Source organism: Flavobacterium sp. B330r (assembly GCF_056824325.1).
Genome location: NZ_CP124860.1, coordinates 5,363,442 through 5,421,112, shown reverse-complemented (window position 1 = coordinate 5,421,112; position 57,671 = coordinate 5,363,442). Strand labels below are relative to the sequence as shown.

Annotated in this window: 45 protein-coding genes (1 of these 45 only partly in view); 30 read left to right on the top strand and 15 right to left on the bottom strand. The window is 34.5% G+C overall.

Features of this window, described 5'->3' with window-relative positions; genetic code table 11:
* From QLQ95_RS23725 to QLQ95_RS23715, 3 genes are all read left to right on the top strand, one after another.
* Positions 1 to 158: the final stretch of a type 1 glutamine amidotransferase domain-containing protein gene (locus QLQ95_RS23725; protein ID WP_482501964.1), read on the top strand. Its footprint begins 391 nt before the window's first position; only the last 158 of its 549 coding nucleotides appear in the window; the start codon falls outside the window, past its left edge; it ends in the stop codon at positions 156 to 158.
* Between the two features lie 577 nt (positions 159 to 735).
* Positions 736 to 1,086, top strand: a complete 351-nt coding sequence (locus tag QLQ95_RS23720) for a hypothetical protein (protein ID WP_482501963.1) — start codon at positions 736 to 738, stop codon at positions 1,084 to 1,086.
* A 217-nt stretch (positions 1,087 to 1,303) separates the two neighbouring features.
* A complete protein-coding gene (locus tag QLQ95_RS23715; protein ID WP_066034210.1) occupies positions 1,304 to 1,537 on the top strand; it encodes a hypothetical protein in 234 nt (77 codons plus the stop codon).
* A 188-nt stretch (positions 1,538 to 1,725) separates the two neighbouring features.
* On the opposite strand, the gene QLQ95_RS23710 is transcribed toward QLQ95_RS23715, so the two are convergent.
* The 3 genes from QLQ95_RS23710 to QLQ95_RS23700 form a co-directional block, all read right to left on the bottom strand.
* Positions 1,726 to 2,430, bottom strand: coding sequence for a toll/interleukin-1 receptor domain-containing protein (locus QLQ95_RS23710; RefSeq protein WP_428239242.1), 705 nt, complete (start codon positions 2,428 to 2,430; stop codon positions 1,726 to 1,728).
* Between the two features lie 125 nt (positions 2,431 to 2,555).
* Positions 2,556 to 2,729 (bottom strand): hypothetical protein, encoded by a 174-nt coding sequence (locus QLQ95_RS23705; protein ID WP_167519871.1) that lies wholly within the window; start codon positions 2,727 to 2,729, stop codon positions 2,556 to 2,558.
* Between the two features lie 74 nt (positions 2,730 to 2,803).
* A complete protein-coding gene (locus QLQ95_RS23700; protein WP_428239243.1) occupies positions 2,804 to 3,073 on the bottom strand; it encodes a hypothetical protein in 270 nt (89 codons plus the stop codon).
* A 209-nt stretch (positions 3,074 to 3,282) separates the two neighbouring features.
* Here QLQ95_RS23700 and QLQ95_RS23695 point away from each other — a divergent pair, with 209 nt between their 5' ends.
* Positions 3,283 to 4,572, top strand: a complete 1,290-nt coding sequence (locus QLQ95_RS23695; protein ID WP_482501962.1) for an AAA family ATPase — start codon at positions 3,283 to 3,285, stop codon at positions 4,570 to 4,572.
* 136 nt (positions 4,573 to 4,708) lie between these two features.
* Here the strand turns inward: QLQ95_RS23695 and QLQ95_RS23690 are convergent, their stop codons facing one another.
* Genes QLQ95_RS23690 through QLQ95_RS23680 form a run of 3 tightly spaced genes read right to left on the bottom strand, consistent with a single transcriptional unit; the run spans position 4,709 to position 10,469 of the window.
* The gene (locus tag QLQ95_RS23690) at positions 4,709 to 5,797 is read right to left on the bottom strand and encodes an efflux RND transporter periplasmic adaptor subunit (protein WP_482501961.1); all 1,089 of its coding nucleotides are present in this window, start codon (positions 5,795 to 5,797) and stop codon (positions 4,709 to 4,711) included.
* A complete protein-coding gene (locus QLQ95_RS23685; RefSeq protein WP_482501960.1) occupies positions 5,787 to 9,071 on the bottom strand; it encodes an efflux RND transporter permease subunit in 3,285 nt (1,094 codons plus the stop codon). Before QLQ95_RS23685 ends, QLQ95_RS23690 begins: the two co-directional genes overlap by 11 nt.
* A 12-nt stretch (positions 9,072 to 9,083) precedes the next feature.
* The gene (locus tag QLQ95_RS23680) at positions 9,084 to 10,469 is read right to left on the bottom strand and encodes a TolC family protein (protein ID WP_095930813.1); all 1,386 of its coding nucleotides are present in this window, start codon (positions 10,467 to 10,469) and stop codon (positions 9,084 to 9,086) included.
* Between the two features lie 173 nt (positions 10,470 to 10,642).
* Here QLQ95_RS23680 and QLQ95_RS23675 point away from each other — a divergent pair, with 173 nt between their 5' ends.
* From QLQ95_RS23675 to QLQ95_RS23665, 3 genes are all read left to right on the top strand, one after another.
* Positions 10,643 to 11,680 (top strand): sensor histidine kinase, encoded by a 1,038-nt coding sequence (locus QLQ95_RS23675; protein WP_482501959.1) that lies wholly within the window; start codon positions 10,643 to 10,645, stop codon positions 11,678 to 11,680.
* The gene (locus QLQ95_RS23670) at positions 11,677 to 12,381 is read left to right on the top strand and encodes a LytR/AlgR family response regulator transcription factor (RefSeq protein ID WP_320495824.1); all 705 of its coding nucleotides are present in this window, start codon (positions 11,677 to 11,679) and stop codon (positions 12,379 to 12,381) included. The genes QLQ95_RS23675 and QLQ95_RS23670 overlap by 4 nt, the downstream gene beginning before the upstream one ends.
* 123 nt (positions 12,382 to 12,504) lie before the next feature.
* The gene (locus QLQ95_RS23665) at positions 12,505 to 12,978 is read left to right on the top strand and encodes a hypothetical protein (RefSeq protein ID WP_095930831.1); all 474 of its coding nucleotides are present in this window, start codon (positions 12,505 to 12,507) and stop codon (positions 12,976 to 12,978) included.
* A 202-nt stretch (positions 12,979 to 13,180) separates the two neighbouring features.
* On the opposite strand, the gene QLQ95_RS23660 is transcribed toward QLQ95_RS23665, so the two are convergent.
* The 7 genes from QLQ95_RS23660 to QLQ95_RS23630 all read right to left on the bottom strand — a co-directional run bounded on the left by QLQ95_RS23660 (position 13,181) and on the right by QLQ95_RS23630 (position 21,142).
* On the bottom strand, positions 13,181 to 13,945 hold the full coding sequence (locus tag QLQ95_RS23660) for an SDR family oxidoreductase (protein ID WP_482501958.1): 765 nt from the start codon (positions 13,943 to 13,945) through the stop codon (positions 13,181 to 13,183).
* Between the two features lie 313 nt (positions 13,946 to 14,258).
* Complete coding sequence (locus tag QLQ95_RS23655; RefSeq protein ID WP_482501957.1) at positions 14,259 to 14,981, bottom strand: SDR family oxidoreductase; 723 nt, start codon at positions 14,979 to 14,981, stop codon at positions 14,259 to 14,261.
* 226 nt (positions 14,982 to 15,207) lie between these two features.
* Positions 15,208 to 16,131 carry a helix-turn-helix domain-containing protein gene (locus QLQ95_RS23650; protein WP_320495820.1) on the bottom strand — a complete coding sequence of 308 codons (924 nt, stop codon included), beginning with the start codon at positions 16,129 to 16,131 and terminating at the stop codon, positions 15,208 to 15,210.
* 196 nt (positions 16,132 to 16,327) lie between these two features.
* Positions 16,328 to 16,888, bottom strand: coding sequence for a 2'-5' RNA ligase family protein (locus tag QLQ95_RS23645; RefSeq protein ID WP_482501956.1), 561 nt, complete (start codon positions 16,886 to 16,888; stop codon positions 16,328 to 16,330).
* 15 nt (positions 16,889 to 16,903) lie between these two features.
* Complete coding sequence (locus tag QLQ95_RS23640) at positions 16,904 to 19,165, bottom strand: CocE/NonD family hydrolase (RefSeq protein ID WP_482501955.1); 2,262 nt, start codon at positions 19,163 to 19,165, stop codon at positions 16,904 to 16,906.
* A gap of 114 nt (positions 19,166 to 19,279) precedes the next feature.
* On the bottom strand, positions 19,280 to 19,594 hold the full coding sequence (locus QLQ95_RS23635; RefSeq protein WP_095930805.1) for a hypothetical protein: 315 nt from the start codon (positions 19,592 to 19,594) through the stop codon (positions 19,280 to 19,282).
* 516 nt (positions 19,595 to 20,110) lie between these two features.
* A complete protein-coding gene (locus QLQ95_RS23630; protein ID WP_482501954.1) occupies positions 20,111 to 21,142 on the bottom strand; it encodes a helix-turn-helix domain-containing protein in 1,032 nt (343 codons plus the stop codon).
* A gap of 190 nt (positions 21,143 to 21,332) precedes the next feature.
* On the opposite strand from QLQ95_RS23630, the gene QLQ95_RS23625 reads away from it, so the two are divergent.
* From QLQ95_RS23625 to QLQ95_RS23615, 3 genes are all read left to right on the top strand, one after another.
* Positions 21,333 to 23,639 (top strand): TonB-dependent receptor, encoded by a 2,307-nt coding sequence (locus tag QLQ95_RS23625; protein WP_482501953.1) that lies wholly within the window; start codon positions 21,333 to 21,335, stop codon positions 23,637 to 23,639.
* Between the two features lie 24 nt (positions 23,640 to 23,663).
* On the top strand, positions 23,664 to 24,896 hold the full coding sequence (locus QLQ95_RS23620) for a DUF4374 domain-containing protein (RefSeq protein ID WP_427874295.1): 1,233 nt from the start codon (positions 23,664 to 23,666) through the stop codon (positions 24,894 to 24,896).
* A 73-nt stretch (positions 24,897 to 24,969) separates the two neighbouring features.
* Complete coding sequence (locus QLQ95_RS23615) at positions 24,970 to 26,409, top strand: PepSY-associated TM helix domain-containing protein (RefSeq protein ID WP_482501952.1); 1,440 nt, start codon at positions 24,970 to 24,972, stop codon at positions 26,407 to 26,409.
* 86 nt (positions 26,410 to 26,495) lie between these two features.
* Here the strand turns inward: QLQ95_RS23615 and QLQ95_RS23610 are convergent, their stop codons facing one another.
* The gene (locus tag QLQ95_RS23610; protein WP_482501951.1) at positions 26,496 to 27,434 is read right to left on the bottom strand and encodes an alpha/beta hydrolase; all 939 of its coding nucleotides are present in this window, start codon (positions 27,432 to 27,434) and stop codon (positions 26,496 to 26,498) included.
* Between the two features lie 407 nt (positions 27,435 to 27,841).
* Between QLQ95_RS23610 and QLQ95_RS23605 the strand changes: the two genes are divergently transcribed.
* The 8 genes from QLQ95_RS23605 to QLQ95_RS23570 all read left to right on the top strand — a co-directional run bounded on the left by QLQ95_RS23605 (position 27,842) and on the right by QLQ95_RS23570 (position 37,810).
* On the top strand, positions 27,842 to 29,311 hold the full coding sequence (locus QLQ95_RS23605; RefSeq protein ID WP_095930799.1) for an MFS transporter: 1,470 nt from the start codon (positions 27,842 to 27,844) through the stop codon (positions 29,309 to 29,311).
* Between the two features lie 98 nt (positions 29,312 to 29,409).
* Positions 29,410 to 30,249: a 5-dehydro-4-deoxy-D-glucuronate isomerase gene (gene kduI, locus QLQ95_RS23600; protein ID WP_095930798.1), complete on the top strand. Its 840-nt coding sequence runs from the start codon at positions 29,410 to 29,412 to the stop codon at positions 30,247 to 30,249.
* Between the two features lie 4 nt (positions 30,250 to 30,253).
* Entirely contained in the window at positions 30,254 to 31,045 is a 792-nt protein-coding gene (locus QLQ95_RS23595; RefSeq protein WP_095930797.1) for a gluconate 5-dehydrogenase, read from the top strand.
* Positions 31,046 to 31,069: 24 nt separating this feature from the next.
* Entirely contained in the window at positions 31,070 to 32,470 is a 1,401-nt protein-coding gene (uxaC, locus tag QLQ95_RS23590) for a glucuronate isomerase (RefSeq protein ID WP_428238525.1), read from the top strand.
* 98 nt (positions 32,471 to 32,568) lie between these two features.
* Entirely contained in the window at positions 32,569 to 33,591 is a 1,023-nt protein-coding gene (locus QLQ95_RS23585) for a PfkB family carbohydrate kinase (protein ID WP_427874289.1), read from the top strand.
* Between the two features lie 13 nt (positions 33,592 to 33,604).
* Positions 33,605 to 34,273, top strand: a complete 669-nt coding sequence (locus tag QLQ95_RS23580) for a bifunctional 4-hydroxy-2-oxoglutarate aldolase/2-dehydro-3-deoxy-phosphogluconate aldolase (RefSeq protein WP_428238022.1) — start codon at positions 33,605 to 33,607, stop codon at positions 34,271 to 34,273.
* A 220-nt stretch (positions 34,274 to 34,493) separates the two neighbouring features.
* Positions 34,494 to 35,939: a tagaturonate reductase gene (locus tag QLQ95_RS23575; protein ID WP_428238021.1), complete on the top strand. Its 1,446-nt coding sequence runs from the start codon at positions 34,494 to 34,496 to the stop codon at positions 35,937 to 35,939.
* 248 nt (positions 35,940 to 36,187) lie between these two features.
* Positions 36,188 to 37,810 (top strand): UxaA family hydrolase, encoded by a 1,623-nt coding sequence (locus QLQ95_RS23570; RefSeq protein ID WP_095930793.1) that lies wholly within the window; start codon positions 36,188 to 36,190, stop codon positions 37,808 to 37,810.
* A 325-nt stretch (positions 37,811 to 38,135) separates the two neighbouring features.
* On the opposite strand, the gene QLQ95_RS23565 is transcribed toward QLQ95_RS23570, so the two are convergent.
* On the bottom strand, positions 38,136 to 39,164 hold the full coding sequence (locus QLQ95_RS23565) for a LacI family DNA-binding transcriptional regulator (protein ID WP_320493733.1): 1,029 nt from the start codon (positions 39,162 to 39,164) through the stop codon (positions 38,136 to 38,138).
* Positions 39,165 to 39,453: 289 nt separating this feature from the next.
* On the opposite strand from QLQ95_RS23565, the gene QLQ95_RS23560 reads away from it, so the two are divergent.
* The 12 genes from QLQ95_RS23560 to QLQ95_RS23505 all read left to right on the top strand — a co-directional run bounded on the left by QLQ95_RS23560 (position 39,454) and on the right by QLQ95_RS23505 (position 57,636).
* Positions 39,454 to 40,893, top strand: a complete 1,440-nt coding sequence (locus QLQ95_RS23560; protein WP_095930791.1) for a glycoside hydrolase family 28 protein — start codon at positions 39,454 to 39,456, stop codon at positions 40,891 to 40,893.
* Between the two features lie 30 nt (positions 40,894 to 40,923).
* Positions 40,924 to 44,052 carry a SusC/RagA family TonB-linked outer membrane protein gene (locus QLQ95_RS23555; RefSeq protein ID WP_482501950.1) on the top strand — a complete coding sequence of 1,043 codons (3,129 nt, stop codon included), beginning with the start codon at positions 40,924 to 40,926 and terminating at the stop codon, positions 44,050 to 44,052.
* Positions 44,053 to 44,065: 13 nt separating this feature from the next.
* Positions 44,066 to 45,739, top strand: a complete 1,674-nt coding sequence (locus QLQ95_RS23550) for a RagB/SusD family nutrient uptake outer membrane protein (protein WP_482501949.1) — start codon at positions 44,066 to 44,068, stop codon at positions 45,737 to 45,739.
* Positions 45,740 to 45,839: 100 nt separating this feature from the next.
* On the top strand, positions 45,840 to 46,778 hold the full coding sequence (locus QLQ95_RS23545) for an alpha/beta hydrolase fold domain-containing protein (RefSeq protein WP_482501948.1): 939 nt from the start codon (positions 45,840 to 45,842) through the stop codon (positions 46,776 to 46,778).
* A gap of 14 nt (positions 46,779 to 46,792) precedes the next feature.
* Positions 46,793 to 47,758, top strand: a complete 966-nt coding sequence (locus tag QLQ95_RS23540) for a DUF4861 family protein (protein WP_482501947.1) — start codon at positions 46,793 to 46,795, stop codon at positions 47,756 to 47,758.
* A 4-nt stretch (positions 47,759 to 47,762) separates the two neighbouring features.
* Positions 47,763 to 48,983, top strand: a complete 1,221-nt coding sequence (locus QLQ95_RS23535; protein WP_482501946.1) for a glycoside hydrolase family 88/105 protein — start codon at positions 47,763 to 47,765, stop codon at positions 48,981 to 48,983.
* A gap of 9 nt (positions 48,984 to 48,992) precedes the next feature.
* Positions 48,993 to 50,198: a glycoside hydrolase family 88/105 protein gene (locus QLQ95_RS23530; RefSeq protein WP_482501945.1), complete on the top strand. Its 1,206-nt coding sequence runs from the start codon at positions 48,993 to 48,995 to the stop codon at positions 50,196 to 50,198.
* A gap of 22 nt (positions 50,199 to 50,220) precedes the next feature.
* On the top strand, positions 50,221 to 51,441 hold the full coding sequence (locus QLQ95_RS23525; RefSeq protein ID WP_320493738.1) for a glycoside hydrolase family 88/105 protein: 1,221 nt from the start codon (positions 50,221 to 50,223) through the stop codon (positions 51,439 to 51,441).
* A 155-nt stretch (positions 51,442 to 51,596) separates the two neighbouring features.
* The gene (locus QLQ95_RS23520) at positions 51,597 to 53,186 is read left to right on the top strand and encodes a glycoside hydrolase family 43 protein (RefSeq protein ID WP_095930784.1); all 1,590 of its coding nucleotides are present in this window, start codon (positions 51,597 to 51,599) and stop codon (positions 53,184 to 53,186) included.
* A 7-nt stretch (positions 53,187 to 53,193) separates the two neighbouring features.
* On the top strand, positions 53,194 to 55,191 hold the full coding sequence (gene pelA, locus QLQ95_RS23515) for a pectate lyase (RefSeq protein ID WP_482501944.1): 1,998 nt from the start codon (positions 53,194 to 53,196) through the stop codon (positions 55,189 to 55,191).
* A gap of 120 nt (positions 55,192 to 55,311) precedes the next feature.
* Positions 55,312 to 56,667: a glycoside hydrolase family 28 protein gene (locus QLQ95_RS23510; protein WP_482501943.1), complete on the top strand. Its 1,356-nt coding sequence runs from the start codon at positions 55,312 to 55,314 to the stop codon at positions 56,665 to 56,667.
* 225 nt (positions 56,668 to 56,892) lie between these two features.
* Entirely contained in the window at positions 56,893 to 57,636 is a 744-nt protein-coding gene (locus QLQ95_RS23505) for a rhamnogalacturonan acetylesterase (protein WP_482501942.1), read from the top strand.
* Positions 57,637 to 57,671 lie beyond the last annotated feature (35 nt).

Below are 57,671 nucleotides of genomic sequence, written 5' to 3'. Positions count from 1 at the left end.
AAAACGATTTGAAAAATGCCGGAGCACAATGGGAAGACTCAGAAGTAGTCGTAGACAACGGATTAGTAACCAGCCGAAACCCAAATGATTTGCCCGCTTTTAATAAAAAAATGGTGGAAGAAATTAAAGAAGGAATACATGAGCGCCAGAGAGTCTAAAAAAGAAATTTCTATTTAGATTTATCAAATTATAAAAATGCAGAATCATATTTTGGTCCTGCATTTTTTTTTGTTGAATAGCCCCTAGTTTTAACTAGGGGATTAAAAGGTTCAATAGTAATAAGGCTTTAGTCAAAATGCGCATTTTGGCTAAAGCCTTACTATGATTCTTATTTATACCTCCAGCTAAAGCTGGAGGCAATTGATTCTTTTAATTAATTGAGGATCGATCTTTGCGTTCCTCTGGTTGAAACCAGAGGCTATGTTTTAAAATGATTTTGGAGTTTCTCGTGATTTTTTTTCCCTTTGCTAGTGTGAATCCCCCGTGTTTCCATCTAGTTTGTCATTTCGACCGAAGGGAGAAATCTTCGCAAGTAGCTCGACAAAGATTGGCGATTTAGATTGAGGAATTTAAATACCTCCTGAAATATAGATTTCCCCTTGCTAGCGCTCAAGTGTAGCAACTAACGAACGCAATAGACATTACTACAATATTTCATTTTTCGACTTTCTCTCTTTTGTAAAAAATAAGATTTTATATTTAATTTATATTTGTAGTATATTTTAATCTAAAACTATGGACATACTCGGCGACTATGAAGTACAATTCTATATCATGTGGGGTAAAATGATTAATACTAAATACACATGGTTAACAGCTTACATAAATGACTATAAGGAATTAGAGGAAGTTCAGAAATTTTTAGACGAACATATTTATACCGTTATAAATGGAGAAATAGAAAGAGGTGGGGAAATTACAGAAAGTCAATATTTTGCTGATATTAATATTTTGGAAACAAAAATATACAAAGATGCAAGAGCTTGGCAAAATGATAATGCTATCGAACCTGATCTTATTATACCAACTCTTCATTTTACAACGATTTTTGAAGCATGGCGTGATTATTCTCTTATATATGGTTAGAGATTTTAATTATTTTTTTAAAACTATTTTAAAATAATATTTTTCTTACTTTTTTAAAAAGTTTTCTTACATTTGAAGTTCCTATAATTACGACTTTAGATTTGAACAAGACTTGCCCTTGTATTATGTGTACGGTATCGGAAACGACCGTAAATGCTGTCGTAGGCATTAGGAACACTAAGATGCAAGGGTTTTATATTCCTAATACTACGACATTATGAATTCAAACACCCTTTCCAAAGAAGCCGAAACAAGGCTGATTGATTTTTTTAACCATATTATAGATCCAGAAGATATGGCTAAAATCTTAAGACAAGTAAATTGCATTTTAGCTCTCGGCGTAATGCGACAACACGAAACCCTCCAAATTGGACTAACCAATTTTGAAGACAATTATTATTGGCTCAATGAATTGGCGGAGATTTTGAATCCTTATTTGAGTGAGGAATAAAGTTTATAAAACAAAAAAACCTCGACTTTTTTTATGGTCGAGGTTTTTTATTTTTCTCTTGTTGCTTTTGCTAGCGGGCAAGAAACTCGCTCTAAAAAGAAATTTGAGATAATTACAGATTTAAATTTTTTTGACACAAGAATAAAAATTTATTCTACAGAAGAGGATTGGTATGAATTCAATCTTTCTTAATTTAATATAACTTCAGGGGTTACTAATTCCGCTAACTTAGCAGCAATATCTATCATTGAATCATCGATAGTATTTAAACCACTTCTTGAGCCAAGTAAAGGACTTACTTCACGTAAATCATCAAAAGTTGTATTGTGAACTATAGGAACAAGTAAATCACGAGCTAAGAGAGCAGAAAGTTCCTTGTCAGCAATTCCTTCACCTTTAATGCGTTTAAGAAACGAAGGAGTAACTAAGACAATTCCAACTCGAGATTTTGCCAATCCTTTGTCGATTTCACGGAGCAAAGATGAACCTAACAAAACATCTTTTTCACTAAACCAAACAGAAACACCTTTTAATTCTAATAAATCGTGTAATTCTTTAGCTGCGTCTTTTCGATCATCCCAAGCGTGACAAAGAAAAACATCTCGCAAGTCTGGTAAATCAGAACGTTTCTCAATGTTTTCACGTACAGGTGTAAGTGTTCGTATCTCTGCTGGTGTGTATAGGATTGTAGATCCAGCTGAAGACCAACGGGCTTTAGTTTTATACTGTCCACTGCTACTGCTACTGCTACGACCAGACGAGCTGTTTGATGATGAAGAATAAGACGAATAAGAATTATAACTACGATAGCTACCTCTGCCTCCGCATGCTGGGCAGTTTTCTCTTGCACTTGCTGTGCGATGACCATGAACTGGTGCTGTACATCTTGACATATTAAATATAATTTTGATTAGTTTTAAATTTTTAAAAATTGTAGATTTTTTTTCTTTTTGGTTAATTGTTTAATTCTGGGTTAATGAAGAAGGCTTTTTAACCTTCTTCATTGATTTTGTTGGTGTTATTTTTCTTTGGTAACGCCTTTAAAAGGAGTAGGGCTGGAGGTTTTTACATCCATAAATTGTCCAGTTTCAGAATCTCTTTTAGTCCACAATCCTGTTTTGGGATTTAAAACTTGAGTTCTGTCTTTTACAGCTCCTTTTCTTGAATTGTCTTTAGGTGGATTTGTTGCCATCTTTTTTCAATTTAGAGTTAAACAATGTTCCTTTAACTTCACGACATAAAGGATTTGACGAGAATAATGTAAGCTTATTTGAAAGGTTCTCCACAGATTGCAGACCAATTATCCCACACAGTAGCTACACATCTTTCTAAATTTATTCTTAGTCTAGTACAGATTAATTCTGCATCTATACGTGCTCTCTCTGAAGTATTATTAGGATGATAAAGTGATGTATTGGGAAAGTAAATAATTTTACAGGTGTTTCCTGAAATTTGATCTAAATAGCCTAATTCGAACATTTCTTTTTTGAATTCTGCGTGTTTACTGGTGATGTCATAAGTTAATAGTGAAGCCATATGTTGTTTTTTATCGGTTAATTATACGTTTTTATCGATTATTTGTTCTGTTTTTGTGCTGTTTTAATTTATTTTTTTGATGTTTATGAGATAATGTCGTACAAAATTAGAAAATATTTTTCAAATAAAAAAGTATTTTTTACTATTTCATACGTATATCTCTCATATTTTTGTATTTTTGCATTGAATACATATATTTATACATAAAAATGCTCGTAAAATTCTCTGTATGTAATTTTTTGTCTTTTAAGGAAAATACATCAATAAACTTATCTGCTACCTCATTAACTGAGTATAGAAATGATAATATTTTTCAGTCTCCTATAAATGATTTAAGTCTTTTAAAAAGCTTAATTGTTTATGGCGCGAATTCTAGTGGAAAAAGTAATTTATTTAGAGCTCTTTCATTTATGAGGTGGCTTATTTTAAGCTCATCAAAAGAATCAACCTCAGGTGACGAGATTTCTGTTGAAAGATTTAAGTTGTCAACTGAAACTATTGATAAACCAAGTTTTTTTGAAATAGAGTTTATAATTGATAATAAAAAATATAGGTATGGCTTTGAAGTGGATAGAGAAAAAATCCATTCAGAATATTTATACTATCAAACAAAAAACAAAGAGTATCCCCTGTTTGATAGAAAATTGCAAGAAATTCAACTCGGTAAAAAATTTGATATTGAAACATTAAAGTTGGTTCCGATTACTAGAGAAAATGCTCTTTTTTTATCAGTTTGTGCACAGTTTAATGATTCATTGTCAACTATGTTGACTAAAGAAATGAGAGATATTAATATTATATCAGGAATTAACGACCATAACTCGGGTGAATATACTATTAAGATGCTTAATGATAGTAAGTTTAATGTTATGGTAAACAATCTTTTAAGGAGCGCTAACCTAGGATTTAATGAAGTGAAAGTTAAAAAGGTATCGACTCAGGATCTTATCGGTAAATCTGATATTCCTAAAGAATTACTTAAAATCATATTAAAGAAAAATCCTGAAAATGATATTGTAAGTACCAAACATTATGTTTATGATCAGAACAATGAAATTAAAAGTGAAGAGTTCTTTGATTTAAACTCAGAGGAATCTTTGGGGACAAGGAAGTTTTTTGCTTTGTCAGGACCAATAATCGAAGCTTTGACTAAGGGGACATTATTGATAATTGATGAATTTGATTCTAGACTTCATCCAGAATTGTGTAAAGCAATAATAAAACTTTTTAATTCTTCCGAAAATAATCCTTATAATGCTCAGCTAATTATAGCATCGCATAATTCTACTTTTATAAATTCTACAAATAAGCTGTTCAGAAGAGACCAAATTATTATCGCAGGTAAAAATAAATATGGAATTACAAGATTAGAAAGTTTATTTGAAAAGAAAGTTAGAAAAGATGCATCATTTGAAAAGGATTATTTGTCAGGCAAATATGATGGAGTTTCAATAGACTTAAAGGTTAATAATCAATTAGGTTTAAATTTAGATGAATAATTCCATCTTAAGATAAAATAAAAAGGACAGTTCTCAAATACGTGAGAGAACTGCCCTTTTAGGCAAATTTAAAAATTTGCATTCCTAAGAATGCGTACAGTTTTTGGTAATCACTAAAATGAAGACTAAACGCAGGTTATTCGTTTATGACATCGCCTTCCTTAGTTTCTTCGCTGGCAATTTTTACCAGTTTATCGTTTGGAGTTAAATCGCCGAAAATTTCGATTTTATCTTCGATTTCTCTTCCTTTTTTAATGTCAACTCTTGTCGCTTTGTGGTTTACTACTTTTACCACATATAAACCTTCCGCAGAATTCACCATCGCCGATTTTGGAACTACAAATGTGCTGTCTTTCGCGTTAAGCGGTAAAAGAACTTCGGCAACCATTCCTGGCAATAAATTTCCTTTGGTGTTATGAACGTCCATTTCAACTCTTTCAGAGCGTAATTTTAAATCTAAAGCGCCAGACATTCTGGTAATTTTAGCTGTGAAAGTTTCTGGCAATGATTTTACATTAAAACTCATTTCGTCGCCTGGGTGCAAATATCCTGTGTACAATTCTGGAACAGAAACCGCCAAACGTAATTTACTTTGCTCCTGAATCGTTAATAAAGGCAAATCAGAACCTTTTCCTGCTGGACCAACAAATGTTCCTAAATTGACATTTCTAGCCGCTACAACGCCATCAAAAGGAGCGCGAATTTCAAGATAACCTCTCATAATCGCAATTTCTTTATGAGCAGCAATTGCAGCTTGAAGTTGTGCGTAATCAGAATTCTTTTTACCGCTTGCCATTTCTAAATCGTTTTTAGAAATCGTTCCTTCAACCTTGCTCGTTTCATACAAACGGTTGTAAGTGCTTTTGCTGGTTGCGTAAATCGCTTCCATAGATTTCAATCTCGATTCGGCTGCAGCCAATTGCGAACTGATTTCTGGTGCTTCCAATACAATCAAAAGCTGTCCTTTTTTTACTTTCGTACCAATATCAACTTTTAATAGTTTTACGAAACTGCTCACTTTTGCATACAAATCAACTTGTTGGAAACCGGTTAATTCGGCTGGTAAACGCAATTCTGTTGTTAGTTTTTCTTTCGCTAAAGCGAAAGTTTCTACTTTAGGTTCGATTTCCGCTTTTACCGTTTCTTCTTTTTTAGAAGTACAGCTGTTCAGAAAAAATACTGCTGCTAGAAACAGCGGGCTATATTTTATAATTTTAGTGTTCATTTTTTGGTTTTAATGATGAGATATAATGGATACTTTCTTCGTCTTCAGGATCTAAAGAAACAGATTGTGTCGATGTTTTTTCTTGTGCCCACGCAAATATCTGCGGAAGGATTAATAATACGGCAAAAGTAGAAAATAATAATCCGCCAATAACCGCTCTTCCTAACGGAGAAACTTGATCGCCTCCTTCGCCGTGACCAATTGCCATTGGCAACATTCCCGCAATCATCGCAACCGAAGTCATGATAATCGGACGAAGACGCAACGCAGCCGCTTCACGCGCAGATTCTAAGGCATTTCCGTTTATTTTTCGAAGCTGTTCGGCATTCGTAACCAAAAGAACGGCGTTGGCAATAGAAACTCCAACCGACATGATGATTCCCATATATGATTGTAAATTCAACGTTGAACCTGTAAGCGTCAGCATTAATAAAGATCCTAAAACTACGGCAGGAACTGTTGTTAAAATAACCAACGAAACTTTAAACGATTGGAAATTAGCGGCCAACATTAAGAAGATTACGAAAACGGCAACCAATAACCCCGTTTGCAAACTGCTTAATGTTTCGGTCAATACAGTACTTAGTCCAATTGGCGTGATAAACAAACCACGAGGTAATTCGCCCAAGGCACTAATTGTTTTGCTCACATCTTTTGATGCCGTACCTAAATCGGTTTGGTAGATGTTTGCCGTAACGGTAATGTATGGCATGGCCCCTAAATTGTCATTTTCACCGCTTACAAAGCCCGGTGTAATTTTGGCAACGTCACTTAAAACAGGACGAAGCGAGTTTTTTAATACCGGAATTTCTCCAATATCAGTTTTGCTTTTCATTTTGTTTAATGGTACCTGAACCTGAACAGAATACGATAATCCTGCTTTTTCGTCTACCCAGTTATTTTTTTCGGTATAACGAGAAGATGAGGTTGAAGCTACAAGCGAACGTGAAATATCATTCATATCAACTCCCAATTCAGCCGCGCGGGTTCTGTCAATATCAATATTCATTGCTGGATAGTGAATTGGCTGACCAATCTGTACGTCTCTGAAATACGAAATCGCTTTTAACTTGTCTACAATTTGAGTCGCGTATAATTCGTTTTTCTTTTTGTCTTTTCCGGCAACTCGAATCTCAATTGGAGTAGGAGAACCTTGGCTTAAAACTTTATCCGTCAATTCGATTGGCTCAAAAGAAAGTTTAGTATCTGGCAATACTTTTTTAAGTCTTGCTCTAAATTCATCTTTAAAATCGTCCATATCTTCATGATAGTCTTTTAAACTCACTTGGAAAACCGCTTCGTGAGAACCTGCCATGAATAAATAAATCGGGTTGATCGAGAATAGAGAAGGGTGCTGGCCGACATATACAGACGTGATTCCGATATGATCTTTACCCACCATTTTCTCTAATTCTTTTAAAACAACTCTGGCTTGTTCTTCTGTTCTTTCCAAACGCGTTCCGTCAACAGCGCGCATTCTCAATTGAAACTGACTTGAATTGGTTCTCGGGAAAACGTCTTTTCCGATAAAAGTAAGAAATACAATCGCCAGAATAATTGATCCCGTTAGATAAATAATAGTCGTTGCTTTTTTATGAACAAACAAGCGATCTAAAGTTCGCATGAAACGATTTCTGAATTTTTCAAAACCGCTTACTTTTCCGTCGTTGTTGAAATCTTCTCTTTCAACCAAATCTTTTTTCTGACCAATTAAATTTTGCTCAGATTCAGGCGTTAATCCGCAGGCATTAAACTCTGCTTCATCGTCTGTAATGTTTGGTTCGTGTGCGTGTTTTTCATGACCTTTCATCATCCAGTTGGCCATAACAGGAACAAAAGTCTGCGAAAGCAAGAATGAAATTACCATTGAAAATCCAATCGCTAAAGCCAAAGGCAAGAACAATGCTCCCGGAATTCCGACCATGGTAAATGCTGGCGCAAATACGGCTAGAATACAAAGAAGGATCAACAATTTAGGTAAAGCAATTTCCTGACAGGCATCCCAAATGGCGAGTGCCTTGGGTTTTCCCATGTCGAGATGCTGGTGAATATTTTCGATGGTTACCGTACTTTCATCCACCAAAATACCAATTGCAAGAGCCAATCCTGAAAGAGACATTAAGTTGATCGTTTGTCCGAATAATTTCAAGAATAAAACCCCAGAAATAATCGAAATCGGAATCGTCATAATTACGATTAATGCCGCACGACGGTCGCCCAAGAATAATAAAACCATTAATCCCGTTAGAACTGCACCAATAATTCCCTCCGTAATCAAACTTTTTACCGAGTTAATTACATAAACCGATTGGTCAAATTCGTACGTAATGTTTACATCTTCAGGAAGCGTACTTTGAATTTTAGGAAGTTCTTTTTTCAATTTCTGAACCACATCCCAAGTCGAAGCGTCTCCCGCTTTTGCAATACTAATGTAAACCGAACGTTTTCCGTTTACCAAAGCATAACCTGCCGTAATATCGGCACCGTCTTTTACAGACGCAACATCGCCCAGTTTTAAGTTCTGAACGCCGCCTTTGAATAACGGAATCTGTTCAAAATCTTTAACTTCTTTAATCGTATTATTCGTTGGCGTAATATAGTTTTTGTCGCCCATACGCACGTTTCCAGATGGAGCCGTTTGGTTGTTCAAACGAATCGCATCTACGATCTGGTCTGGCGTCATATTATGAGAACGCAATAAATCTGGATCTACGTTTACCTCGATAGTTCTTGGGCTTCCGCCGAAAGGAGCTGGAGATAATAATCCTGGAATTGCAGTAAAGGAAGCACGAACATAAACGTTGGCTAAATCCTGTAATTCGTTGTTTGAACGTATTTTACTGCTCAATACCAATTGTCCAATTGGCAAAGAAGAAGCGTCAAAACGAATGATAAACGGTGGCTGTGTTCCCGGAGGAAAAGCCGCTTGGATTCTGTTGGAAAGCGCACTCAACTCGGCAGCAGCCTGAGCCATGTTGGTTCCTTCATAATAGGTTAATTTCATAATCATTAACCCCTGAATATTTTTGGTTTCTACCGATTTGATACCGTTCGAGAAAGGTAAAACATTCACGTAGTTTTTGGCAAAATAGGCCTCCATTTGGTCTGGCGTGTAACCTCCAAACGGATGCGCAATATAGATAACCGGCAAATTCATTTTTGGCAGAATGTCTACCTTAATGTCTTTGATGGCACCAATTCCGAAGAAAAATAGACCCGCAACCAATACTAATATGGAAATGGGTTTGCGGAGTGCAAAACGTATTAAATTCATTTGGATCTATAGTTAAAATTCATTTATAAATAAGTCAAAATTGCCTGTTGCGGCTACTTTTAGCAAGAACGACTGCCATACATTATTGTTGACAATATCACGGTCGATTTCGGCACGGTTTAAAACATACATCGTTTGTGTTAAATCGGTCAGATCGGTTAAACCGTTTTTGTATAATGTCGATTTCTGTACGTAAGCTCTTTTTGCCGCATCAACCTGAATAGGCGCTTCGGCATAATTTTCTAACGTAATTTTGATCTTATCTTCGGCAAAATTCAATTGCGATTTCAATTCTCTATCGGCCTGATTGTATTCTTCCTGTAAAGCCTGAGAAACAAATTTCTGAGCGCTTACTTGTTTGCTTGATCTAAAAGGAGTGGTTAAATTCCATGTAATTCCAACACCAACCAAATAATTGGTACGGTCTGGATTTACGCCATCCCAATAATTTCTGCTAAAAGCATTTTGGTCTGTAGCATAAGTATTGTCAAATCCTGAAGCTCTGGTTTGTAAAACCCCAAAAGCACTCATGGTCGGATAATAAAAACGCTTGAATAATTTAACCTGCTGATTGCTGTAATCGATTTTGGTTTTGTACAGTTGCAATAACGGATGAAGACTGTCATTTGCCGCATTTCCTTGAATCAATTCTTTTGGAATCTGAGTTACAAAAAGCGTATCGGTAACAAAATCCTGAGGCGCAACGCCCATTAAATCGACCAATTTATTGTTTTGTTCCTTAACGAAATTCCTTGCTAAGTTTAAAGCAATTTTAGCTTTAGAAACTTCAGCTGTAGCCAATGTAGAATCGACTCCGGCCAATAATCCGTTTTTAACTCTTGCAACAGCGGTCTTTTTGAAAACTTCTGCGCGATCTAGATTTTTCTGCTGAGAAATCAATAATCTCTGACTTGCCAATAGATTTAAATAAGCAGCCGAAATTTTGATTTCCTGCTGGAATTTTTCCTGCTGTAAGTCTTTTTCTTTGGCCTGAACATCAATTTTAGATAAATTGATTTTTTCCTGTGTTTTTCCGAAAGTGAAAAAATCCCAGTTCATGTTGACCAGATAAAGCGCACCAAACGCCGAATTCCAGTTTTGTTCAGGAAGAGGTAAACCTGATGAAGCAACTCCTAAACCACCAAAACCATACAACGGTCCGTTTTGTCCGTTTACAGTTCCGTAATCCTGCTGTGCCGATAAATTTAAGTTCGGCAGATAATCACGTCGAGATTGTTTTAGAGTCTCTTTTGATGCATTGGTGTAATTGTTTTTTGCCCGGATAGAACCGTAGTTTTCAAGACCTGTTTTTACTGCTTCTTTTAAAGACAGGGTTTGAGCGTAACCGATTGAGGCAAAAATCAAGAAAAATAATAAGGTAATTTTTTTGAAATACATAAACTCAAGGTGTGATATAAAATGTTTTGATGAAACAAATTTATTTCTCTTATACTGATAAAAGTCAGGTTAAGTGATGTACTGCACTAGTAAATGACGAATTGAATTGGTCATTTTTTGAAAAAAATAATTAAATATTTGTTCGTACTTTGTAAACTATTTCAAAATTAAGAATGAACAAAAAAATTGATAACATACTGGATAACAAATGGTGGCAGGAGGTTGCCGTTGTCCTTTTCTCCTTTACAATTTATACCTTAAAAAATGACTGGATGCTGTTTAGTTCCTTCATTTCAATTTTAATGGGTGTATTTTTCTATTGCATTTTGTACATGCATGCTCAGTTTAACCGCTTCTTTCTACTTCCTATTTTATTTAAAAGCAATAAGCCTTTTACCTATATCATTTTAACGCTCTTTGGTGTTTTTGTATTCTCTGTCATATTATATGAAATTACAAGGATGGATATGTTTGCCAAATGCCATCTGTATCAGAACTCACATCAGAGAAGTTATGCCTACCAGTTGGCGAGTGTTTTAGGAACTTTGGTCTGCATTCTGAGTCCGATTATTGTTTTTAAGTTTTATCGTATTCACAGAAAACAAACCGATGCGGCTTTATTGTTCAATCAAATGCAATTAAATTCATTGAAAGGACAATTAAATCCGCATTTTTTATTCAATACATTTAATACGCTTTATGGAATCAGTCTTCAGTTTCCAGACAGAACGCCAGATTTGATTATGAAAGTTTCGCAATTAATGCGTTACCAATTAGAAAGCAACAGCAAACAATGTGTTTCTTTAGAAGACGAATTGGAATTTATAAACAGTTACGTTCAGCTAGAAAAAGAGCGTGTGGGATATCGTTGTGAGATTAATTTTGAAAGTAAAGTAGATATAGAATACACCTATAAAATTTCTCCGATGCTGCTAATTGCATTTATCGAAAATGCTTTTAAACACGGAACTTGTGCTATCGAAAATTGCTTCGTAAAAATTAATATTACTGTTGAAAGTGGATTGTTGCATCTTCATGTAGCCAATTCAATTCCGAAGAAAAACGATGTGATTTCGACCAAAATCGGTTTAAAAAATACGATTGAACGTCTGAATTTAATTTATGGAAAAGACTATAAATTGGATGTAAAAGACGATAAACAGACTTATATTGTAGATTTACAAATACAGCTTAAAAAGTTTGTAGGATGAGAGAAACAAAAAGATGCATTATTATAGATGATGAACCCGCTGCGCATTATGTTCTGGCTAATTATATTAAACAGAATCCGCAGTTAGAATTGGTTTTTCAAGGTTATAACGGCATTGAAGCGATGAATTACCTTAGAGAGAATTCAGTCGATTTAATGTTTCTGGATATCAATATGCCTGAAATTTCAGGAATGGAATTGCTTAAAATTCTTCCAACGCATCCCAAAACTATTTTAACTACAGCCTATTCTGAATTTGCGCTTGAAAGTTACGATTACGGCGTAATTGATTATTTACTAAAGCCAATCTATTTTCCTAGATTTTTAAAAGCAATTGACCGTTTTTTTGCTACCGAAAATTCAAAGCAAAAGACAGAAGAAACTGTTAACTCAGTAAGTGTAAAAGTTGATGGTTATTTAATGGAAATTGAATTGGACCAGCTTTTGTATGCGCAGAGTTTTGGTAATTACGTAAAACTTCACACCATCAAAAGAACGTATCTGGCTTCTATCACTACAACAGAGTTTGAAAAATGTCTTCCAGAAAAGAGTTTTATGCGAATTCATAAATCCTATATCGTGGCGCTGGATAAAATTGATGCAACCGAAAAAGATTTTGTGGTGATTAAAAATGAAAGAATCCCAATCGGAATTACTTATAAAAGAGAACTAACAGACCGATTAAAAAAGCTAGAATTGTAATTGAATGCTTGATTTTAAAAGAGTTTTTTCTTCCGAGAAAAAATGTTAATTTCTTCCTATTATCGTAATAGAAAAAGTAGTACTTTTAATACGTTATTAAAGTTTAATTTAAAAAATGAAACTATGAAAAACGTGCTTTTGTCTTTTACTTTTTTATGCAGTAGTTTTTTAATTGCGCAGGAGGGAACCAATATGAAAAAAGTGGTCACACCTCCAGAAAAAATCCGATTTGCTTTTGAGAGAGAATATCCGGGAAAAGTACCAGTCTGGTCGGAAGAATATGTTGGTGACGACGCAGATGAGATCAGGTATGAAGCGCGATACAATGTAGATGACAGAACAAAAGCGGTAGCGATTTACGATAATCTTGGAAACATGAAAGCATATGAATTGCAGATCTCGTTTAAACAGCTTCCGATAAAAGCACAGTCGTATTTAAAAAAGAATTATAAAGCAAAAGCGATTCTAGAAATTGCAATGGTGGTAGACGATAAGAAAAAAACAACATACGAAGTTGGTATAGAAAAAGATACTAAATTTTATGATATTGTTTTTGACGCAGAGGGCGGTTTTAATGTCTCTGTAGAAAAAAACTAAAACGCTTTACTAATTCAAATATTATTTGAAATGACAAACCCGATAAGTTTTTGGTTACTTATCGGGTTTTGTTTTGTGTTTTTTTGTTTCAAGTTTCAAGTTTCAGGTTCTACATTCAAACCTGACAGGTTTTTAAAACCTGTCAGGTTTAACAATTGCTTTTTTTGGAATTTGGAATTTTAAATTTGGAATTTTAAAAAACTTATAACATCATCCCTCCAGAAACTTCGATTCGTTGTGCATTTACCCAGCGAGAATCTTCAGTACATAAAAAGGCAACAACACCGCCAATATCATCAGGAAGACCAACTCTTCCTAAAGCCGTCACAGAAGCAATTTGCTGGTTCATTTGTTCGTTATCGCGAACTACACCGCCTCCAAAATCAGTTTCAATAGCGCCAGGAGCAACAACATTTACTCTTATTTTTCTTGCTCCTAATTCTTTTGCCTGATATTTGGTCAAAGTTTCAATTGCGCCTTTCATAGAAGCGTAAGCCGCATATCCAGGGAATGAAAATCGTGCTAAACCTGTCGAAATGTTTACAATTCCGCCGCCGTCATTCATTACGTTTAATCCTTTTTGAGTTAAGAAAAATGGACCTTTGAACTGAATATTAGTCAATTGATCAAACTCAGCTTCGGTTGTTCCAATAAAAGAATTGTGAATCCCGATTCCAGCGTTGTTTACTAAAAAGTCGAATTTATCGGTTTTAAAAGTGTCTTTCAAAACTGTTTTTACACTTTCAAAAAATGAATCAAAAGTTCCAGGTTCAGCAACATTCAATTGCAATGAAGCCGCTTTTTGACCTAAACTTTCAATTTCTTTTACTACTAAATCAGCCTCTTCTTTTTTACTGTTGTACGTGATAATTACATCAAGTCCTTTTTTTGCAATTGCAATTGCCATGTTTTTTCCTAAACCTCTGCTACCGCCTGTAACTAGAGCTATTTTTGTATTTACTGCCATTTTTTTAATTGTTAATTGTGAATGGTTAATTATTAATTGTGAATGCTGAATGGTTAATTGTGAATTACTTGCTGTTTTTTTGTCAGTCTAAGCGTAGTCGAAGACCTTTACGGCACCAATGTCCTTCGACTTCGCTCAGGAGGACAAATCGTTGAGTTTATTATTTAAAAACATAGAAACATAGATTTTATTTCTCTTTTAAAAGATTGCTTAAAGAAACTAGTTTCTAACACATAGCTATGTGTATTTATAGAAAGTGAAGTTCCAAATGTTTTATCTTTTCAATTAACAATTCACCATTTATAATTTACCATTAATTATGCATTGCATTAAAATGATTTCTCAATTCTTCTGCGCTTGCGTTTAATCTGGTTTCGCTTGTGCCGAAGGTCAATTCCTGTCTGCCTTCTTTTAGTTGTTCGAAGATAGATTCGATAAAACTGCTTACGCTTGGATGTGCGTCGTGAAGACCGATTCCGCCTAAATCTGTGTTTAATGCTGGTGGAATAATTTCGACTACTTCAATATTTTTTTCTTTTAATAAATGACGAAGCGAAAGTGTAAACGATCTAAAAAACGCTTTTGTAGCCGAATAAACTGGAACTTTTGCAAAAGGAGAAAAGGCTAATCCAAAAGTTACATTCATCACTGTTTTTAGCGACGGCAACTGAATAAATAAGGAAGTTAAATGCGAAGGCGCTTCAATATTGGTGCTGATTTCTGCTTTCATACTTTCGTAAAAATCAGCATCAGTAACCGAAACCCAATTCTGAATTCCCGCATTATTGATTAAAACGTTTAAATCAGGATGATTTGCAGCAATCCATTCGTAAAGAGCGATTCGTTCTTGTTCTATAGATAAGTCGCATACTTTTGTTATAACCGTAGGAAATTTTGCTTTTACGTTTTTTAAAACCGATTCTCTTCTTCCGCAAATAATCACGGTATTGTTTTCCTGAATAAATCGTTCGGCAAGTCCAAGTCCGATACCGCTCGCACCGCCAGTTATTAAGATTTTGTTGTTTGATAAATTCATCTTTTCGTTCTTTTAATTTGATGAGACAAAGGTAGGAGCGAAGTAGAGTTGGGGAGTTGTAAATATCAAATGGATGTTTGCGAAATTCAAATCACGAGTGATAAATTCCAAAATTCAAATTCCAAATTCCAAAACGTTGTGTTAAACTTTGTCAAAGTTTCAAACTTTGACAAAGTTCTACGAAACCTGAAACCTGAAACCTGAAACCTGAAACCTGAAACAAAATTTAAGCTCTAAAAGCAATTGGCGTATAAGAAGTTTGTTTTTTAAAGAAATTAGAGAAATGCGCTAATTCTTCAAAACCAAGGGAATAAGCGATTTCCGAGATATTCCAATCGGTTTGTTTTAAAAGTATTTTGGCTTCGTTTGTCAGTCGGTTGCTGATTAATTCTGTCGTGGTTTTTCCGGTGTTTTCCTTTAGAACCTTATTTAAATGATTTACATGAACAGATAATCTTTCGGCAAAATCTTTCGCTGTTCTCAATTCTAATCGCTGATTTGGGGATTCAATTGGGAATTGTCTTTCTAATAATTCAGCAAATAAAGAAGAAACTCTTGCTGCCGAATTGTGTTTAGAATATAAAGCTGTAATAGGCTGTAATTTTTGTCCGAAATGAATTAACTCCGCCACATAATTTCGAATTAAATCATACTTGTAAATATAATCCGAGTTGATTTCTTTTTGTATTTTGTTGAAAATCAAAGCAACTTCTTCAACTTCTTCGTCAGAAAGCTGAAAAATTGGATAACCGTCTGAAGCGAAAATGGGAAGTTCGTCTAGATCAATTCCGCTTTTATTTTTAGATAAAAATTCACTGGTGAAAACGCAAAATTGTCCACCTTGATTGGTGTCTTGTGGTAAATAATTGTACGGAATTTTTGGAGTTGCAAATAGCAATCCCTGTTTTTCGATTTCGATTACTTTATCGGCATATTCCGCTTTGTTGTGACCTCTAATTAAACTTATTTTGTAATACGCTCTGCGGTCATAAGGCATTCCAGGCTTTCCTTTCATACGCTCTAGAAGTTCTTTTATGTCGAAAACATTAAAGTGCCCGATTTCTTTCTGAATGTCGTTTGGCAATAAAGAAGTGGGGTCAACAGTTGAGCCTTCGGTAATATCTTGGTAAAAGGAATCTAGGGATTTCATATTTGTGAATTGCGAAATTCAAATATACGAAAAAATGTTATGCGAATTTTTGCCACAAAGTCGCTAAGTCGCAAAGTTTTTTATGTTGTTGCGGGATTTGATTTGTATTGCGTTCTAATGGTTGAAACCATTAATTGCGTTTTTTGGCATTTGAGAAAATTATTAAAAAAATCTTTGTGCCTTAGTGGCAGAACAATTAAAACAAACTCCCTTGCACGAACTCAGGTTCTGGATTACTTCCAAAAGGAAAAGCATCAATCACAAAAAACTGTTTTACTTTGGGATCAAATTCCCTTAAAACAATTTCATTGCATTCAAATTGAAGATCAATTGTGGTAAAAAGTTCAGAAGCAATTTTCAGATTTTCGGGAGTTAATCTTCGTCCGATTGATAGGTGCGGGTTGTCGCTTTTTTTGAGTTTTAAAAACTTCAAAGTTTCATGAATCTTTTTCATAATCGGAACAAGATTTTTTTCTGAATCTTCATTTACACCAATAAAAAAAGCGCCAGCATTCGGAAAAGAATCAAAGTGATTTAAAGACACTTCAAAAGGCGTAAAAGTATCCGAAACTTTTGAAAGCTTCTGCTTGATAGAATCGAATTGAGACTCGTCAATTATAAACTCACAAATCGTAATATGGGCTTCAGAATTGCAGCTGTTGTACCAATCGATTTTGCTTTTCAAAAAGTCTTTCAATTTTTTAACAGGCTCGACTAATCCTTTAGAATAAAATACAACTGAATATGTTTTTTCCATAGCTGAAAAATGTTTTTACAATTTTAAAATCGGAATTATGATTTTACTGTCAGAATACCATTTTATTTGTAAAGGTTCTTTAGCGTCAGCAATAGTTTCGTCGCTCACATTTTTACCTGTACCGTAATTAATTTCCCAATTCGGATTTTTGTTGGCTCCTAATACAATTACAATTGAGCTTCCCTTTTCTAATTCTTTAGAAATTATAAAAGTTTGCTCAATGTCAATTGTTTCTATTTTATTAGGAGTCAATAACTGTCTTTTGGTTCTATCTTTTGCAAAACTGGCTCTTTGCAAATTATTGGTTAAAGCAAAATATTGACCTTTGGCTGTTTTTTCGTAAAGCTGTATTTCTACATCAATATCTTTTTTGTTGGTGCTTATTTTTAACGACGTTTTTAAGGAACCGCTAATTATAGTTGCATTTTCAAGAGGATCACTTTCAAAAACCAACAGATGTTTTTCTGGTTTAAAAATCGAATCTATAACTTTAGGAAAACCATTTACGTAGTCATCATTGTAGATGTTAATTTCAGATCGATCTGTTAAATCAACCGTTTGGTTAATAGAAACAGCCTTTTTAGGAGCTGTTTTTTGTAAGGAGTATTTCGAATTGCTGCCACTTAAATAAAAAGTTAGGTTATCATTGTGCATTTGGTCTAACGAAGCAACACTTTTCCATTCATTTTTGCCCATAATTTCAAAGTTTACTTTATCCTTCAAAATTTCAGGACGTTTTGCACCTTTCAAAATATGGTCAAACCATTGAAAGATAATAGCATTAATCGGAATATTTGCCGCCTCATCGATTGTGTAGCCTCCTAATTCTTTTCGAGGAGTGCCTTGCGAACCGCCATGATCATATGGCCCGATTATAAGATAATAATTGTCGCTTTTATTATATTTTTGGTACTGATTGTAGTAATACATCGCTCCAAGCTGATCGTCATCATAATAGCCAGTTGTGCTTAAAATAGGAATATTAATATTCGCAAATGCTTCTTTTTGAGGCGTCATATTTTGCCAGTAACTATCATAAGCAGGATGATCCAGCCATCTTTGAAACAAAGGAGAAGCATTGCCTTCAATTTTGTCTAAGGAACGGAAACTCGCTCCGGTTTTATAATATTGCGTAAAAACTTCGTCCCATTTTTTGCTGTTCAAAAAGCTATTGAGATCTGTTAGTTTTGTATTGGTAACCAGATGAATCCATTTTAAGGCATAGGTCATAAAAATTCCGTTTTGCATCGGAAAATCAATTCCTGCACCAACAGAAACTAACGGTACAATTGTCTTTAAAGCAGGATGTACTTTTTTTACAGCGCTCCATTGGCTAAAACCTAAATAACTGCCGCCGTATAATCCGATTTTACCATTGCACCACGTCTGTTTGCTAACCCAGTCCAAAATATGATACGCATCGTCGCCATCGTGTTCATAAGGTTCTATTGGATCATTGCTTAAACGTTTGCCTCGTGTATTGGCAACAAAACCCACATAGCCCATATTTGCAATTTCTTTGCAGTCGCTAACTTCATTTCCTGCATAGATATTATATTTCATTACCACGGGCTGTGGTTCAGATACATTTTTAAGTCTAACCATCGTAGCAGAAATTGTACTTCCGTTGGGCAATGTAATAATGATATCGCGGTCTATTATATAAGTATCGGCTTCGATTTTTGCAATTATTTTATGAGCAAGTGAAAGCGTTTTGCTTAAAATCAAATAGCGAGAATATTGTCGGCACAATTGCGCAGCATTTTCTACACTAATGCTGTCATTATCTTGAACCGCTTTAAGCTGGGTTTCAAAATCGTTTTTAATGTCAGATAGCTTTAATTCATAATACCCTTCGGCCCAACTTTTTCCGTCTACATTTAAAGTATTATATAATCTGTAAAACTCAGTGGTAAAGACTTTTTCAAAATCAGCCTTTGTTTTAGGTTCTTTTGAGGCTGTTTTTGCATACGTTTTGTAAACAAATCCTAGAGGTCTGTTGGCAATACTGTCACCTAAAATTTCCTGCGAATAGGTCACAAAAGTTTCATGCATTCCTTTAAAATCTCCTGCAACAGATTGTATTCTGGCATAATTGTCTAAATAGGAAGCCCTGCTTGGATTTTTATAAAGAGGAAGTGCTTTTTTGGCAAGAAGCGGTATGCTTTTGCTAAGAGACAGACTGTCTTTGTAATTGCTTTTTTCGAAATAGATTTTTTGTGAAGTTCCTATTTGAAAGGAAAAACAAATTAATAAAAGAATGATGCTTTTTTTCATCTTAAGAAACTTACTTTTTGAGGTATTGGTTTAAATTTGTGTTCTCAAAAATAGCATAAATTTCTTATAATCAATAAGTGGATTTTTATTATATTTAGAAAAGAAAAGCGTATGCTAAATCTTTCCTTTTAGATGCAATCTATGCAGAATTTCAGATTTCAATAAACCGCTTCCGCCACCAAAATGCTCAATGACTTCAACATTTGGCTGATTTTTTAAGCAGAAAGAAGTGAATTCTTTTTCGACATGATCTTCAATTGCAGAACTCAAAAGAACAATATCAATGATATTATTCTGAAAGTATTCTTGTGCTTCTTTTTCATTATTAAAAGCTACGGCGTTCCAATTTTCATCTGCATTAACAAGACGAAGTAGAATAGCCAAAATAGCTTCATTTTTTCCTAGTAATAAAAATTGCAGTTGTTTCATTTTTTTGAGGTTCTAAGATTCTAATTATCTAATTAAAAGAATTACATGCAAATGTAGCGAGGGTTTGTGAAAAAGAGACTTAATCTAGGACAAGAAATATTTTTTTTAAGCTTTTTTCGCCCTTTTTATGTATGAATTCGACATTTTATTATGCTAAAATTTAGTTAAAGTATATTTTTGCAATATTTTGCAGTACAATCACTTAAGGTTTTTAATTGTAAATAATATTGTTAATTTTTTCATGCAATGAGGAAAACCGTAAGGTATTCTCTTTTAAGGGCTCTACTTTTGGCATGTTGAAATTTAAAAACAAATGCTGTTTTTTACCTTTTTTAGAATATCATTTTTTAGATTTTAACTAATTCATGTTTTTTGGAGAAACATTTTTTTTGAATTAAATTTTGACATATTCATTTGATCGTGGGTACTTGTATAAAAAGTTTAGATTATACATTAATGTCTTATTTTAAGGGTTTTAAGAGGAAGTCGACGGACTGAATTTTAAAACCCTTATTTTTAGCATATAAATGAAAAGGCGAGAAACCAAAACTGAAGGATATCGGTATTGATTTTAAATTTTTGGGGAGAAAATCCGTAATAGTTTTTGAACGCGGCCGAGAAATGAGAAACGTCTTTATATCCGCATTTATACGCCGCTTCGCTTACCGTAAAGGCTTTGGTTTGAAATAATTCTTTGGCGTGCTCCATTCTAAGTTTAATGATATAGCTTTTTACAGTTGTTCCAAAACAAGCTTTAAAACCTTTTTTTAATTTGAATTCGTTTAGCGAAATAAGTCTGGAAAGTTCAGGAAGAGTAGGTGTGTTGCGATAATCGTTTTCTAGTATTTTTTTTGCTTCTAAAAGTTTGCTGTAATCTTCTTCGTTGATATTTTCTGCTGGTAAAGGCTTGATAATTAATGTTTCGAGCTGATGAATAAGGAGTTCTTTAATTTTGCTTTCGATATAAATTCTTTTTAAAAGACCTTCTCTTGTACAATTTTTTATCTCCGAAGTTACCCACTGAATTGCTGGTGTAAACGGAAGATATTTTGAGATTAAATAACCGGATTGCTTCTGAAGAATATTTTTTGAAAATTTTTCATGCAGCTGCCAATCTTCGTTAATGATGTTATAATAAAACTCTTTAGAAAGAATAATCGAAAGATAGTTTACATTTTTGTGAGCTGGAATTTTAAAGGATCCTTTAAAATTATTGGTGTAAAATATATTGTGTGTATTTTCTTTAGAATACTTTTCACTTTCCAATTGATCAATATGAGTTTCTATGTTACTGCTATAAATAAAATTCATAACAATCGATTCTTCGTCAATTTCAAAAAGAATAGTTTTAGAATTGGAGAAATACAATTGCGTATCCAATAGAACTAATCCGTCGGTTATGAAATGGCGGCTAATTATTTTTTCCGAATGGTCATTTTCAATATTGACATTTTCTTCGGTTAAAACACTTTTTGGATAATATTTATCTCCAATTTGAATTTTAATGATCGGCGTTTGAGAAGTTAGAAGTGTGGCTTTGATTTTCAAAATATAATCCGTTTTTACAAAATAATAATCCGTTTTTCCCTATCTTTTTTGGAGACGTTGATGGTACTTTTGCAGCAAGTTATTTATAATTAGTCTAATTAAAGATATGTCAACTCAAAAAATTTTATTTGCCAGTTTATTTTTTCTAACCACGTTCTTATCATTTTCCCAGCAAAATCAGGGTTTCACAGTGTCTGGAAAAGTTGTTGAAAATTCTGGAGAAACAATTCCGTTTGCAACAGTTATCATCGAAAAAACAGGTTTAAGTGTTATGTCAGATGAAAACGGAAACTATATTTTAAAAAATGTACCATCAGGAAAACATACATTAAAAATCTCAGCAATGGGATTTGCAGTTCAGAAAAAACAGATTGAAGTTTCAGGCAATTTGGATGTTTCAATTAAAATGGAAGGCGAATTGCAGGAGTTAGAAAGTGTAACCGTATTGGGAAGATCTCAAACGGATAAAGTAAATAAACAATCCTATAGTGTAACTGCCATTGATGCTAAAAAACTACACAATTCAACTTTAGACTTATCGCATGCTTTGGATCGTGTTTCTGGTGTGCGTAACCGTGAAGCGGGCGGAGTAGGTTCTAGATCGGAGCTTTCTATAAACGGATTCTCAGGAAATCAGATTAAAGTTTTTATTGATGGAGTTCCGATGGATAATTTCGGTTCTTCTTTTCAAATGAATAATATTCCGATCAATCTTGCTGATCGTGTAGAGGTCTACAAAGGGGTTGTGCCAATTTGGTTAGGAGGAGATGCTTTGGGTGGAGCAATAAATATTGTAACGAATAGTAAGCCAAGAACTTTTGTAGATGCTTCTTATTCCTTCGGATCTTTTAATACACATCGTTCAAGCATCAATGCGGGTTATACAGCAAAAAACGGTTTTACAACAGAGATTAATGCTTTTCAGAACTATTCAGATAATAATTATTGGGTAAATGTAGATGTAGCCGATTTAAATACGGGTGCTTATTTTCCAAATCAGAGAGTGAGACGTTTTCACGATAAATATCGCAACGAAACGGTAATTGTAAATGTTGGGGTAACGGGTAAAAAATATGCCGATAAATTAATGATTGGTTTTACTGGCGGAGAAAATCAAGCAGATATTCAGACTGGTGCAAGAATGGTAAGTGTTTTTGGAAAGATTTACAGAAAAGGAAGCATTGTAATGCCAACTTTAAAATATCAGGTAAAAGATTTATTTACTAAAGGCCTTAATGTAAATGTAACAGGTAATTACAATTTTGGTTACGAACAGAATATTGATACTGTTTTTAGAAGATACAATTGGTTTGGCGATTATAAAGAATATGCTGGAGCAGGAGGAGAAAGAAGCCGAACGCTTCGTAAGTTCTATAACAACAATGGTATAGCAACTGCCAATGCAACTTATATACTTAATGACAGACACTCTTTTATGGTCAATAATACGTTTAATACGTTCGATCGTAAAGAAAGTGACGAGTTGGTTCCTGAATCTTTGGTTTATAAACAGCCTAAAAAAACGCAGAAAAATGTTTTAGGATTAGGGTATAAATTGGATTACAATGATAAATGGAGTACTTCTGTATTCTTAAAAGATTATTCTTTAAAAACTACTTATTCAAGAAGTTACAACCCTTCGGGAGCTACAGGAGATATTGCTTATCAGAAATATGTAGACCATACTTCTACAACGGGTTACGGAGCGGCTACGAGTTATTATTTAAAACGTAATCTGCAGATTAAAGCTTCTTATGAAAAGACGTATAGATTGCCAAGTCCAGAGGAAATCTTTGGTAATGTCAATGACAACTTAGAAGGAAATCTTGCTTTGAAACCGGAATCGAGCAACAATTATAATGTAGGAGCAAGTTATCAGACGAGTTTTAGCGAAAAGAATGCTTTATCATTTGATGTAAATCTTTTGCATAGAAATGCAGTAGACTTTATTCGTCCGACATTGAATAATAACCAAACCATGACGACAAATGTCAATCAAGGAAAAGTGACGAATTATGGTATCGATGGTGAGGTAAGATATTCGTACGGAAATCGTTTTACGGCTGGTTTCAATGCTACATACCAGAACATTAGAAACAAAACAATGTACGAACCGAACCAGAACTATGTGTCTCCTTTCTATAATGACAGGATTCCGAATATGCCTTATTTATTTGGTAATGCAGATGCGACAATGTTCTTTAATAATGTTTGGAAAAAAGGAAACAATCTTTCTGTTGGTTACAACTTGCTTTATGTGCATACGTACTATTTGTCTTGGCCAAGTATGGGAAGCAAAGACAGTAAATTGGAAATTCCGCAGCAGTTTAGCCATGATTTGAATGCCGTTTATACGATGGCAAACGGAAAATACAATATTGCTTTTGAATGCAAAAACCTTTTAGATAATAAGCTTTACGATAATTTCTCTTTACAAAAACCAAGTAGAGCTTTTTATATCAAGTTGAGATATTACTTCAGTAAATCAAATAATTAAATTTAATACAAACACCATAATACAATGAAAAAAAGTACAACACTAGCGTTATTATCAGCTGTTTTAGCTTTTACAGCATTTTCTTGCAGCAGTGATTCTGATAAATCAGGAGGTGAAACTGGCGGAGGAAACGATACAGGAAAAACGAAATATATTATTACTGCAACAACTGGTGCAGCAGGAATTGCAGATTATTTATTAACTGCAGACGATGTTTCTGCTGGAGTTATCACAACTACAGGAAACGGATTGGAGCAAGACGGAACATACCGTTATTATATTACAGCACAAAACAATTTCTTTAGTTTGCTTTACGGACAAGGAAACCCAGGAGCTGTTACTACTTATAACTTAAATGCTGAAGGAAAACTAGTTAAGAAATCTGATTTTCAGGCGGAAACAGTACACGTATTTGCTGCTGTTAACCAAGATATCTTAACAATTAAAGTTCCAAGAAGTGGTGCTTCTATTGCTTCTATGTACAAAATTGATGCTACAAAATCGCTTATTACTGGTGAAGCGCAACAAGACACTAAAGTATTGGCTAAAAATGGGGAAAGAGCTTTCTTTACTTGGGCAACTCAAGTTGGAGATAAAGTGTACATGCCTTATATGAGTATTAAAGGAGACGGTGTAGACAACTTTGGAACTGCAAATCCAGATAGTACTTGGGTTGCTGTTTACAACTATCCAGAATTGAAGTTAGAAAAAGTAATCAAAGATAACCGTACAAGTTATTTAGGAGCTTATTTTACAAACGGATTATTCCAAGATGAAAATGGAGATGCTTACGGTTTCTCTGGAGCGATTGCTACAAGCAATGCTGTAATGACTTCTACAAAACCGTCTGCGGTTGTGAGAATCAAAAAAGGAACTACCGAGTTTGATCAATCGTACTTCTTTAATGTTCAAGAAAAATCTGGAGGATATAAAATTTCTTCTACAAGCTACATTTCAAAAGGTAAATTCTTATTGTTAATGTACGGAAATGTTGGAAAAAACAACGGTGCAGTTAAAATGGCAATTGCCGATGTTTACAACCAAACATTTACTTGGGTAACAGGTGCTCCAGAAACATTAACTTCTGTAACTAGCCGTTACAATATTACTTCAGAAGATGGAAGCTCTGCAATTGTAGGTATTAATACTCCTGACGGAAACTGGATTTATTCAATCAACGGTACAAGTGCTGTTGCAACAAAAGGTATGAAAGTTGAAGGCGGACAAATTACTGCAATCCAAAAATTAAAATACTAATATTTTTTTGCCGTAAGTCCTTATTTTATGAGGACTTGCGGTTTTTTTATTTATCCTATTTATCTATCCAATTATGTTTTCTTCTTCAAAACCAAATAATAAGAAAAAAAGTAAAAAGTCGCTTTTTAAGCGCATCATGGCTTGGCTGCATTTGTGGCTCGGTTTAGCATCTGGAATTATTGTAGTTATTGTCAGTCTTACCGGCTGCATTTATGTTTTCGAAAATGAAATAAAAGATTTTATTGAAGACTGGCGTTTTGTAAAACCTCAGAAGGAAGCATTTTTGCTGCCATCGCAATTGGTTTCGATTGCAGATAAAAAAATGAAAGATAAAAAAGCTACCAGTGTAACTTTTGGTGCAAAAGATGAAGCTGCGATTGTAGGTTATTTTGTAGAGAAAAAAGAAGAAGGTGAAAGAGGAGGTCGTGGTGAAAAAGGAGAACAAAAAAGAGGCGAAAGAAAAAAAGAGCTAGCTCAAAATAATGAAAAGGCAAAATCTGAACTGAAACCTCAAGGAAAACCTGGAGAAAAAGGAAAAGGAAAGGAAAAGAAGGGTAAAGGAGGAAGAAGACAAGGAACTTTTATAAGCGTTTATATGAATCCGTATACGGGTGAAGTATTAAATGTGAAGACTTTTTCTAGAGGAGATTCACCAGATTTTTTCAGATGGATTTTAAACGGACACCGCGCACTATGGCTTCCTTATGATATTGGAAGACCGATTGTTGGAGTTGCGGTTTTAATTTTCGTGGTATTATTAATTTCGGGAATCGTTTTATGGTGGCCAACCAAATGGATTAAATCCATTATAGATAAAAGTTTTAAAATTAAATGGGATGCCAGCTTTAAACGTGTTAATTATGACATGCATAATGTATTTGGTTTTTACAGCTGTATCTTCCTGTTTTTTATTGCCGTAACAGGCTTAGTATGGAGTTTTGGATGGTGGAGTAAATCTTTGTATTGGGTAACTTCTGGAGGAAAACCGCTGACTGAAAACCGCGAATCTCCAAAATCTGATACAACCAATGTAAAAGAGTTCAATATCACAACAGCTGATAAAGTTTTATTGAATTTAAGAAAAGAAAATCCTCAGGCAGCCGGAATTATGATTAGTATTCCAGGAAAACCTGCAGATCCGATTGGTGCTTTTGTTTACAAACAGAAACACACTTTTTATAACATGGATCGTTATAGTTTTGATCAGCAAAGCCTGAAGGAAATTTCGATTAAAACTCCTTTTTCAGGAAAGTATATCGAAGCCAATATTCCAGACAAAATCCGACGTATGAATTACGATATTCACGTAGGAAGCGTTCTTGGACTTACGGGTAAAATTATTGCATTTTTGGCCAGTTTAATTTCTGCCAGCTTACCCATTACAGGATTTATTATCTGGTGGGGAAAACAGAAGTTTGGTAAAAAGAAACCTGCTGCAAAACCAAAAGTGGCTAGTAAAGCAATTCCCGCTCCTAAATTGAAAAATCAAGCAGAACAAGAAATTACTGCTTAAACATATTAAATCGGTTTTTATAATTCCTTTTTTGTTTTTTTTTTTGATAAAAGGCAAAACTTGTAAAAGTTTTGCCTTTCTGTTTTTTAATTATATCCGTTTGCTTTGAGCCATTCAGCACAATCTCTAGTCCAGAATTTGTTTGTATCACTTATGCCTAATCCAAATCCGTGACCGCCTTTTTCATAGATATGCAACTCTGCTGAAACGCCATTTTTCTTTAAAGCCAAATAGTAATTAATACTGTTTTCTGGTATAACAACTGTATCATCTGTAGCATGAATTAAGAAAGTGGGAGGCGTTTGAGAAGTCACTTTCTTTTCGTTCGAAAAAGAATCTATTAGCTCTTTTGAAGGATTTTCTCCTAGCAAATTGGTTTGAGAACCTTTGTGCGTAATTTCATTTTCCATAGAAATCACAGGATAAATCAGCAGTGAAAAATCAGGGCGTGCGCTTACTTTATAAGCAGATTCATAAACTTTATCATCATAATGAGTTGATGCCGTTGAAGCCAAATGTCCTCCAGCAGAAAAACCTAAAATTCCAACCTTATTAGGATCAATATTCCATTTTGCCGCATTTTGTCTTACGTAGCGAATGGCTTCCTGAGCATCTTGCAAAGGTCCAACGTTTTTGTTCTTCATTGTTAAATCAGTCGGCATTCTATATTTTAAGACAAATGCCGTAATCCCTAAGCTATTAAACCATTCAGCGACTTTTGTGCCTTCTTTATCAAAAGCCAAATGCGTGTAGCCGCCACCCGGACAAATTACAACAGCAGTCTGATTTGGTTTTGTTGTTTTCGGAATAAAAATGCTCAAAGTAGGAACAGAGACTTGACTTGTGCTTTGTAATTTTCCGTCTTTTAATTCTGGTTTCTCTTTATAATTGGTTGCTTTTACTTCATCTGGAATTTTATCCCATAACGAGATTACTTGATTTTGTGCATTCATAGAAAATAGCCCCGAAAAAAGAAGAAAACTCAATGTAATTCCTCTTGAAAATTGTGTTCTTGTAGTTTTCAATTTTGTTTATAATTATTTGGTTTGTAATACTATACGTTTTTGCTTAAAAAATTGCAACCGATAGTCTTAATGAAGTGAAATTTACAAAAAGATACTTTCATAATTGTAAATTTCAAGACAATTTTACCCCTTAAAAAGGATGAATTTCACCCGTTCACTTTTAACAAATATATTGTTTAATGTGTAATTTTGTATTCTTTTTTTTATGTATTATGTTTATTTTAGAAGCTAAAATAATTTTTTATACAATATTATTTGGATTGTACAGATTAAAAACTATATTTGTGCAATCGATTACATTAATTTTCTTTGAAGGTGTTAATTTATTGATTTTAATATTTTTAGAAAGCAGTAAATATAGTCTTTTAAGATGACCAAAAATTACAAAACTATAATACCCACTTACTATGAATCAAACCGAAACTGTTGCAGTAAAACAAAGCATTAAATCTACAGGAAAATACCGTTGGAGTATTTGTGCATTGCTGTTTTTTGCGACTACCATCAATTACTTGGATAGGCAAGTACTCTCGTTAACATGGAGCGATTTTATCGCGCCAGAATTCCACTGGACCAATAACGACTACGGAAATATTACCGCTTTGTTTTCTATTTTTTACGCAGTATCCTTATTGTTTGCAGGAAGATTTGTAGATTGGTTAGATACTAAAAAAGGATTTCTTTGGGCAATCGGAATTTGGTCTGTAGGAGCTTGTCTTCACGCTTTTTGCGGTATTGCAACTTCAGGAATTATTACAGGAGAATGGTTTGTAGGGTTTCACGGTTCAAAAGAAATAATCAGCACAATAAGCGATACAGCATTGGTAATCAATGTAAGTGTGGCTTTATTTATTTTTGCTCGTTTCGTTTTAGCAGTTGGAGAAGCAGGTAACTTTCCTGCGGCTATTAAAACAACAGCAGAATATTTTCCTAAAAAAGATAGAGCTTTTGCAACTAGTATTTTCAATGCTGGGGCAACAGTTGGAGCTTTGGCGGCGCCCATTACAATTCCGTTTATTGCAAAATCTTTCGGTTGGGAAATGTCTTTCATTATCATTGGAGCTTTAGGATTTGTTTGGATGGGATTCTGGATGTTTATGTACGATAAACCTGAGAAACATACTAAAGTTACGCCAGAAGAATTGGCTTATATTCAGCAAGATGACATTGCCGACAGTAAATTAGTTGGTTATGTACCAGAAACGACTTCAAAAGTTTCTTTAATGGAATGTTTTAAATACAAACAAACGTGGGCTTTTGCATTTGGTAAATTCATGACAGACGGTGTTTGGTGGTTCTTCTTGTTCTGGACACCAGCGTATTTAAGTTCTGTTTACGGAATGGATTCTACAGAAGCTGCATTACCATTATTTGTGCTTTACATGATTACATTATTGTCTATTATTGGAGGTTGGCTTCCAACTTATTTCGTAGAGAAAAAAGGAATGAATCCGTACGAAGGAAGAATGAGAGCGATGCTAATTTTTGCATTTTTTCCATTGTTAGCTTTAATCGCACAGCCATTAGGATATATTAGTTACTGGGTTCCGGTAATTATCATCGGAATTGCAGGTGCGGCTCACCAATCTTGGTCGGCAAATATTTTTACAACAGTAGGAGATATGTTTCCTAAAAAAGCCATTGCAACCATTACCGGAATTGGAGGTTTAGCAGGTGGTGTGGGCTCAACATTAATTAATAAAGGATCTGGAGTATTATTTGATTATGCAAAAGATACCAATATGGCCTTTATGGGATTCAAAGGGATTGAGGCTGGATATTTCATCATTTTCTCCATTTGTGCTGTTTGCTACTTAACGGGTTGGATTGTAATGAAATCATTGGTTCCTAAATATAGCCCAATCACTAATTTATAAAGAAAAATGAACAGAATTGAAATATTTTTTTCGTTTCAATTATGCTATTTAAATATAAAAATATAATTTTGTGCAATCGATTACATTAAATTAAAATTATGACAAAATATAGTTCAAGATACGCGTCAAGCCCTGAAGCAGTAAAAAAGTATGATACACAGCAATTGAGAGAAGAATTCTTAATTGATGACTTAATGCAGGAAGATGAAGTTGTATTGGTTTATTCACACTACGACAGATACATTGCAGGTTCTGCAGTTCCTGTAAAAGGCGATTTAGCTTTAGAAACTATTGATCCGCTTAAAGCTCCTTATTTTTTAGAAAGAAGAGAATTAGGAATCATCAATGTTGGAGGAAGCGGTTCGGTTGTGGTAGAAGGAACAACTTATGAGTTAGGTTTTAAAGATGCTTTGTACATCGGAGCTGGAAATAAAGAGGTGGTTTTTAAAAGTGATGACAAAAATAATCCTGCTAAATTCTATTTAAACTCTGCGCCGGCACATACCATTTATCCTACTAAGAAAGTAAGTTTAGCTGAAGCTAATAAACTGCAATTAGGAACAATGGAAACGGCAAATCACCGTACCGTAAACCAAATGATTATTGGAAGCGTGGTAACCACTTGCCAATTGCAAATGGGAATGACAGAATTGAAACCAGGAAGTGTTTGGAATACAATGCCAGCACACGTTCATGATCGTAGAATGGAGGTTTATTTCTATTTGGATATTCCAGAAAATCAAGCCGTTTGTCACTTTATGGGACAGCCACAGGAAACAAGACATATCTGGATGAACAATCATCAGGCAGTAATTTCTCCGCCTTGGTCTATTCACTCAGGTTCAGGAACTAGTAATTACACTTTTATCTGGGGAATGGCTGGTGAGAACTTAGATTACGGAGATATGGATGTTTGTAAAATCACTGATTTAAGATAAGAGAATGACAAATTTATTTGATATAAAAGGAAAAGTTGCCTTGATCACGGGAAGTACACACGGACTGGGAATGGCAATGGCAAAAGGATTAGGTGAAGCAGGAGCAACAATTGTGGTTAATGGAAATTCTTCTCAAGAAAAAATTGACAATGCTGTAGCAGAATTAAAAAGTGAAGGTATCAATGCAGTGGGTTACAAATTTAATGTAACCGAAGAGCAAGAAGTTAAAGCAGCTGTTGCGAAAATTGAAAGCGAAGTTGGACCAATCGATATTTTAATCAATAATGCAGGAATTATTAAAAGAATTCCGCTATTGGATATGGAAGTATCAGATTTCAGAGAAGTGGTAGATATTGATCTTGTAAGTCCGTTTATCGTTTCTAAACATGTTGCAAAAGGAATGATTGAAAGAAGACAAGGGAAAATCATCAACATTTGTTCTATGATGAGCGAGTTGGGTAGAAATACCGTTTCTGCTTACGCTGCTGCAAAAGGAGGCTTGAAAATGCTAACTAAAAACATGGCAACAGAATGGGCTAAGTACAATGTTCAAATCAACGGAATTGGTCCTGGATATTTTGCTACAGAACAAACAAAACCGATTAGAGTTGACGGACACCCTTTTAATGATTTTATCATTAGCAGAACGCCGGCAGCTAAATGGGGAGATCCAAGCGACTTGGCTGGAGCAGCGATATTTTTATCATCAAAAGCGAGTGATTTTGTAAACGGTCACATTTTATATGTTGATGGAGGAATCCTTGCAACAATCGGAAAACCTTCAAACGAAGAATAATTTTCAAATTATATTTTAAAAGACATGAGCCAGAAATTCATACACGATAATTTTTTATTAGAAAATAAATATGCTGAAGAGTTGTACCACAATTACTCTAAAAATCAGCCTATTATTGACTATCATAATCACTTAAATCCACAGTTTATTGCTGAAGATAAAATCTTTGATAATATCACGCAAGTTTGGATTAACGGTGACCACTACAAATGGCGTGCAATGCGTACATTGGGAATCAACGAGCAGTTTGTAACTGGAAATGGATCTGATAAAGATAAGTTCTTAAACTGGGGAAAAACGGTTCCGTATACTATGCGTAACCCATTGTATCACTGGACACATTTAGAATTGGCTCGTTATTTTGATATTTATGATTTGTTGAATGAGAAATCGGCTGAGAAAATCTATATCGAAACTTCAGAAAAAATAAATTCTCAAGCTTACAGCACACAAAACCTTCTTAAAAAAGTAAATGCTGAATTAGTTTGTACAACAGAAGATCCAATTGATTCGTTAGAATTTCACCAAAAATTCGCCAACAATTCAACTGGAATCAAGATGAGTACGGCTTTCAGACCTGATAAAGCCATCTTAATTGCTAATGATGGATATAATGCATATCTGGACACATTAGGGGATGTGTCCGGAGTTGCAATTAACACTTATGCTGATTTACTTTCTGCATTAAGAAAAAGAATTGAATTCTTTAATGCAAACGGATGTAAATTGAGCGATCACGGATTGAATCAAATTGATTTTGAGAATTTTACGGAAAGTGAAGTAAATGCTATTTTCAAAAAGAAAAGAGAAAATGGCCAATTGTCTCCAGAAGAAGTTTTGAAATTCCATAGTGCTATTTTGGTTTTCTTATCAGAAACTTATCATGAGTTTGGATGGGTGCAACAATTTCACTTAGGAGCGTTGCGTAACAATAACGCACGTATGCATAGAATTTTGGGTCCAGATACAGGATGGGATTCTATTGGAGATTATCCGCAAGCGCAAAAATTATCAGCTTTCTTAAACGCTTTAGACAGTAAAGATAAATTGACTAAAACGATTATTTATAACCTGAATCCTGCTGATAACGAAGTTATGGCAACGATGATTGGAAACTTTAACGACGGAAGCGTTCGCGGAAAAGTACAATTTGGTTCTGGATGGTGGTTTTTAGATCAGAAAGATGGAATGACAAAACAATTGAACGCACTTTCAAACATGGGCTTAATTAGCTGTTTTGTTGGAATGCTTACAGATTCAAGAAGTTTCTTATCGTTCCCAAGACACGAATATTTCAGACGTATCTTGTGTAACCTTTTGGGAGACGAAATCAAAAGAGGAGAGCTTCCAAATGATATGGAATGGATTGGAAAATTAGTTTCTGATATTTCATACAACAATGCTAAAGAATATTTTAAGTTTTAAATAAAGTCTAACCGCAAGGTTCGCAAAGATTTACGCAAGGCTCGCTAAGTTTTCTTAATCCTTATAATCTTTGAAATCTGTGGCAAAAAAAATATAGTATGAGTAGAGTAGTTGCATTTGGAGAAATCATGCTGCGTTTATCGACAGAAAGACATTTGCGTTTTTCGCAATCTACAGCATTTGGTGCTACGTATGGTGGCGGAGAATTCAATGTATGTGTTTCGTTGGCTAATTATGGTGTAAATGCTGAATTTGTTACCAGACTGCCTGAAAATGAAATTGGTTTTTCTGCATTAAAAGAAATCAGAAAAATGAATGTCGAATCTAAAAACATTGTTTACGGAGGAGAGCGTTTAGGAATCTATTTCTTAGAAACTGGAGCAGGAACTCGCGGAAGTAATGTCGTTTACGATCGTGCTCACAGTGCCATGTCGACTATCCAAAAAGGACAGGTGGATTGGGAAAAAGTGTTGGAAGGAGCTGAATGGTTTCATTGGAGCGGTATTACACCAGCGATTTCAGAAAGTGCAGCAGAAGCTTGTTTAGAAGCGATTAAAGTCGCTCATAAAAAAGGAATTAAAATTTCATGCGATTTAAACTATAGATCAAAACTTTGGCAATACGGAAAAACTCCGAGTGAAGTTATGCCAGAAATGCTAAAATACAGCAATGTGATTTTAGGTGATATTGATACGGCTTATTTCATGTTGGGAATCCCGAAAGTAAATCCGAATTATCAGGACGAAAAATCACTTCCAGCAGTATATGATAAATTGTTTGAATTGATTCCGAATCTACAGATTGCAGCGACAACACTACGTTATTCTGTAAGTGCTTCGCACCAAAGAATTGGCGGAATTTTATTTGATGGAAAATCAATTTACAGTGCAAAAGTAAAAGAAGTTACACCAGTTGTTGACCGCGTAGGAAGTGGAGATGCTTTCATGGGCGGATTAATTTATGGTTTATTAGAATATCAAAATAATAACCAAAGAGCATTAGATTTTGCAGTTGCAGCTTGTTGTTTAAAACATACAATTGCAGGAGATTACAACTTGGTTACCTTAAAAGAAGTTGAAAATATGATTGATGGTGATGGTTCTGCATTAGTATCAAGATAATTTTAAAATAAAAATGGCAAAATATTCAAGAATTGAAGTAGCTCAGACAATGAAAGAGAATGGTATGGTTCCGTTGTTTTTTCATTCTGATATTGAGTTGAGTAAGAAAGTTTTAAAAGCTTGTTATGAAGGAGGTTCCAGATTAATGGAATTTACAAGCCGAGGTGATTTTGCTCACGAAGTTTTCGGAGCTTTAAATAAATATGCTTTGGCTGAACTACCAGGAATGATTCTAGGAGTTGGTTCTATTACAGATGCAGCTTCGGCTTCATTATACATGAGTTTAGGAGCAAATTTTATTGTAACACCAGTTTTTAGAGAAGATATAGCTATAGCTTGTAATCGCAGAAAAGTGCTTTGGTCACCAGGCTGCGGTACTTTGACAGAAATTGCTAGAGCAGAAGAATTAGGCTGTGAAATCGTAAAATTATTCCCGGCTGATACTTACGGTCCAGAGTTTATTAAAGCGATCAAAGGCCCATGTCCGTGGACAAACATTATGCCAACAGGAGGTGTTTATCCAACGGTAGAAAGTTTAAGTTCATGGTTGAATGCCGGTGCAACTTGTGTTGGTTTAGGTTCGCAATTAATTTCAAAAGATATTTTGGATAACAAAGACTTCGACGGACTAACTGCAAAAGTGAAACAGGTTCTTGACATTATAAAAGATATTAGAAAATAGATTAAGGGGTAATCATGCCTAACTCCTTATTTTATAAGTTTTTTTTAGATTTTTAGAGATTGTAATAGAGCATTACGCTTGAAAAATGGAGTCCGCCATTCCTCACAGCAGATTTTATTTTACTCAATCGAGTGTGATGCTTCTTTTGCAATTTTAAAGGCAGAAATGAAGAAATAAGGTTTATAAATGGTTATTTATAACGCATTAAAGAAAATTTAAAATGAAAAAATTAAATAGAATAAATACAGGATTAGAAAAGTTACAGCCAATCAAAGTGGTTCAGTTTGGAGAAGGTAACTTTTTAAGAGCCTTTGTTGATTATGCTTTTGACAAACTAAATAAAGAAGTTGATTTTAATGCCGGTATTGCAGTAGTTCAGCCTTTAAAAGACGGTATGGTAAATATGATTAATGCTCAGGACGGTCTTTATACCTTGTTTATGAACGGAATCAAAAAAGGCGAAAAGATACAAGATATTGTGTTGATTAATAATATTGTAAAAACTATAAACCCATATACTGAATTTGCAAATTATTTGGCTTTAGCCAAAGAAGAAGAACTTCAGTTTATTGTTTCTAATACTACAGAAGCTGGAATTGAATTTATTGAAAGTGATACTCCAGACATGCAGCCGCCAGTGTCATTTCCTGCAAAATTGACGGTTTTATTATATGAAAGATTTAAACATTTTAATGGAGATGCTTCTAAAGGAGTTACAATAATTCCTTGTGAATTAATTGATTATAACTCTGAGACGCTTAAAAAATATATTTTACAATATGTTGATTTATGGAAATTAGAGGATGCATTTAAAACTTGGGTATCAGATGCTTGTACTTATCATAGTACTTTGGTTGACAGAATTGTTCCTGGATATCCAAGAGCTGAAATTGAAGAATACAATAATAAATTAGATTATGAGGACAATTTAATTGTTGCGGCTGAACCTTTTTTCCTTTGGGCTATTGAAGGTGGAGAGGATCTAAAAGCAAAATTGCCTTTTCATAAAACAGATTTGAATGTAAAAATCGTTGATGATATACGTCCTTTTAAAATGATTAAAGTTCGTATTTTAAACGGTGCGCATACGGCAATGGTTCCTTTTTCACTTTTGCATGGCAATAAATTAGTAATGGAAACTGTTAACGGAGATTTTACCGGAAAATTTGTAAATAGCGTTATTAGTGAAATTAGTGAAACTCTTGATATGGACAAAAATGAAATTACGGCCTATTCTGAGGAAGTAATGGACCGATTTAAAAATCCATTTATCAAACATGCACTTGCTGATATTGCACTAAATTCTGTATCGAAATTCAAAGTAAGAGTTTTGCCTAGTTTATTAGGATATTATAAGGCAAACAAAAAATTGCCTGTTAATTTGACTTTTTCATTAGCGAGTTTAATTCGTTTCTACAAAGGAACTTGGAATGGTCAAAGTTTACCGGTTAAAGATGGTGAAGATATTGTTTTGTTTTTTGATGGCCTTTGGAAGTCTGATGACTATGAAAAAATCGCTCGTTTAACATTACAAAATAAAGGTTTCTGGGATGAAGATTTAACTGAAATTCCTGGATTGACAAAAGCAATTACAATTGCTTTAGAAGAAATAGATTCAAACGGAATTAAAACTGGTTTTGCTAAGTTTCAAGAAAGAATAAAATAAATCCATTTTTGGGATTGGGCTAAGAAATATTTTGATTCAATAAATAAAAATCTAATTTGATCTGCTAAAATCTTTTAAATCTGCGTGAAATTTTTTTGCGTATTGATTTTCACGCAGATTTATACAGATCAAAGCAAATTTACACAGATTTAAATCTAAGCTCATGAGTAAAATTTAGAAGAAAGTAATTTTGCTCAACGGGTTGAAAATAAGAGAAAAATAAAAAGAACAAAGAACAAAGGTTAATTATGGCAACGCAGAAAAAATTAATAAAAGTTCACCCAACCGACAATGTTGCGGTTGCTTTGGTGGATCTTACTGCAGGCGAAGTGATTGATTTTGAAGGACAATCAATTACCGTAGAGTCTGATGTAAAAATGAAACATAAGATTGCAATGGTTCCTTTTAATGTAGGGGACAGAATCATTATGTATGGTGTTTTAGTAGGAAAGGCAAGCGCTAAAATTGAAAAAGGCGGATTGCTTTCTACTCTAAACGTAAAACACGAAAGCGATAAAGTTACAGGTAAAACTGAAACTATTGGCTGGAATGCTCCAAATGTGGACAAGTGGAAAGATAGAACGTGGCAGGGCTATCATAGAGAAGATGGACAGGTTGGAACAGAAAATGTTTGGTTGTTTTTTCCATTGGTTTTTTGTGAAAACAGAAACATCGAAATCTTAAAAGATATTTTTGAGAAAGAATTGATGAAACCAAAAGAGAACGATTATCAGTTATTGTTGCGTTCTTTGGTAAAATCAGAAACGGGAGGAGCAGGGAATCAAGAAGCTTCAAACGATGCCAATTTATTCAATAATATTGAAGTAAAATTCATTACACACCAAGGTGGATGCGGTGGAATTCGTCAGGATTCGCACAGTTTAGCAAAGCTTTTGGCGGGTTATGTAAACAATCCAAACGTAGCTGGAGCAACGGTATTGAGTTTAGGATGCCAGAATCTTCAGATTTCAATTTTCAAAGAAGCTTTAGATGCGATCAATCCAGACAGTAAAAAACCTGTTTTAATTTACGATCAGCAATCTATTGGGACAATTGAAACCATGTTGAGCAGTGTGGTAAAAGATACTTTTGAAGCTATTAAAAAAGCAAACGAAATTAAGAGAGAGCCAGCTCCATTATCTAAACTAAGAATTGGTTTAGAGTGCGGTGGATCTGATGGTTTTTCTGGAATTTCTGCCAACCCAACTTTGGGAGTTTTATCTGATCATTTAGTTGCTTTGGGAGGAACTACAATTCTTTCTGAATTTCCTGAATTATGTGGAGTGGAGCAGGAATTAGTAAATCGTTGTATAGATGATAAAGATGGAAAACGTTTCTTAGACTTAATGCAATGGTACGAAAAAACAGTTGTAGATGCAGGTTCAGGATTCGATATGAATCCGTCTCCAGGTAACATTAAAGACGGTTTGATTACAGATGCTATGAAATCGGCTGGTGCTGCTAAAAAAGGTGGAACATCGCCAATTACGGGTGTTTTCGATTATGGAGAATATATTAACGAACCAGGATTTACATTGTTATGTACACCAGGAAATGACGTAGAATGTACTACTGCAATGGTGGGTTCTGGAGCTAATATGGTATTGTTTACAACAGGTTTAGGAACTCCAACAGGAAACCCAATTGCACCGGTTGTGAAGATTTCATCAAACACACAGTTAGCAAACAAAATGTCTGATATTATCGATATTGATACAGGTGGAATTATCACTGGAGAAAAATCAATTGATGAAATGGCCGATGAAATGTTAGAATTTATTATTGATGTTGCGAGTGGTAACATTAAAACAAAAGCTGCAATTTTAAATCAGAACGATTTTATTCCTTGGAAAAGAGGGGTGTCACTTTAAGTTTTTTAGGTACAAAGGTACAGAGATACAAAGTGACAAAGTGACAAAGGTTTATATAGAAGACGCACAATATAGTGCGTCTTTTTTTTTTTTTTTTTTTTGAGAAAGCTTCGGAGAAGCGAAATATTTATAGCAAAAGATTAACCGGTTACAACATAAAGCTCCAGAGGAGCGACATATATTTAGGTTGCAAAAAAATATGTCGCTCCTCTGGAGCTTTATTCTCGATGACTAATTTTTATCTATAAATATTTCGCTTCTCCGAAGCTTGTATAAAAAAAGCTCATTCTAAAATGAGCTTATATAACTTATATGGTAAAGAATATTAAAAATTAGTTCTTGTAGAAGATTTGCGAATATGTAATTCTGGAGCAAGAACAACTTTCTTTTCTATTTTAATTGTATCTGTTTTGTCAACCTGTTCTAAGAAAACGCGTGCAGACATTCTTCCCATTTCCAGTGGTGACTGATCTACAGAAGTAATCGATAATTCCATGAATTTAGTAAAAGGTTCGTTACTGAAACCAGCAACACAAAACTCATCTGGTATACTAATATTTCGTTCTTTTAACTCTTGTATTGCTCCTAAAGCAGCAAAATCACTCGAAGAAAAAATAGCATCAGGAGGCGTTTGCAACTGTAAAAGTTTATCGACAGCATCTTTACCAGCTTCTACGCTACTTTTAGTAAAAATAACATACTCTTCGTTAAAAGAAAGTCCATTATCCAATAAAGCTTGTTTATATCCTAAAAACCTGTTTTTGAAGATGTCTAACGATTGATCTCCAGAGAAATGCGCAATATTTCTACAACCTTCATCTATTAAATGTTTAGTTGCTAAATAACCGCCTTTAAAGTCATTAATAGTAACAGAACTTACGCCATCAATGTGTTTGCTTCTATCAAAAAATATTAGCGGTACATTTTTTTCTAATACGTTTCTGAAAGCGCTGTCATTTTCATCTGAAATACCCGTAACTGACATCATAATTCCGTCTACTTGTGCATCTACTAATGTATGGAGATTTTCGTTTTCTCTTTTAATGCTTTCATGCGTCTGACAAATAATAACCTGATAGCCGTGAGGATAAAGTTCTTCTTCGATTCCTCGAATTACAGACGCGAAAAAATTGCTATCAATACGCGGAACAATAACTCCGATATTATTACTTCTACCGCTTTTCAAAGCTAGCGCAAGTTTGTTTTGCTTATAGTTCATCGCAGCAGCAGTTTTGATTACCAGCTCTCGCGTTGCTTCCTTTATTTTAGGATTATTGTTTAACGCTCTGGAAACTGTTGCAGCTGTGATGTTTAATTTTTCAGCAATATCGTAAATAGTTACTTTTTCACTCATTCAAAAAAAAGTTTTTCAGATTATTTTTAGACAAAAGTACATTTTTTTTCATTATGTAATAAAAATTGTTATCGATTACCGTATTGAAAAACTCAAACGTTTTAGATTCTACAATGATAATAAATTATCTAATTTTTTGCATTAAATGTAATTAATTTTTGTAATAAAAATTAAATATATAATTTTTTTCTAAATTAATTTGGTGTCTTAGAACAATTTTTCTACTTTCGTGTAATCGATTACATAAAACTTGATGTTTTTGATATTCCAATAAGAAAAATCTGTGCAAATGATTACAAATAAGATGATCACGTTTAAAAAGATTCTTTTTTTAGCTGCTTTAGGGCTGTTAATAGCATCATGTGCAAGACACTCTTCGTCAGTTTCTTCAGATAATCCATGGAAAAGAATGGATTTGGTTATAAAAAGCATTCCACAAACCCATTTCTCAGATAAAGTATACAACATAAATGATTTTGGTGCTATTGCAGATGGAAAAACGTTAAACACTTTGGCTTTCCAAAAAGCAATACAAGAGTGTTCAAAAAATGGTGGAGGAAAAGTTTTGGTTCCAAACGGAAAATACTTAACAGGAGCCATTCATTTAGAAAATAATGTTAATCTGCATTTAGATGATCATGCTGAGATTCTTTTCAGTTTAAATCCAAAAGATTATCCTATTGTTCATACTTCTTGGGAAGGAACAGAATTAATGAATTATTCTCCTCTTATATATGCAAAAAACAAAACCAATATTGCAGTTACAGGAAAAGGAACTTTAAACGGTCAGGCAGACAGCACCAATTGGTGGATTTGGTCTGGCGGAAAAGGTTATGGGTGGAAAAAAGGTATTCCTTCTCAAAATGATCCGACAAATCGTGAAGTTTTGGTTGATATGGCAGAAAAAGGAATTCCGGTATCAGAAAGAATTTTTGGTGAGGGACGTTATTTAAGACCCAACTTTATTGAGTTTTTCGAGTGTAATACGGCTTTAATAAAAGATGTGAAAATTATTAATTCTCCTTTTTGGATTTTACACCCTATAAAAACAAACAACATGATTATTGACGGCGTAACGGTTAATAGCCATGGTCCCAATAATGATGGTTGCGATCCAGAATATTCCCAGAATATTTTAATCAGAAACTGCACTTTTAATACGGGCGATGATTGTATCGCAATTAAAGCAGGACGTGACGGAGACGGAAGAAGAGTGGCAATACCAAGTAAAAATATCATTGTACAAAACTGCAAAATGGTCGATGGCCACGGTGGTGTTGTAATTGGAAGCGAAATTTCGGCAGGAGTGAATAATGTTTTTGTCGAAAACTGTGTCATGGATAGTCCGAATTTGGATCGAGCCATTCGTATCAAAACCAATTCAAAAAGAGGTGGAGTCATTGAAAATATATATGTGCGAAATCTAGAAGTGGGAACTGTAAAAGAATGTGTTTTGAAACTAAACATGTTTTACAATGTATACGGATCTCAGACAGGAAACTTTATTCCAGTAATCAGAAATGTAAGCTTAGAGAATGTAACTGTAAAAAACGGTGGAAAATACAGCGTTTGGGCAGAAGGTTATGCAGCATCTCCAGTGGAGAATATTACACTAAAAAATGTAAAAATCCAGAAAGTAGATTCTGTCTATTTACTAAAAAACGTAAAAAACATAAATTTTATAAATACCTATATCAATGAGAAAAAAGTAGAATCTATCAACAATTAAACACTATCAATTAACCAAACTTTAAACCACATGAGTATTAAACAATTATCTGAGAAAAAAGATAAGTACTTTGTATTTTTCTTTTTCCTGAATTTTTTGCTGTGCAGTTCTATTTATGCACAGTCAACAACAATTGAAGGGAAGATTACCGACGCTACAGGTATGTCGCTGCCAGGGGTAAACATTAATGAAAAGGGAACTAAAAACGGAACTTCGACAGATTTTGAAGGAAGTTTCAAAATTAATGTATCAAACAGTAAAGCTACCTTAATAATTAGCTATTTAGGATTTCAGACACAGGAGGTAAGTGTTGCTGGAAAAACTAAAATCAATGTAAGTTTAGCAGAACAATCAAACGCATTAACAGAAGTTGTGGTTGTAGGATACGGATCTGTAAAAAAGACAGATCTTACAGGTTCTGTTAGTACCATTAGTGCTGCTACTATCACAGAAAGAAATACAATTAATCCTTTGGAGGCAATTCAAGGTAGTACGCCTGGGGTGCAGATTTCATCTTCATCAGGACGTGCAGGAGATGGATTTAAAGTAGTAATTAGAGGAAATAATTCCCTAATTGCAGATTCAAATAATCCAAGTGTGGTTGGTTCTTCGCCTTTATATGTTGTAGATGGTGTGCCAATGGATGGAATCGATTTCTTAAATCCACAGGATATTGCCAGAATGGATGTTTTAAAAGATGCTTCTTCTGCTGCAATTTATGGTTCTAGAGGATCAAACGGGGTTATCATTGTTACAACAAAAAGCGGAACTAGCGCAAAAGCTGGAATTAGTGTAACTTTTGATACTTCTTACGGAAATAAAATTGCGACTAGATTGCCAAAAATGATGTCTGGAGAAGAGTGGTGGAAATTTCACCAAGTTGCTTATATGAGTGCAACGCCTCTTACCCAAACGCCGGCACAATTGGCTACTTTGGCTGGAAATCAGAGTCCTTTATTGGTTTCTCGTGCCAATAGCGGTTACAATTTTGACTGGTATGATGCTGTACTTAAATCGGGAATGACAGAGAATAATTATTTAAATATTTCTGGACGTTCAGATTCTGGTTTAAGCTATAACTTAGGATTCGGAATCCAGAGTGATCGCGGTCTTATTGAAAATGATGCGACAGATAAATACTCTTTTAAATTAGGATTGAATCATAAAATAAATGATAAATTTTCTACAGGAGTAAACGTTACAATTGCAAGATTAGACAATCAATTAGGAAGTGATTTGGCAATGCAAGACGCATTCAGATTAAGTCCGTTAATGTCTCCTTGGGCAATTGATGCAAACGGAAATGAGCAGGTTGGAACTTTGTTTTTTCTACCAGGTAAATTAACTTATCCTAATGGTGCTTGGGCTATCAATAAAACTTCAACAGTTAATCCATTAATGGAGATTGCAAATTCTTCTCAAACAGAAAAAACATGGCAAACTGTAGGGAATGCGTATTTCCAATATCAGCCACTAAAATGGCTTTCGTTTAAAACGACATTTGCTGCGGGAATTATGGACACCCAAAATTCTAAAGCTTACACAGCACAAACAAATGCAGGGGTAACTTTAAACGGAAAAAACTCAGCAACTTTAGAAAACATAAACAACTTCAATTACACTTGGGATAATCAAATCGATTTGAAACATACATTCAATGAAGTTCACGATGTAAGTGTTTTATTATTGCAGAGTTTGTATTCAAATACAGACGAAAACTCTTATATGTATTCTAATAGTCAGCCTTTTGATGTTGGAACAGATAATATGGGTTCTGGTGCGCAAACGAGTTATGTAATAAAATCGGCTTTTGCGAAAAACACCTTAAACTCTTATGCAGTACGTTTAAACTATGCATTTAAAGACAAATATTTGATTACCGCTTCTACAAGATGGGATGGTTCGTCTGTTTTATCTGAAGGTAACAAATGGGAAAGTTTCCCATCATTAGCCTTAGGATGGAAACTTAGTAAAGAATCATTTTTAGCAAATAGCTCAGTTGTTTCAGATTTAAAATTACGTGCTAGTATTGGTTACACAGGAAATGATAACGTAGCTCCTTATACATCTCAAGCACTTTTAAACCAACAGACATTCTATGCACAAGGTTCAAATGTTATTCCCGGATGGCAGTCAGAAAACTTAGCAAATCCAAATCTAACTTGGGAGAAAACAAGAGAATACAACTTGGGTCTTGATTTTGGATTCTTAAAAAATAGAATTACTGGTAGTGTAGATGTATACGACAGATTATCAGATAATTTGATTTACAAACAGCAATTGCCAGCTGAGACAGGTTGGAAAAATACGTTTGCAAATGTTGGATCTGTTAGCAATAAAGGTATAGAAGCTTTATTGACTACAAAAAACATTAAGTCTGGAAAAGTAACTTGGGAAACGACTTTTACTTTTACTAAAAACGTAAATAAATTAGAGTCAATTTACAATCAGGACAAAGTAAGTGATATTGGAAACAAATTAATACTTGGTGCGCCATTAAACCCAAATTACAATTATGTTTATGATGGAGTTTGGCAAGAAAGCGAAGCGGCTCAGGCAGCCTCTTACGGAATGGCTCCTGGACAGGCAAGACCAAAAGATTTAAACGGAGATGGTAAATTTAATCAAGATGATAGAACAGTAATTGGAAATCCAAATCCAGAATGGCAAGGAAGTTTATATTCTAAATTAGTTGTCGGACAATTTGATTTTAATTTTTCTGTCTTAACAAGCCAAGGGCAAACTGTTTTAAGTACTTTCCACCAAAACTTTGCTGATGTAAGCGATAGAGGACGTCAAAAAATAGCAATGGATTACTTTATTCCAACAAATGGTACAGGAATCGAGGCTAATGCAAATACTACAAACCCAAGACCAGGACCTGTTGCAACAGGTGCAGGAGCCTATTGGTCTTCTCTTTTTGGGTATTATAGAGATGTTTCTTACGTGAAAATCAAAAATATATCTTTAGGTTACACTTTAGATTCTGAATTATTGAAAAAACTAAAAATTTCTAATTTCAGAATTTATGTGAATGTTCTAGATCCATTTGTGTTTACAGATTTTGATGGTTACGATCCAGAATGGGCAGCTTCTCCTTTTGGGGTAAACCGTCCAGCGGCAGTAACTACACAATTAGGATTAAGTGTTAAATTTTAATAAAGATATTCAAATGAAAAAAATATTAGTAATGATAGGAATAATCGCTGCAGCTGTAAGTTCTTGCAGTGATTATATTGAAGAAGATAGCCGCTCATTTGTACCGGCAGACGCAACATATAAAACAGCATCAGGATTTCAGTTATTGGTTAACACAAATTATGCTTGGCTGAAAGGAATTTATGGCGGAAACCCATGGCTTTTTGAAGCAGGAACCGATATGTATGCTGAAGGAAGAACTCCAGAACCAGCAGGATTAAGCCAGTATACACTTTTAATTCCTTCGTCAGACAACGTAGCCGATTTATATACTTCTTGTTATCAGCAGATTCAAGCGGTAAATAAGACTGTATATTATTCTGCAATTACAGAACAAACACCAAATTTAAATACACTTGTTGGTGAAGCACGTTATTTAAGAGCCAATGCTTATTTCTTATTAGTGCAGACTTATGGCGGTGTGCCAATTGTTTTGGATAATATTACCACTCCAGTTTTATCTTTTACAAGAAATACTGCCGAAGAAGTATATACACAAATTATTGCAGATTTAGATTTTGCTTTAGCGAATGTTGGAACTACGGCTTATGGTACTACAGGAAGAGTAAATAAAAGAGCAGTAAACGATTTGTTGGCAAAAGTGTATTTAACAAGAGGATATGAAACTTTTGCGAAAGCTGATGATTTTTCTAAAGCAGCAGCTTACGCCGATGCAGCAATTGCAGGCCAGACTTTGGCAATTGCATTCGACCAGCTATTTAAACCAGGAAATGATTTAAATGCAGAAACTATTTTTTCTGTACAATATGATAAAGCCTCTACAAGTACAGATCCAACAAAATTGGGTAACAATCAGTTTTACTATTTCAGTTCTTATTTAGGAGGAGCAGAAACGGGAGCTCCATTAAGAAGTTACAATTTATGTCCTACCGATTATGCTTTAGGCTTATATGAAAAAGGGGATGCAAGATGGAATGCTACTTTCATGACCGAAATTTTAGAAGGACCGGAAACGACAAACGGAGTTACAAAAACTATTTTATATTATCCGTACTACAGAAGTTCAAATCCATCTTCTTTAAAAATAAGACATTTTTACGAACCAAAATGGTTTACAGCGGCAGATAAAACGGCATACATGACAACGAATGCTTCTAGATTAGCTTCGACATTTGTTTACCACCCTTGGGGAGAATATTCTGCAGCTCATACGCTAATTAAAAACTTAGATTGTTATACTATTCCAGTTAAGAAATTTGACGATCCAGATCCAACAACTCCATCAAGCACCGGGCCTGTAAGTACAAGAGATATTATTGTTTCTAGACTTGGAGAAACGTACTTAGTTGCAGCAGAAGCTTATTTAAAAGCAGGAAACCCAGGAACAGGATTAGCTCGTTTAAATGAAGTAAGAAGAAGAGCAGGTGTTGCCAATGCAACTGCAGCTCAATTTAATATCGACTATATCTTAGACGAAAGAGGGCGCGAACTATTAGGAGAATACAAACGCTGGTTCGACTTAAAACGTACAGGAACTTTAGTTGCAAGAGCTTCAGCTCATAATTATAAAATTAAAGAAGCAAATTTTGTTGGTATAGACGGAAAACTTAAAATTTTAAGACCAATTCCACAATCAGCTTTAGATTTGAATCAGAATAAAGATTTTCCTCAAAATCCTGGTTATTAGTAATTTGTTAGTTTTTTGAGAACTATGTTTTTTGAAGTAGTTAAAAAGGGGTTTGACTATTGGTCGAACTCCTTTCTTAACTAAAAAGTAAAGATTAAAAATGCAAAAAATTAAATTAATCTTAGTGTTGTTTTTTAATGTCCTTGTAATGCAAAGTCAGCAGTACCAGGTAGATACGTCGTATACTATAAAAAGCACTTATGCTAAATTAATTAAGAAGCATCCGTTTATTACAATTCCAGAAATAAAAGCAAATCCAGATGTCAAAGAAATGTTCAATCAGGTTTACAATAAAGAGCAAGATCGTGTTTTGCATTTTGATGCTTTTATAAACACAAAAAAGAAAAAAAATCCGGCAGTTATTCTAATTCACGGCGGAGGTTGGAGATCGGGAAACAAAAGCCAGATGCAGTTTTTAGGAAAAGAAATTGCAGCAAAAGGCTATTCTTGTTTTGCAATCGAATACAGATTATCATTAGAAGCAAAATATCCTGATGGTGTTATTGATGTCAAGAATGCGATAAAATTTATTAAGGACAATGCGGCGAAATTTAATGTAGATCCAAACAAAATTGCGGTTTTAGGCTGTTCTTCGGGAGGGCAAATGGCAGCTTTGATTGGTACAACAAATAATTATCCGCTTTTTGAAGATAAAAATTTCAAAAGCCATTCTTCTTCAAAAGTCCACGCTATAATAGATGTTGATGGAGTTTTGGCATTCAAGCATCCAGAATCATCAGAAGGAGATATGGCAGCATTTTGGCTAGGAGGAAAATCAGATGAGATACCAGAAAATTGGAAAAATGCTTCTGCACTAAGTCATACAGACAAAAATACGCCACCCGTATTATACATCTGCAGCAGTATTCCGAGATTTCATGCCGGAAGAGATGATATGATTAAGATTTTGGATAAATATAAAATCTATAATGAAGTGCAGACTATTCCAGATTCGCCACATTCATTTTGGTTTTATGATCCTTGGTTTACACAAACAATCACGTACAGCGTACGATTTTTAGATAAAATTTTTAAATAATTTAGAATACAGAAATGAAAGCAAAAATCACCACAGCAATTTTATTTTTCGCGGGTTTAACTGCCATAAACGCGCAGAAATACGATATTAAGACGAACAAAACTTACGCCGAAATATCTGCAAAAACAGACGGAAAATGGGAAGGAAGAAAGTATAAAGGCGGAACTGTTTTTAAAAATGTGGACCGATTAAAATTGGCTCCTGAACATACAGATCACTCTTTCGACATTCGTTACGAAGGACCAGGCTGGGAAAACAACAGAATTGGATACCGTTTGTACTTAGACTGGAGAAATGCTATCGATATCTTCGGAAAAAAGACTTCAGAGAATATTCTTCCACTTGTAGGGCAAGACGGATTTGATTCTTATCACAATATGAGCGATTGGGGAGCTGATATTTTAAAAGCAGGAAAAGGAATCGGAATTGGTTCTATCGATCGTTATTTAAACAGCGAAAAATTGCACTTCCGTGAAGTAGATTCAACAATTGCAACAGTAGCTAATAAGGCGAAGGAATCTACAGTAAAAGTAAATTACTATGGATGGAAAACAGCTTCAGATAAAATTGATTTTATTTCAGAATTGACAATCAAACCAGATCAGCTTTATACACAACATACAATTAAAGCTTCGCAAGCAATACAAGGAATTTGTACAGGAATTGTAAAGACAAAAACGGGTGAATTGCTTAAAAAAGAAAGTAAAAATAAAAAATGGGCATATTTGGCAACTTACGGAGAACAATCTTTGGTGCCAGACAAGTTAGGAATGGCAATTTTTTATGAAATTAGTACTATCGAAAATATTGCAGATACAGATTTAGATTATCTTTTAGTTTTTAAACCAACTACAAAAGCAGTGACTTTTTACCTTTTAGGTGCTTGGGAACAAGAAGTAAACGGAATCAAAACAAAGGAAGAATTTGCACAATATTTAGACAAACAATTAGAAGTACTGAATAAAAAAGGCAAAATGTAATTTTATGCGTAAATCTCTTTCTACAAAGTTCATTTTTGGAAATATTCTGGTTTTACTGCTGATTTTTGGAAATAAAATCAATGCGCAAAATCAAACAAGTACAGAAAACAATGTCATTCCCTACGATTTAAAATGGTCGGGACGAACAGCACTTTCTGTTTTAAATAAATATCCGAATGCTTGGCAGCTTGACGGAAATGAAAAGCCAAAATGGGATTATAAAATGGGTTTTGTATTGTCGGGATTTGAAAAATTATATCAAAAAACAAACAATAAAAAGTACCTGAATTACATCAAAGAATATGTTGATGGAATGATTGACAGTACGGGAAATATCAAAAAATATGATATCAAGGAGTATAATATTGATTGTTTAAATCCGGGAAAACTGCTGTTTAATTTATATGATATAACAAAAGATTCTCGCTATCTGAAGATTATTGGGCAGCTTAGAAATCAGTTAGAAAGTCAGCCGAGAACACCAAGCGGAGGATTTTGGCACAAACAGATTTACCCAAACCAAATGTGGATTGACGGTTTGTATATGGCTGAACCTTTTTATGCGCAGTTTACCGTTAAGTACGAAAAGGGAAAAAGTCTGGATGATATTGCGAAACAATTTGAATTGGTTCAGAATTATCTTGTGGATCAAAAAACTGGTTTGGTTTACCAAGCTTGGGATGAAAGTAAAGAGATTGCGTGGGCAGATAAACAAACGGGAACTTCGCCTACAATCTGGGGAAGAGGAATTGGATGGTACATGGTGGCGCTGGTTGAAACGTTAGATTATTTCCCGAAATCGCACCCAAAACATAAAGTTCTGGTGGAGTATTTGAATCAGATTGCCAAAAATGTGAATCAATACAAAAGCGATATAGGACTTTGGTATCAAGTTGCTGATAAACCAGAATTGTACGGAAATTATGTAGAACCATCAGCTTCTGGAATGATTATTTATGCTTTTGCAAAAGGTGCCAATAAAGGCTATTTGGCTTCAAGCTACAAAACCACAGCTAAAAAATCATTTGACACTTTTGTAAAGGAATTTGTGAAAGTAGATAAAAAAGGAGAAGTGAATGTTTTGAATGTTTCATCAAATGTAGGTTTGGGCGGAAAACCATTCCGTGATGGAACAAACTATTATTATCTAGTTTCTAAAACAAAAGAAAACGGTGCAATTGGATTGGGGGCTTTTTTATTAAGTGCAATCGAATTAGATAAATAAATGTTTTTTATGGATAAAAAGAGAAAATATTTTGGTTTACTGTTTGTAATTATGGGGCTGCTTTTTTCATTTATGAATGCAAGAGCTCAAGAAACGACAATTGTTATATCTAAAGACTTGAAGTGGTCTGAAAGAATGGCTCTTTCTATTATGAAGCGTGACCCAAAAGCTTGGCAGATTGATAATAACGAAAAACCAAAATGGGATTATAAGCTTGGTCTTATTATGACTGCTTTTGAGAATCTGTACAATAAAACACAAAATCCAGTTTATTTCAATTACGTTAAAGAGTACTACGAGACAGTTATAAACAATTCTGGCGATATTCTAAATTATAAACTAGAAGATTACAATATTGATTATATAAATGCTGGAAAAGGACTTTTTGAAATTTATAAACAAACCAAAGATGATCGTTATCTTAAAGCGTTACAGCTTTTAAGAAAACAATTGGAAACGCATCCGAGAACAAATTCAGGTGGTTTTTGGCATAAGAAAATTTATCCAAATCAGATGTGGCTGGATGGATTGTATATGGGAACTCCTTTTTATGCACAATATACAGCTGAGTTTGAGCAAAGAAAAAGTTTTGATGATATTGTAAAACAGTTTGAGCAGATTCACCAGCATACTTTAGATCCAAAAACGGGTCTTCTTTTTCATGCTTGGGATGAAAGTAAAAAAATGGATTGGGCGAATAAAGAAACCGGAACATCTCCCAATTTTTGGTCTCGATCTATAGGCTGGTACATGATGGCTTTGGTTGATGTTTTAGATTTTATGCCGAAAGAACATCCGAAAAGAAAAGAACTGATTGAGTATTTGAATGAGATTTCGAAAGCTGTTGCAAAATATCAAGATAAATCAGGATTATGGTATCAAGTTACAGATGCTGGAAATAGAAAAGGAAATTACCTTGAAGCATCTGGTTCTGAAATGTTTGTTTATGCATTTGCAAAAGGAGTAAAAAAAGGGTATTTACCAAAAAGCTATAAAAAGTTGGCAGAAAAAGGATTCGACGGAATTACAAAAAAACTCGTTACAGTAGATCCAGACGGAGAAATACATATTACTCAAGTTTGTGCCAGTGCAGGGTTAGGTGGAAATCCTTATCGAGATGGTTCTTACGAATATTATATAAGCGAAAAAATAAAAGTAGATAATTCGCATGGATTAGGTCCTTTTATTTTAGCGGCAGTTGAATTAGAAAAATAGTAGAATTTAAATAAATTTTGAAATGAAAAATAGTAGAAAGCAAAGTTATTTTATGTCGATTTTGATGGCTTGTTTTATGACCATTACAAGTTGTAAAGTAACATCGCAGGAACCAGCAAAAGAGATTGTGATTGGGAAAAATGCAAAATGGTCTGATAAAATGGCCTTGACATTGATGAAACGCCATCCAGAGGCATACATGATCGACGACGCTAAAAAACCAAAGTGGGATTACGTTCACGCTTTAGTATTGCATTCAATTGAAGAATTATACAAAAAAAATCCAGACCCTAGATACAAAGCTTATATAAAAGGGTATGTGGATAATTTGGTGCAACCTGACGGAAACATTAATACATACGAATTTGATAAATTCAATATTGACTTAGTATTGCCAGGACGTTTGCTTTTTGATGTTTATGCCTATACAAAAGAAGATAAATATTTAAAAGCATTGCAACTAATTCGCAAACAGCTTACAGAACAGCCAAGAACACAAAGCGGAGGATTCTGGCACAAACAAATTTATCCAAATCAAATGTGGTTGGATGGTTTGTACATGGGAGAGCCATTCTACGCAGAATACACAGCTAAATTCGAAAACGGAAAAAGCTTTGATGATATCGCGAAACAATTCGAATTGATTCAGCTTAAAGCAACAGATCCAAAAACGGGATTATTATACCACGGATGGGACGAAAGCAAACAAATGCCTTGGGCAAATAAAGAAACAGGAAACTCTCCAAACTTCTGGTCTAGATCTTTGGGCTGGTATGTAATGGCTTTGGTTGATGTTTTAGATTACATGCCAAAAGATCATCCAAAAAGAAAAGAGTTGATTCAGTATTTAAACAATGTTTCTGAGGCTTTACTAAAATTCCAAGATAAATCTGGATTGTGGTATCAAGTTACAGACAAAGGCGGTGAAAAAGACAATTATTTAGAAGCTTCTGGATCTGCAATGTTTTCATATGCTTTTGCAAAAGGAGCAAACAAAGGATATTTGCCAGCTAAATTTAAAAAAGCAGCCAACAAAGCTTTTGACGGGTTAACAACTGTATTAATCAAAAAAGTAGATCAAGATGGAGGAATTACGCTAACAAACTGTTGCCAAGTGGCAGGTTTAGGCGGGAATCCATATCGTGATGGATCTTACGAATATTACGTAAACGAAAGAAAAAAAGACAATGATCCTAAAGCAACAGGGCCATTTATTTTGGCCGCTTTGGAATTGAACAGATAATTTTTTTAAAGTTATGAGTTTGGAGTTATGATGCTCTACTTTGTCTTGCTGAGCGAAGTCGAAGCATCGCAAAGAAATTACTCACAGAAAAAACAAGTGACAAACCCGACAGGTTTCTAAAACCTGTCGGGTTTAAATAAAAAAAACAGTTAAAAATGAAAAATATAAAAATCATCCTATTTCTTCTTTCCATTTTTTGTTTCCAGAAGAATACCGCACAAGTCTGGACGCCAGATAACGGAGACGGAACATACACCAATCCGATTATTCATGCCGATTATTCAGATCCAGATGTTGTTCGCGTAGGCGATGATTATTATATGACAGCTTCTTCTTTTAATTGTATTCCAGGGTTACCGATTTTACATTCAAAAGACTTGGTAAATTGGAAAATTATAAGCTACGCTTTAGCTAAACAGCCTCCATTTGAAACCTACAATAGCGTACAGCACGGAAACGGAGTTTGGGCGCCAAGCATCAATTATCACAACAACGAATTTTACATCTATTATCCAGATCCAGATTTCGGAATTTATATGATAAAAGCTAAAAAAGCACAAGGGCCTTGGTCTGAGCCACTTTTAGTTAAAGCGGGAGTTGGATTGATTGATCCGAGTCCGCTTTGGGACAATGATGGCAAAGCTTATTTGGTACATGCTTTTGCAGGAAGCCGTGCTCAGATTAAAAGCTTGCTAGTCGTTTGTAACATGAATACAGACGGAACTGTAGTGAACAACGATGAAGTTATGGTTATTGACGGACACGAAAGCGAAGGCACAATTGAAGGGCCAAAATTTTACAAACGAAATGGATATTATTACATTTTTGCACCAGCAGGAGGAGTTCCAACAGGATGGCAGACTGTTTTAAGATCGAAAAATGTTTTCGGACCTTATGAAAAAAAGAAGGTTCTAGAACAAGGTTCGACCGCAATAAATGGGCCGCATCAAGGGGCTTGGGTAACGACTCAGACGGGCGAAGATTGGTTTTTTCATTTTCAAGATAAAGGCGCTTATGGCCGAATTGTGCATCTGCAGCCAATGAAATGGGTGAATGACTGGCCGGTTATGGGAGAAGATTTTGATAAAAATGGAATAGGTGAGCCCGTAACAACGTACAAGAAACCAAATGTTGGCAAAAAATATCCGATTGAAGTTCCAGCAACTTCAGATGAATTTAACGAGCCAAAATTAGGATTGCAATGGCAATGGCAGGCAAATAAACAGACCAACTTTGGTTTTCCAACTAGTTTGGGTTATTTGAATTTGTTTTGCAATACCACAACCAAAAATATTTTTAATGCTCCGAATTTACTCTTGCAAAAATTTCCAGCAGAAGAATTTACGGCGACTACAAAACTGACTTTTAATGCAAGATTAAATGGAGAAACTACTGGTTTGATCGTTATGGGGTTAGATTATAGTTATCTGAATTTCAAAAATGAGAACGGAAAATTATATCTGAATCAGAAAACAGGAACTTTTGATAAAACGGTTTCAGAGACTGAAACCAAGCCTGTATTAATTGAGCAAAATACAATTTATTTAAGAGTAAAAATTAGCAAAGGTGCGATCTGTAGTTTTTCGTATAGTTTAGACGATAAAAATTACCAAACCATAGGAAAAGATTTTACTGCTAAAGAAGGAAAATGGATTGGAGCGAAAGTCGGACTTTTTGCTTTGGGTGAGATAATTAAAAATGATTCGGGGAATGTTGCTGTTGATTGGTTCAGAGTAACAAAATAGGTTGGAAATGATACAGTTTAAAAAACAAATAATGCTTTTTTTATGCCTTTGCAGTTTTGCTGTAAATGCTCAGAATACTTATAAAAGATGGTCAGATGTTATTCGCAAGAGTGATGTCGCTTGGTTTGCAAACGCAGACGCGAAAAGAGTAGCAGAAAATGTACTGCTCTACCAAAGAGATATTGGAGGCTGGCCAAAGAATATTCAAATGCAGGATGAGCTGACCGAAAAGCAGAAAAAAGATTTGATTGCTCTTAAAAAAACAGCTGTAGAAACTACTACAGACAACGGAGCAACTTGTCAGGAAATGCTTTTTATGTCTAGAATGTATGCGCAGGTTAAAGACGAACGTTATAGAGAATCTTTCTTAAAAGGCTTAAATTATCTGCTGGAGGCTCAATATGCAAACGGAGGATGGCCTCAGTTTTATCCGTTAAAAAAAGGATATTATACGCACATTACCTACAATGATGATTCGATGGTTAATATTATGAATGTAATAAAAGCCGTTGCAGACGAAACCGATTATTACAGCATTAAACCATCAAAAGAAATTGTGGAAAAATGCAGAAAATCATTTGATAAAGGAATCGATTGTATTTTAAAAACACAATACAAGCAAAATGGTGTTTTAACCGCTTGGTGCGCGCAGCATGATGAAGTGACTTTGGCGCCAGCAAATGCAAGAGCTTTTGAATTGGCTTCGTTAAGCGGTTATGAATCAACAAAAATAGTATTGCTTTTAATGTCGATTGACAAACCGTCAAGAGAAGTTGTTACCGCTGTAAAAAGTGCGGTAGAATGGTTTCAAAAAACTAAAATTACCAATTTAGAAGAAAAAAGAGTTTTAAATGACGCCGGAAAAATTGTAGATAAAAAAATGATTCCAGCAGTAAATGCCAAACCTATCTGGGCAAGATTTATGGATTTGGAAACCAATGAACCTTTCTTTTGTGACCGTGACGGAATTAAGAAAAAATCATTGGATCAGATAGGATCAGAAAGAAGAAATGGCTATTCATGGTACTCCGATGCACCAGAGGAAGTTTTAAAAAGATTTCCAGACTGGGCAGTTAAAAACGGTACAAAAGTAGGGGCAGCCGAAAAGAAAATTGTAGATTTTATTACTGTAGCACAAGATGGTTCGGGAGATTTTACAAAAATTCAGGATGCAATTTATGCAACACCCGCTTTTCCGTATGAGAAGGTTACTATTTTTATTAAAAACGGAATCTACAACGAAAAAGTTCGAATTCCGGAATGGAATACTAATGTATTTCTGAAAGGGGAAAGTAAAGAAAATACCATTATTACTTTTGATGATAATTTTTCAAAAATAGCTTTAGGCAGAAATAGCACTTTTTATACCTACACACTTTTGGTTGAAGGGGACAATTTTGCGGCATCAAATCTAACGATTAAAAATACTTCTGGAGAGCATGGACAAGCTATTGCGTTGTCTGTTGTAGCCAACCGTGCTAAATTTATAAACTGTAATCTTTTAGGAAATCAAGATACGTTATATCTGTCTGGAAAAGATGCAAAGCAATATTTTAAGGATTGTTATATAGAAGGCACAACAGATTTTATTTTTGGAGGCGCAACAGCTTTATTTGAGAACTGTACGATTCACAGTATCAAAAGCTCTTATATCACAGCAGCTTCAACCCCCGAAGGAACTTCATTTGGTTTTGTTTTCAAAAATTGTAAACTGACTGCAAGCCCAGAGGCAAAAGAGGTATATTTAGGAAGGCCGTGGCGTATTTATGCTAAAACAGTTTTTATAAACTGCGAAATGGGAAAACAAATAAAGCCAGAGGGTTGGGAAAATTGGTCTAAACCAGAAGCTGAAAAGAAAGCTTTTTATGCCGAATACAATTGCACGGGCGAGGGTTTTCAGCCATCTAAAAGAGTGAAGTGGTCGCATCAGCTTTCAAAGAAGGAAGCAACCCAATATTCAATAGAAAACATTCTTAAGGATAAGGCGGGAGCTTGGTATTTTTAGTATTCAGTGTTCAGTATATAGCGTTCAGTTGCAGTTTCAGTATTCAGTTTCTGTTTGCACTGGAAACAGAGACTGCGACTGAAAACTAAAAAAAGACGACTAAAAGCTAAAACTAAAAACATGAATCTTAAACATCTAATCTTAGTACTCCTCACCAGCGTTTGTTTTGCACAAAACGGAGATTTTCCGTCAGCAAAAGTAGATGCTATCATAAAGAATATTCAGCTTCCAACAATACCAGCTTATCAGATAAATATTTTAAAACTGGGAGCAAAAGGTGATTCTGTTGCTGATAATAAAAAAGCTTTTGACAAAGCAATGGCGTTGTGTAAGAAGAATAACGGCGGAACTATAATTGTGCCAAAAGGAATTTATAAAATTAATGGTCCGATTCATTTTGTAAGCAATGTAAATTTGAAAATAGAAAAAGGAGCAAAGATTAAATTCAGCGACAATCCGAAAGATTATTTGCCATTGGTTTTAACAAGTTGGGAAGGTACAATGCTTTATAATTACAGTCCGTTGATTTACGCTAATAATTGCAGCAATATTGCGATTACAGGAGAAGGAACAATTGATGGAGAAGGAGGAAAGAACTGGAAAACTTTTAAAGCAAAAGAAAACGACGGTAAAAACCGAAGCCGTGACATGAATCACAACAATACGCCATTAGAGGAAAGAAAATTTGGAGAAGGCTATTTTTTACGACCACAAATGATTCAGTTTTTAAATTGTAAAAACATTTTAGTCGAAAATATCAGAATCGAAAATTCGCCGTTTTGGTGTCTGCATCTTTTAAAATCAGAAAGTATTACCATTCGCGGAATAAGTTACAAATCATTAAATCACAATAATGACGGAATCGATCCAGAATACGCAAAAGACGTTTTAATTGAAAATGTGACTTTTGACAACGGAGACGACAATGTTGCCATAAAAGCAGGAAGAGATCATGAAGGAAGAGCTAATGCAGCAACGCCTAGCGAGAATATTGTGATACGAAATTGTAATTTTAAAGGACTTCACGGAGTAGTAATTGGCAGCGAAATGTCGGCTGGAGTTCAGAATGTATTTGTAGAAAATTGCAAAACGGCAGGATATTTAAAAAGAGGCATTTATTTAAAAACCAATGCCGATCGCGGAGGCTATATCAAAAATATTTTTGTTCAAAATATCCAGTTAGACCAAGTAGAAGATTGTCTATACATTACAGCAAATTATCACGGAGAAGGAAAAGGCTATCAGTCAGAGATATCAAATGTATATTTCTCTAATATCACCTGCAACAAAGCGTCAGAATCTGGTATCGTAATTCAGGGATTTGCAGATAAAAAAATCAAGAATATCTCTTTAAAAAACATAGAAATCAAAGAAGCCAAAAATGCGCTCTCGAATGAAAACGCAGAAAACGTCTTGATGACAGATGTTTTTATAGGCAAAAGAGCAACAGTGCCTACAGCAGTTTCAAAACATTAGATTTTTAACCTCATTTTATAGCTAAGCGTTTTTTTAACGCAAAGTGCACAAAGAAAGCGCAAAGTTCGCAAAGGTTTAATAAAAAGAGGCAAAGGCTCAAAGATTTAGAGATTCAAAGCCTCAAAGGTTCAGAGATTCAAAGATTTTTCGTAGAGATGCACTGCAGTTTTGCGTTAAAAAAACACTTCGCAATAAAACCACTCAGCATTAAAAAAATAAAAGAAAATGAAAAAATATATCTTTCTAACATTACTTATCACCACAGTAAGTTTTGCCCAAAAAACCTCTTTGTATTGCATTGGAGACTCTACAATGGCAAATAAAAAAGATCCGGACAAAAATCCAGAACATGGTTGGGCTCAGGTATTGCAGCCTTTTTTCAAAGAAAATATAACAGTAATCAATAAAGCGGTAAACGGACGAAGCACGAGAAGCTTTATCAATGAAAAACGCTGGGATTCTGTTTATAACAAACTTAAAAAAGGAGATTATGTTTTTATAGAATTCGGACATAATGATCAGAAAATTGAAGACTCAGCACGATTTACCAATCCGCATACAGCTTACAGATACAACCTGATTCGTTTTGTAAAAGAAAGTAGAGAAAAAGGTGCTATTCCGATATTATTAACTTCCATCTCAAGACGTAACTTTAACGAAAAAGGCGTTTTGGTACCTACACATGGCGATTATCCTTTAGAAACCCGATTGGTCGCACAGGAATATAATGTGCCTTTTATAGATTTAGAATACTACACCGAATTATTAGAGCAATCTTACGGGCCAGAAAAATCAAAACAGCTTCATCTTCATTTCAAAGCAGGAGAAAATGCATTTTATGACACAGATAAAGCTGATGATACGCACCTTTCCTTGTTAGGAGCAAATAAAATTGCTGAAATTATAATTAACCAAATTAAGCTTTCGAAAGACGCTTCGCTAAAGAATCTTAAAAGCGGAATTAAGTAAAAACATTTTAAAATTAAGACAATGAATAGAGAGGG

Excerpts from the sequence above, each read along its gene's own strand:
- QLQ95_RS23720 (WP_482501963.1), top strand. The coding sequence starts at position 736 with ATGGACATACTCGGCGACTATGAAGTACAATTCTATATCATGTGGGGT.
- QLQ95_RS23715 (WP_066034210.1), top strand. The coding sequence starts at position 1,304 with ATGAATTCAAACACCCTTTCCAAAGAAGCCGAAACAAGGCTGATTGAT.
- QLQ95_RS23710 (WP_428239242.1), bottom strand. The coding sequence starts at position 2,430 with ATGTCAAGATGTACAGCACCAGTTCATGGTCATCGCACAGCAAGTGCA.
- QLQ95_RS23705 (WP_167519871.1), bottom strand. The coding sequence starts at position 2,729 with ATGGCAACAAATCCACCTAAAGACAATTCAAGAAAAGGAGCTGTAAAA.
- QLQ95_RS23700 (WP_428239243.1), bottom strand. The coding sequence starts at position 3,073 with ATGGCTTCACTATTAACTTATGACATCACCAGTAAACACGCAGAATTC.
- QLQ95_RS23695 (WP_482501962.1), top strand. The coding sequence starts at position 3,283 with ATGCTCGTAAAATTCTCTGTATGTAATTTTTTGTCTTTTAAGGAAAAT.
- QLQ95_RS23690 (WP_482501961.1), bottom strand. The coding sequence starts at position 5,797 with ATGAACACTAAAATTATAAAATATAGCCCGCTGTTTCTAGCAGCAGTA.
- QLQ95_RS23685 (WP_482501960.1), bottom strand. The coding sequence starts at position 9,071 with ATGAATTTAATACGTTTTGCACTCCGCAAACCCATTTCCATATTAGTA.
- QLQ95_RS23680 (WP_095930813.1), bottom strand. The coding sequence starts at position 10,469 with ATGTATTTCAAAAAAATTACCTTATTATTTTTCTTGATTTTTGCCTCA.
- QLQ95_RS23675 (WP_482501959.1), top strand. The coding sequence starts at position 10,643 with ATGAACAAAAAAATTGATAACATACTGGATAACAAATGGTGGCAGGAG.
- QLQ95_RS23670 (WP_320495824.1), top strand. The coding sequence starts at position 11,677 with ATGAGAGAAACAAAAAGATGCATTATTATAGATGATGAACCCGCTGCG.
- QLQ95_RS23665 (WP_095930831.1), top strand. The coding sequence starts at position 12,505 with ATGAAAAACGTGCTTTTGTCTTTTACTTTTTTATGCAGTAGTTTTTTA.
- QLQ95_RS23660 (WP_482501958.1), bottom strand. The coding sequence starts at position 13,945 with ATGGCAGTAAATACAAAAATAGCTCTAGTTACAGGCGGTAGCAGAGGT.
- QLQ95_RS23655 (WP_482501957.1), bottom strand. The coding sequence starts at position 14,981 with ATGAATTTATCAAACAACAAAATCTTAATAACTGGCGGTGCGAGCGGT.
- QLQ95_RS23650 (WP_320495820.1), bottom strand. The coding sequence starts at position 16,131 with ATGAAATCCCTAGATTCCTTTTACCAAGATATTACCGAAGGCTCAACT.
- QLQ95_RS23645 (WP_482501956.1), bottom strand. The coding sequence starts at position 16,888 with ATGGAAAAAACATATTCAGTTGTATTTTATTCTAAAGGATTAGTCGAG.
- QLQ95_RS23640 (WP_482501955.1), bottom strand. The coding sequence starts at position 19,165 with ATGAAAAAAAGCATCATTCTTTTATTAATTTGTTTTTCCTTTCAAATA.
- QLQ95_RS23635 (WP_095930805.1), bottom strand. The coding sequence starts at position 19,594 with ATGAAACAACTGCAATTTTTATTACTAGGAAAAAATGAAGCTATTTTG.
- QLQ95_RS23620 (WP_427874295.1), top strand. The coding sequence starts at position 23,664 with ATGAAAAAAAGTACAACACTAGCGTTATTATCAGCTGTTTTAGCTTTT.
- QLQ95_RS23615 (WP_482501952.1), top strand. The coding sequence starts at position 24,970 with ATGTTTTCTTCTTCAAAACCAAATAATAAGAAAAAAAGTAAAAAGTCG.
- QLQ95_RS23605 (WP_095930799.1), top strand. The coding sequence starts at position 27,842 with ATGAATCAAACCGAAACTGTTGCAGTAAAACAAAGCATTAAATCTACA.
- kduI (WP_095930798.1), top strand. The coding sequence starts at position 29,410 with ATGACAAAATATAGTTCAAGATACGCGTCAAGCCCTGAAGCAGTAAAA.
- QLQ95_RS23595 (WP_095930797.1), top strand. The coding sequence starts at position 30,254 with ATGACAAATTTATTTGATATAAAAGGAAAAGTTGCCTTGATCACGGGA.
- uxaC (WP_428238525.1), top strand. The coding sequence starts at position 31,070 with ATGAGCCAGAAATTCATACACGATAATTTTTTATTAGAAAATAAATAT.
- QLQ95_RS23585 (WP_427874289.1), top strand. The coding sequence starts at position 32,569 with ATGAGTAGAGTAGTTGCATTTGGAGAAATCATGCTGCGTTTATCGACA.
- QLQ95_RS23580 (WP_428238022.1), top strand. The coding sequence starts at position 33,605 with ATGGCAAAATATTCAAGAATTGAAGTAGCTCAGACAATGAAAGAGAAT.
- QLQ95_RS23575 (WP_428238021.1), top strand. The coding sequence starts at position 34,494 with ATGAAAAAATTAAATAGAATAAATACAGGATTAGAAAAGTTACAGCCA.
- QLQ95_RS23570 (WP_095930793.1), top strand. The coding sequence starts at position 36,188 with ATGGCAACGCAGAAAAAATTAATAAAAGTTCACCCAACCGACAATGTT.
- QLQ95_RS23565 (WP_320493733.1), bottom strand. The coding sequence starts at position 39,164 with ATGAGTGAAAAAGTAACTATTTACGATATTGCTGAAAAATTAAACATC.
- QLQ95_RS23560 (WP_095930791.1), top strand. The coding sequence starts at position 39,454 with ATGATTACAAATAAGATGATCACGTTTAAAAAGATTCTTTTTTTAGCT.
- QLQ95_RS23555 (WP_482501950.1), top strand. The coding sequence starts at position 40,924 with ATGAGTATTAAACAATTATCTGAGAAAAAAGATAAGTACTTTGTATTT.
- QLQ95_RS23550 (WP_482501949.1), top strand. The coding sequence starts at position 44,066 with ATGAAAAAAATATTAGTAATGATAGGAATAATCGCTGCAGCTGTAAGT.
- QLQ95_RS23545 (WP_482501948.1), top strand. The coding sequence starts at position 45,840 with ATGCAAAAAATTAAATTAATCTTAGTGTTGTTTTTTAATGTCCTTGTA.
- QLQ95_RS23540 (WP_482501947.1), top strand. The coding sequence starts at position 46,793 with ATGAAAGCAAAAATCACCACAGCAATTTTATTTTTCGCGGGTTTAACT.
- QLQ95_RS23535 (WP_482501946.1), top strand. The coding sequence starts at position 47,763 with ATGCGTAAATCTCTTTCTACAAAGTTCATTTTTGGAAATATTCTGGTT.
- QLQ95_RS23530 (WP_482501945.1), top strand. The coding sequence starts at position 48,993 with ATGGATAAAAAGAGAAAATATTTTGGTTTACTGTTTGTAATTATGGGG.
- QLQ95_RS23525 (WP_320493738.1), top strand. The coding sequence starts at position 50,221 with ATGAAAAATAGTAGAAAGCAAAGTTATTTTATGTCGATTTTGATGGCT.
- QLQ95_RS23520 (WP_095930784.1), top strand. The coding sequence starts at position 51,597 with ATGAAAAATATAAAAATCATCCTATTTCTTCTTTCCATTTTTTGTTTC.
- pelA (WP_482501944.1), top strand. The coding sequence starts at position 53,194 with ATGATACAGTTTAAAAAACAAATAATGCTTTTTTTATGCCTTTGCAGT.
- QLQ95_RS23510 (WP_482501943.1), top strand. The coding sequence starts at position 55,312 with ATGAATCTTAAACATCTAATCTTAGTACTCCTCACCAGCGTTTGTTTT.
- QLQ95_RS23505 (WP_482501942.1), top strand. The coding sequence starts at position 56,893 with ATGAAAAAATATATCTTTCTAACATTACTTATCACCACAGTAAGTTTT.